The following is a 57,671-nucleotide window of genomic DNA, read 5'->3' on the forward strand; positions in this document are numbered from 1 at the left end:
TGCAGGTTTTGTATTTCTTCACTTAGCTCTGCTTCATAAATATGCAGATGGAACATAGATCCTTGTGTAGAACGAATTACTTTGTCATTAAATAGGTCTACAGTTCCTTTGCCTAAAATAACCGTATCAAAACCAGCAGCATCTGCTGTTCGAATCATCGTTCCTAAGTTCCCCGGATCTTGTACACGGTCAATGATTAAAGCACGTTGAACCGGTTGTTCTGTCCGTTTTGTCTTGTTTACGACCGCCAAAATACCTTGTGGTGTTTTCGTCTCCGTTAGTGCAGCCATCACATTGTCTGCCACTTCAAACATAGGATAATTCGTCCATTCCCCCGCTACTTCAATGCCTGTTTGATAAATAATTTCACTAATTTCCCAGTCACTTTTGTGTGCTTCTTCTATTAAATGAAATCCCTCAACGATAAACTGTGATTGGATATCTCGTTCTTTTTTCTTTTTTAGCTTGCGCCAGTTTTTTACTTTGACATTTTTTACAGATGTTAACATAATCTCATTCCTCATTCATTGATACTCCTATCATACATATTATTGCAAAGAAAGGTCAAACTATAATTCGAAAAGATTGGAATACCCGATTTATTTTTGGGGATTGGGCAGTAAGCAGGAGCATAGTTTTATACTCTTTACCGATAATACGTAAAGTGGGGTGAAAAAGATGGATTTAAATTTAAGAAAAGCGATCATTTCCAATGTGTCAGGTAATTCAGCAAGTGATTTAGAAGCTACCATTGTAGATGCAATCCAAAGTGGCGAAGAAAAAATGTTACCTGGTTTAGGCGTATTGTTTGAACTATACTGGCAAAAAGCAGATGAATCAGAGAAAACAGAAGTTCTCGAAACATTGGAACAAGCAGTAAAATAAGTTTATGAGCAGCAAGAATCACATTCAAAGGTTCATCATAGAATGTGATTCTTGCTTTTCTATGGTATTTAGTCATTTTATGTTACGAAAGTTGCGAAGCTTATACATGTAGCGGATTGCTTTTTTGTATGATAAAATGTATATTTATTATAGATATATTTTACTATAAGGAGATGCAGTTCATTGAACGTACAGTCTATTCGACACTTAATGGAGATGCAAGCAATGAATAATCTAGCGACTTCCAGTAGCCCTACAACGAATGATACTAGTTTTCGACAATTATTAGATGGTCTAGTCTCGAACGAAGCATCTGTCCGTACATATCAAACCAATAGCTCGTCGATTCGATCGCAGCTAACAGATACGATAATGCCTACACCAACTAATGTTAACGTTAATGCTAATTCTAATTCTGCACCATCTGATGTGCAAAGCATCGTGGAACAAGCTGCAGCACAGTTTAATGTAGATCCGAAATTAATTGATGCAGTCATTCAAACAGAATCTAATTACAATCAAAATGCTGTTAGTCATGCAGGAGCACAAGGGCTTATGCAATTAATGCCTGGCACTGCTAGTGGATTAGGTGTTCAAAACCCACTTGACCCAATGCAAAATGTGCTTGGTGGGACAAAATACTTAAAACAGATGCTAGACCGCTATAACGGTAACAAATCGTTAGCATTAGCAGCCTATAATGCCGGACCAGGAAATGTCGATAAACACAATGGTATTCCACCATTTCAAGAAACACAATCCTATGTACAAAAAGTACTCGGCAACTATTTAGCGTAACAAAAAGGCTTTTCCTTATAAAAAAGGAAAAGCTTTTTTCATTTACTACGGAGTAAACGCCCTGATAAGTTTCGCTAGCAATCAGTGGGAGTAAAAACTCCCACTGATTGAAGTCTCACTTTATTCAAATGTAAGAGTTTCTACTGTTTCTTTATCTAATTTCTTAATTACTTCGACAATTAGTTGAACAGCATTTTCGAAATCATCTTTGTGTAAAATAGCTGCATGTGTATGAATATATCTTGTTGCAATTGTGATAGATAATGATGGAACTCCATTAGCAGTTAAATGAATAGAACCAGAGTCCGTACCGCCACCTGGTACTTGTGTATACTGATATGGAATATTATGTTCATCAGCAGTTTTAACTACTAAATCCCTCAATCCTTTATGAGCAATCATAGACGCATCATATAATACGATTTGTGGTCCCTCACCAATCTTGTTATCTGCATCTTTATCAGACACTCCTGGCGTATCGCCTGCGATACCAACATCTACACCAAAGCCAATATCAGGTTCAATCATGTTTGCAGATGTTTTCGCACCACGTAACCCTACTTCTTCTTGAACAGTAGCTACACCGTAAACTTTGTTCGGATGGTTTTCTCCTTCTAAACGACGAAGTACTTCAATTGCAATGGCACAGCCGATACGATTATCCCATGCTTTCGCTAATAACAATTTTTCATTTTTCATTTGGGTAAATTCAAAGTAAGGTACAATGGAATCACCTGGTGTTACCCCAAATTCTAATGCTTCTCTTTTACTAGATGCACCAATATCAATAAACATATCTTTAATCTCTACTGGTTTTTTACGAGCTTCTGCTGATAAGATATGTGGTGGCTTAGAACCGATAATACCTGTTACGTCACCTTTTTTCGTTGTAATCGTAACACGCTGTGCTAGCATCACTTGACTCCACCAGCCGCCAATTGTTTGGAAGTAAACGAAACCTTTATCATCAATACGTGTTACCATAAAGCCGACTTCATCAAGGTGACCTGCTACCATGATTTTCGGACCATCTACATCACCATTCTTCTCAGCGATTAAACTACCAAGGTTGTCCGTGTATACATCGTCTGCATACGGAGTAATCCATTTTTGCATAACTTCACGAGCTTCTTTTTCATTGCCTGAAATACCTCGCGCATCCGTTAATTCTTTTAGCATCGTTAATTGATCAAAATTTGCCATATCCTTTTCCTCCTATATTAATAGCCTTGATCTTGTCTTTCAAAGTTAATCTTATTTTTATCCACATATGCTTCTTTTATATCATTTGCAGAAAAACCTAATTTCTTCCCTAAATTTAAATATGTATCAAACACTTGTCCATAAGCATGGTGTGTTTTCTCTTCCTTCAATGTTGAAATGGCATGATAAACATCATGGAATAAAGCAGTCAGCTCTCTCTCATCAACTTGGTTATTCGGTTGGTACTCGTTAAGTCCCAAGTCTAACCCTAAGGATAAGATAAAATGAATCCCATCTACATACTCTTCGGCAATAACCGATTTTTCGCTGGCAGGTTTCACACTCCAATACTTGAAACATCTCGTTTCATTAGCTAATTCGCCAACTTCCACTAAGAGTGCTAATACCTTCTTATCGAAAACATTTTCGTTTTTCAAATCATGTTGTGCTAAAATATAATTATCTAATTCTCGTTGCATAGTAAAAAGTGTTTGCCAATTCATTTTGTTCTCCCTTAAGTTATTGATTTTATGTTTATATTATAACATAATTCTTTTATTTTTTTGAAACCAACGCTTGCGTAAAATCGTACGTATATCAAAGACGTTTGTATATAGGAGTGGATGTCCGTGATCGTTATTTTGTTTCGTTTTTTAGTAGTTATCGCAATGATTGTGTTAATATATACCGCTTATAAGTATATTGTGAATCCAAAACGAAAGCTAGAAGTTGCACAAGAAAAAGGAGAGTTTTTCTTCCTTGATTACAATGATAATATTAAGAAAAATTTTTTCATTACGTACAAAGGATTTTTATTTGAAGGGGAAAAATATTTAGGAACGACAGAGGATTCATTCGAAGTGATTAACATTGTTATGCATACAAGAAACCCAGAGCAACTAAAAGGATTTGAGCGCAAGGACCTTTATTTCCTCGAGGAAGAAATATTAATTCGTTATCCTCACGCTGAAATAGAATGGAAATATCCTATCAATAAGTTACATCTAAAATAGTTCAGACTGCCTTTTGTTGAAAGAAAGTATGCCATTTGATTACGGCTTGCTTTCTCCTCATGACATATGCAAGAACCAACACGAGAATAACTAATGGAATAGCGTAATAAATAGACATCTCTTGTACTGTTGTACCTAATACCGTATAGAAACTAGCTACAGGTAATACCGTGAAAAAAGTCGTCCGTAAGTAGGAAGTAAAGCTTACGGATTTTTTATATATACAGAAGGATAATAGATGAAAATGAATAAATGGTAGCAGCCTTAAAAGCATTAATTGCGGGGTATTTAATGATAATTGTTTGCCTAGTAGCTTCTCCTCTAATTTGCGACAACGCTTTTCGATAACAGGTAGGAAACGGATGATTTGATAAAACAACACACTAGAAATCATCAAGCCTACTACCGAATAAACCGTACCTGCAAGCAAGCCGAACATCACGCCACCCACGATACACAATAGCAATACAGGTATAAAAAGAAAAGGACGAAGAACATGCACACCAATGAACATTAACGGTGCTATAAATGCATAGTTCTCTATAACTCTTACATGACTAAGCACTTCAATTGGCATTACGGATCATCTCCTTCTTACCATATACATATGACAAGAGACGAGCCTTTATGACAATGATATTTTCCAATATATGAGTAAACCAATTTGTAAAAACATCAGAAAAGGTAAACCTATGAAAAATAGCTTATGTTTTGTTTTATGTCGAAATAGATGCATCCCAACTGTAGCCCCTAGCGCCCCACCTATTATGGCTAAAACCCAAATTCTTTTCTCAGCTATACGCCATTTATGCATTTTCGCTTTTCTTTTGTCTATTACCATAATTAAAAATGAAACGATATTAATCAATATTATGTAGACAAGCATGTTGTCACCACCTTATTTTTCTTCACTTGAGCGATTATGTTTCAAGATATACATTTAGTGACACATAAGACCTTGATTTAGTTTTACTTTTGTCAGTAAACAGATTTACTAACACTTTCGAGCTTATTTCACTTCTGTTTTTGTCAGTAAAAAAACTCTCGCCCCTACGCTACTTCTTTTTACTATATCATTAAGAACTGCTTCACACGAGCAGTCTATATCTCATGGATTGAAAAGCTCAAAAAATCTCTATGAATAAAAACAACGGATAGCCCTATAATCAGAACTATCCGTCTTGTTTATATAATCTTATTTTAAAGCTGATTTTGCTTGGTCTGCTAATTGCGCAAATGCTTTTTCGTCATTTACAGCTAAGTCAGCTAACATTTTACGGTTAACTTCGATACCAGCAACTTTTAATCCGTGCATGAAACGGCTGTAAGAAAGTCCGTTGATACGTGCAGCAGCGTTAATACGAGAAATCCAAAGTTTACGGAAATCACGTTTTTTCTGACGACGGTCACGGTATGCATACTGACCTGATTTCATTACTTGTTGTTTTGCTGTTTTGAATAGTGAGTGTTTCGCACCATAATAACCTTTAGCTAACTTTAATATACGTTTACGACGTTTACGTGTAACTGTTCCACCTTTAACACGTGCCATAATAATTCCCTCCTAATAAATCAACGAATCTGTTGTTAAAATTTGTTCTAATCGTTTTACCTTATTTAGGTAACATTTGTTTAATGCGTTTGTAGTCTCCAGCTGATACTACAGCAGCTTTACGTAGTTTACGTTTTTGTTTTTGAGACTTGTTTGCAAATAAGTGACTTGTATATGCGTGGGAACGTTTCACTTTCCCAGAACCTGTCTTTTTGAATCGTTTTGCAGTACCACTATGTGATTTCATTTTTGGCATTATTACTTCCTCCTTGAAACTAAATCTATTTAACTTTTACCAAAATTGGTTAGTTATTTCTTTTCGTTTACAGGTGCAAGCATCATGAACATACTGCGGCCTTCCATTTTTGGTTTTTGCTCAATAGTGGAAAGGTCATTACATTCTTCAGCCATACGTTCTAATACTTTTTGACCTAATTCTTTATGGGTAATCGCACGTCCACGGAAACGGATAGAGACTTTTACTTTGTCTCCTTTAGTTAAGAATTTACGTGCATTACGTAGCTTCGTATTGAAATCATGTTCTTCAATACCTGGGCTCAAACGCACTTCCTTCACGTTAATAACTTTTTGTTTCTTACGTGCTTCTCGTTCTTTTTTCTGTTGCTCGAAACGGTATTTACCGTAATCCATGATTCGACATACTGGTGGTTTAGCTTTTGGTGCCACCATTACTAAATCAAGGTTTCTTGTTTGAGCAATGTCTAAAGCTTCTTGACGAGATTTAACTCCTAGTTGATCCCCGTTCGAATCAATGAGACGAACTTCGCGCGCACGAATATTCTCATTGACATTCATATCTTTGCTAATAATCAGCACCTCCGAAATTTGATAAAAGCGTAATGAAACATGATCATTTTAACTGGACAAGTGTGAAATATCCATAAAAAAAAGTGTCGGTACACATATTGCACCCACACATCCTGAATTTCATTACAAATAAGTCGGATTTTTGTACCTGTTAATAACATTGCTGCATCAATCAGGCGAGAAGCGGGTGCTTCTACTTGTCTCACGTGATCATATTTAATTCACTTGAATTATCATACCATCATCCGCACAACATGTCAACAACTTATTTAAAATTTTCCGAAGCATTACTTACAGCAACTTTGCCATATAATACTCGTCATAATATTCACCGTCTATTAATAAAGAACGTTGTTTCGTTCCTTCTATTGTAAAACCCATTTTTTCATATAAAGCTACCGCCGATTTGTTTAATGTTACGACCGTTAATTCCATTCTGCTAATCTTATGCTCACTTGCCCACTGTTCTAGCTCTTTAAATAATACTGTTCCAATCCCTCTCCCTCGATAATCTGACGCTATTCCGATAACAAGGTACACGACATGTCTAGTTCGTCTCGCATTGCCACCAATAGCAAACAGATAACCTACTAATTGGTGGTCTTCTTCTGCTATAAGTATTGTTGAATTTTCTTCTGAATTCATCTTTTGAATCATATTAGCTTGTTGCTCCACTGTCATCTTTCTTTCGCCTGCTTCCATCAGCATATATGGCGCATCTTGTTCTACTTGTCTAACAAGCTCTAATAGTTGTTTCGCTTCCTCCAAGCTTATTTGTCTAATCTTCATTGTTCTCTCCTTTATAAAGATAAAAAATGAAGCCTTACTATTATCGTAAGACTCCATTTATTATAACATTTATTCAGCAACTTCAGGTTCTTCAGCTGATACACCGACTTGATATCTATAGTATCCCGTTCCATCTCCAACTGCAAAGTTTTGCACACGATTATTTACTGGAACTAGTATAGCACGGTACAATGTTGGAAGGACTGGTACTTCATCAACCATTAATTGTTGCCAATCATTATAAATGTCAATTCGTTTATCATCATCAAAAGCATCCTCTGATAATCCTTTTGCTAATAATTCATTATTTTCTTCATTAACCCAGCGAGTATAGTTATAGAATGCTTTTTCTCCATATAAGCCACTAGGATCTACATCAATACCAGTACCCCAAGCCGCTTGGAAAACATCAATATCTTCGTCATCCGCTCGAATACGATCATAGAATGAATTAGGTTCATGCAAGCGTCCTTCTAACATTTGGACATTTAGACCTATCTCTTCCCATGCTTGTATATAGTATTGAACTAACGGTTCTGCAGTATCTCCACCACTCATAGAAGCAAAATTCATCACTAATTCATTACCATCCGGATCCTCACGGAAACCATCACCTGTTACATCTTCATAACCTGCTTCATCTAGTATCTCTTTCGCTAATTCAGGATCATATACTAACCCTTCATTTTCACTGTCATGGAACTGTGGATGTGATGGACCTATTAATGTCGTTGCTGACCATCTTAATCCATGATAGAAACGTTCGCCGACTGTATCATTGTCAATAGCATGTGCCATTGCTTTACGTAAATTAGCATCCGCCATTTTCGCATCTGGATTATAGATATTGATGTTATTTTCTTCATCCCATTCCCCGAGCTTAAAGCCAATATAATTATAAGCACGGTCGATAGTACCTAACCAAGTTAAGTTAGACGCATCTGCATTGTCTGGAAATTGATCTACATTAAAAGAACTTACCATATCCACTTCACCTGTTTTCAATGCTTCCGCTGCAACATCTGGGTTAATCACTTTTAATGTTACTTTATCTAGAGCTGGCTCGCCTCGCCAGTAATCTTCATTTTTTGTATAAACGACAGATTCACCTGGTTCAATACTTTCTACTTTATATGGACCAAAGCCAATTGGGTTTTGACGAACTTCTGGAGAAGAAGACATATCTGCTACATCCATATCACCAAATATATGTTTCGCTAAAGGATAAGTCCAAATACCACCAGTTACAAGTGATGGTGTTGCCTCAATATACGTAATTTTTACTGTTTTTTCATCCACTACTTCAATACCTGAAATAGAATCTGCTTCACCATCATGATATTCTTGAATTCCTTCAACATTTTGTAAAACACTATCAAAACGAACACCATCATAATCCGGATCTGCGATTACTTCATGGGCAAACTCAACATCTTCTGCTGTTACTGGTTCACCATCGTGCCAATTTACATTATCACGAATTGTTATAGTAATTGTATGATTATCGTCACTCATTTCATATGTCGCTGCACCATCATTCGTATAGACATAATTTTCGTCCCATGTAAAGATAGGTTCATCAAACCATTCTAACACTTCTGCATCGGGGTTACGGCCGTAAAAATTCCCATTCAGCAGACCTTCAAAAGGGCCATCGGAAACTAGACCATAAGTTAATTCCCCTCCATCAATAATTGCTTCGTCTTCCCCTTTAATATTTTCAAAATCTTCAATAGAATAAAGCCCTTCAGTATCTCCATCTTCTTCTACTTCTTCCACATCATCTGATTCATCATCAGTACCTGTGTCTTGCCCTGCTTCATCTGCATTATCACTACAAGCAGCTAGCAATACAACAAATGATGCCACGATTGCCAATACTAACAAACGTAATTTCTCTTTTGACATCCTCTTTTTCCTCCCTTTTTAACCTCTTCTTTGTTTTGCGTCTGTCGCACGTTTTAACGCTTGACCGACATTGTTTATACTTAACATCAATATTAAAATTAATAATGATGCAGGTACCCAAATCCACCACCGATATTCTAGGGTTTGCGGGTTTCTTGCATAACTTACAAGTGTCCCTAAACTCGGTGTATCTTCAGGGAAACCAAATCCTAAGAATGAAAGCCCTGATTCTAAACCGATATTACTTGCTAAATTTAATGTCATCGTAACAATGATCAATGAACTAATATTAGGTAAGACTTGCGTAAATATAATTTTCATATTGGATGATCCTAATGTTTTCGAGGCATTTACATAATCTAACTCTTTCTCTTGCAATGCCTTCGATCGAATCATCCTGGCAATCCCCATCCATAGAAAGGCTGCCATAATCAATGAAAAGGCAGTGATTGAATAATCTGGCGAAATACTTACGAATACAATAACGATCATTAAAAACGGTAAAATCATGAAAAAGTCTAGTATTCGCATTAACACATTATCAATCGTTCCACCAAAATAACCAGAAACAATGCCAAATGTTACACCGATAAAGCCACTAATAAGTGTAACCAAAATACCAATTGATAAGGAGTTTCTTGTTCCAATAATTAATTGCCCAAATATATCACGGCCACCATAATCTGTACCTAGCCAAAAATCAGAAGACGGTGCCTCATGAATCGCAAATAAATCTACTTTTACAATTTCATCTTTATCTAAAAACAAAGGTATACCATAAACAGCAATCATAATAATGATTAAAATACCTAATGATACCAATGCCACTTTATCTCTCACAATTTCTCGCCAAATAACAGACAAGCCTGACGGACTACGCAATGGCTCTGTTTGTTCTATTTTCTTTGCCTCCAGCATCGTAACACTTCACCTCCATACTATTTCATCCGAATTCTAGGATCGATAATACTCAAGATAATATCTGAAAGTAATGCACCTAGTATCGACGCTATCCCGAACAGCATTACTAATGCTGTTACAACACTTGTATCCCTTTGTGTTATAGAACTCAAGAACAAATGACCAATTCCTGGATAACTAAAAATACTTTCAATAAAGACAGATCCACCAATTAAACCAGTAATTTCATAACCGAAAAATGCTGCAATTGGTAGTAAAGAATTACGGAAAATATGCTTACGATAAATACGAGATTCACTCGCACCTTTCGCATTAGCAAGTAACACAAAATCCTTTTGTTTCGTATCAATGATCTCACTTCGCAAATATTGAACCGTCGACACGGTCGTAATCAATGCCATCGAAAGTGAAGGTAAAAGCAAATGATAAAACTTACTCATCGCATATGCTACTGTCCCTGATTCCATTCCTGGTGCCACACTACCACTTGTGGGGAACCAACTTAGCTGGAAACCAAAGATAAAGAGCATAACTAACGCAAAAATAAATAGCGGTGCTGCAAAACCAATATATGTATAACCAGTGATTGCTCGATCTGCGAAAGTATCATTGTAACGACCACTCACTAAACCAAGTGGAATCGCAATAAGATATGTTAAGATCAATGTCATGAGTGATAGCCAAAATGTATTGACAAGTCTCTGACTAATAAGCTCTGTTACCGGCATTTTATTTTGGAAAGATTGGCCGAAATCACCTTTGAATACATTCGTTATCCAATCCCAATATTGTATGTACCATGGATTATTTAATCCTAATCGCTCTCTTTGTGCCTCAAGCGCTTCTGGCCTAATGTTCGGATCAACTAAACCTGTTAATGCATCACCAGGCATCATTTTGGCTAAAATAAAAATAACGATACTCAATACGAACAGTTGTGGAATCATTGTTATAATACGTCGAATCGTAAATACCCACACTTATCTTCCCTCCCCAGGCATTGCAACTAAATGAGAAGCAGAAATTGGTTTTAAATCATAAGCAAACCCGTCTTTATCAAAGTAATGCTCCATTGTTTTGTCATAATCACGCTTTACTTCTTCTCTTAGTGCTGCACGTTTTTCACGATTTTTTGGATCAATATCTGGAATCGATGCAATTAACCTCTTGGTATATATATGCTGTGGATTTTGATAAATTTCTTCGGCTGTTGCTTCTTCCACAATACGTCCCTTATACATGATGCCAATTCGGTCACACATATGACGTATAATCCCCAAATCATGGCTTATAAGCAAGTAGGTTAAATCTAAGTCTTGTTGTAAATCCTTCATAAAGTTTAATACTTGCGCCTGTACGGAAACATCTAATGCAGATACAGGTTCATCTGCAATAATTAATTTAGGGTTTAACGCAATTGCTCTTGCGATACCGATCCGTTGTCTCTGTCCACCTGAAAATTCATGAGGATATTTGAAAATACTTTCTTTACTCATACCAACTTGCTCTAATAGCTCCTCAACTCTTTGTCGTTCTTCTGCTTTTGATAACTTTTTATAATTCCGAAGTGGTTCCGAAATAATATCAATCACTCTTTTTTTCGAATTTAATGAAGAGTATGGATCTTGAAAGATCATTTGAATATCTTGTCGCGACTCTTTTATTTGTTTTTTATCTTTTAAATTCTTCCCATCAAACAAAACGTCACCTGAAGTAATATCATTTAAACCAACTATTGCACGTCCTGTTGTTGATTTACCTGATCCCGATTCTCCTACAAGCCCGTATGTTTCACCTTTTTTTAATGTTAACGAAACACCATGAACTGCTCGAACATGATCAACTACTCGTCTAAATACTCCTCCATGAATAGGAAAATGAACTTTTAAATCATCAATCTTAAGAAGCTCCATGTTGTTTCTCCCCTTCCTGCTCATCCATAAAGTGAAAATGTTTATAACATGTACATCGAACAAAATGGCCTTGCTTCACTTCGTGTAGTGCAGGATTTTCTTCATGACAGTTTTCCGCAATCCATGGAATTCGAGATTTAAAACGACAACCATTTCTAGGTAAATTCGGTAATGGAGGTACTACTCCTTGAATAACATGTAATCGTTCATCTTTATTTGCTTTCGATGGCACTGATTCAAGTAATGAACGAGTATAAGGGTGTTGCGGATTATCAAATAATTCTTCTACTGTTGCTAGCTCGACAATTTGCCCCGCATACATAACTGCTACTCGGTCAGCCATTTCAGCTACGACACCAAGATCGTGTGTAATCATAATAACGCCAGCATGGATTTCTTCTTTTAAATCTTTCATCAAATCAAGAATTTGAGACTGAATCGTTACATCCAATGCAGTTGTAGGCTCATCTGCAATAAGCAAGCTAGGTTTATTAGCAATGGCTATCGCTATAACGATCCGCTGTCTCATCCCACCAGATAATTGATGTGGATATTGATGGTAAATATGCTCAGGGCGTGGTATACCTACATCATTCAATAATTCAATCACTCTATCTTTGCGAGCTTTATCCGACATTTTTTTATGAAGAATTAATGTCTCTTCAATTTGGTTTCCTATAGTCATTAATGGGTTTAATGCTGTCATAGGATCTTGGAAAATCATTCCGATATCAGAACCACGTAATTTATTTAATCTCGATATCGAGGTTTTAGCAATATCTTCGTCTTTGTAATAAATTTTTCCTTCTATTTTGGTTTTCGCCTTATTATGCAACCCCATAATGGAATAGGCTAGCGCGCTCTTACCACAACCAGATTCACCTACAATTGCAACAACTTCATTTTCTTTTACGTCAAGTGAAACATCATCTACCGCCGCATAATAATCATCTTGAATTTTAAAAGATGTCTGTAAATTCCGAATTTTCAATACATCATTCATCGTCCACTCACTCCATTCTCCTTACTAGTCGGAATTCTTATCGATTATTTGTGAAATAATTCACAAAACTAATAGGTTAAGCCCAAATCTAATAAAATATGTATGTGACAGATATTACTCCGTATAGGCCAAGACCCTATCAATAAAATTAAGCTCCCATTAATATTATGTAAAATTCAATAACCACATTTTACTGCAAGTTAACAGCTAAACACCAATTAGTTGTTAGAAGTTCTTACATTAAATTGTATGATGTTTACTTTTGTAGAAACAAAAGCTAATAAATCTGCTAACTCAGCTAGATACGTGCTAACATATCATCAGTTTGTTTTGAGCGTCTAACAAACTATAAAATTAACAATTATTTATTATTACTAATAATATATGAGAGCTATTTATCTCGCGATTTTTCACAATTATTAAATTTCTTATAATTTTCTAACATTTTAGATAATTTGTCAACTATATTTTCAATTCTTAACATTATTTTACTTGACAATGATTACTAACAAAAAGAAAAGGATAAAACATATTTTCCATTAGACTAAATTATTTGTATAAAGTGAGACTTCAATCAGTGGGAGTTTTTGACTCCCACTGATTGTTAGCGAAACTTATCAGGGCGTTAGCGTCCGTTTATCTCCCACTTAGCTTCTTTATTTCACTCGAACCTTGAAGTGGGGGTTTTACGGACTCGTGCATCGTGATAAATATTCACATAGCTTCATTTTAGTTTTATTTCATGTTTATTAACAAATCAACTGTGGAGTTTTTTTACTAATTACACTTAGTTTGCCTTAACAGCAGCTATGTTTCAAACTAGTTATGTCTTATGATGATGCTTTTAAATAATGTTTTTACTGAATCCCACACTTTGAACTTCAAACCCCAAATTCAAATAAAATTGATGAGCGACTTTTCTAGCTTTCTTGTTGCCACTATTTAACGTGATTAATTTATCATTGTTTAACTTTGCTCTCTTTTCCACTTCATAAATTAATTCTCTTCCTATACCTTTTCTACGCATTTTTTCCTCGACTACCAACATAACAATTTGTGAATAGGTTCCATCTGCTTCAAAAAATAAACATCGTCTAGTTCCAATCATTCCAATAATACGATTATTACATTCCGCTACTAATGTCTGATAAGTCAGTTCGTTCAGAATAGCACGAAACCTTGACTCAAACTGTTCAACTGTAGTTGGATAGCCGAGCTGTGACAGAAGGGGAACGAGAGCGGAAACATCTTTTAGCGTTGCTTCTCTTATCAACATCAGCTTAACCTCCTTATTTTCCATTTGTATGAATAATGTCATGCTTGATAATTTGTATAAACTTTTCTTCCTCATCTATGAAAGGGGAATGGGCACTTTTTTCAAATGTGTAAAATCGTTTTAGTGGTGCTTTCAGTTTTTCGTAAAATCGTTTTGCTTCATTGAAAGATGTCTGATAATCATGCTTTCCATTCATAATATAGACTGGTATTTCAAATTCCGAAGCTAATAACGTTGCATCCGCTTGATTCATTGTTTCGACCAATGCTTGATAACTAGTGAAAACTCCCTTTACGATATTTAAACGTTCTTTCAACGTATATTTTTTACAAGATAGCAATTCCTTCATTCCTTGCCATTGTGTATAGCCAGCTCTTTTAACGCCACCACCATACTTATCTACATAACGATTCAAAATCCTGCGATACTCTTTATTTTGGTAAAACCCTTCATCAAATGTGACAGACCTTATATCCTTTTCTGCTTTATCATCTCCGTTGTTAATAGCTGTCTCTAATAGAAATTGATACGTATCTCTGTTCGATTCAAAAAATCTTCCAAACTGACCAACACCGATGTAGGCATGAAACAAATGAGGATAACGACTTGCAATAATACTCCCTAACAATGAACCCCAAGAGTGCCCCATTAGGTAAACTTTTTCTTTATTATATTTTTGCTTTACATATTCGACTACTGAAATAGTATCCGCTATCATTTGTTCTAACGTTAATTCGCCTTGTGTTGATGCATTATAGGAGATACCCGTTCCACGCTGTTCCAAGTAACAAACAGTGAATTCTTCCTCCCATCTTAGACCAGCATTTTTAATCAAAGCATATTCAGGATATCCTGGTCCACCATGCAAGAACAAAAGAACGGGATTAGCAAAATCAGTCGATTCTATAAATAAACCGGTTCGATGACCATCAACCTCAACAAACTCTTTACTAAAATAAACCTTATCCTTTGATTCCACTATCATCCCTCCTAATTATTGCTCCATTCTGCTTGGAGTATCCCCATTTGTATGATGTCGTGCCATTGACCATTTCTAAATAGGGCTTGACGACTTGTTCCTTCTTGAATGAAACCTAATGATTGATAGACATGAATGGCTCTTTTATTGAATGAAAAAACGTTTAATGAAATACGATGTAAATTTAATTCGTTAAAAGCAAAATCAAGCAGTAAACTTAACGCTTCTTTTCCATAGCCATTTCCCCAATATTGCTTTTCTCCGATATCAATAATACATTCAGCATTTCTATTTTTACCATCTATATGTATTAGTGACGTAATACCAATCGAAAGATTCTCTTCATTATCGACAATCATATAGCTCTTGGATGAACTTGCATCCATTAATACGCTTTCTACAAAATGTTGCGTATCTTCTATTGTATATTGGTCCAACGAAAGATTAGTATAAGACATCACCTCCATATCGTTTCTCCAAATATGATATTTTTCCGCATCTGTTCGATCGACTTTTCTTAATGATATTCTCTGTGAAGAAAACATGTTTTACCCCCTTATTACCATTAGTCACGAAGTTTCACACTATAATAGCGCATTGCATTTGGTACACCTTCTATTTCTAGTACTCTATCGATGATTAACTGTCGCAAACGATATTCCAAATATACGTCATCAAGGTAATGTTCAGCATTACCGAGCACTTCACCAATTACTCTAGCAGCTTTAACAAACTCTCTATTGCTTTGTTTGCTGTGTATATCCTTCATCGTTTCTATGATACCGTTGTCATAATAGGATTGTTCTACATTTCTCACACGCTCATTTTCCCATATTCTAAGTAGACCTTCATGATTTGCTAATGTTTCCCATTCATTGATTAATCGTTTTCGTTCTACTTGCGTTATTCGTTCCATGCTACTTACTTGTTGATAGATATAGGCTATCTGATGATGGTCTATTTCACCAGAATGTCTTATTGTACAAACTAATTCTTCCCTACTAAAAAGTCTTTGGTATAAATGGGAAGTATTGATAAGATAAATATCATTTGCTTTTTCTTTTAATAAAAAAAGCGCATATCGAAGTGCTGTTTGTTCATGCGGATTCTCCCCTAGCCAAATAACGATGGGCGTTTGCTCATCAATCGCAGCAATTGTATTCATCGTTCGATTAAATTCAGGTAACAACCGTTCTGTATCTTCTTCATCTAGGTTAATATGCTTCTCTAACCATTGTTGTCTATATAACTGTCCTTCCTCTGTATGTAGCTTCCAAACAGGACCAATCGCAAAGAAATCAGCCAACTTGATAACCTTTTCAGATTTTTGTCTATTCATTTTCTTTAATGCCATCTGCATACTTCCTGCAATCGAAGCTCCGAAAACAATATGTATCGTTTGGACATCTGGATGATCACATCCCTTTTCTTGTTTCTTTTTATATGCTAGAAAATCGGTGTATACTTTTTTTAGATCACCTGCTAGTTCTTGGTCAGAGATTTGGTCAGTTTCTTCCGCCATTTTAATCCATAGTAACATGTTAAATAAAAGGCTTTTCGCTTCATCCTCAGAAATATTATTAACTATTCGTTTTAATTCCTTCACACAATCCACCTCCTAATAAAGTAAGATAATAATCGCTACAATACCGTGATATATCATTATTTAGTTCCTCGTTTCTCTGACTGTAAAATTTGATAGATATGTACTTCTTGACCATTTAAGTTTACTTTTTCACCAAAATACATCCCTGCATTTTTAGCAACCTGTATAGAAGCTGTGTTACCTGGTTGAATCAACGCTATAAGTTTGTTGTAACGAAACCTTTCTCTAACAAATTCCACCAATGCAGTAGCTGCCTCCGTTGCGTAACCATTCCCCCAATACTTTCTTGCAATCCAGTATCCTACTTCTATCTCTTTCCTACCATTAATTGTTTGAGGGACTAATCCTGCATGGCCAATAGGTATATTTCGCTCCTTATCTATGACTACCATTAATCCAATGTACTCTGCTACACGATACGTATCGTATATCCATTGCAAAAAATCGATTCCTTCCTGTTCATTTCGCGGTTTTCCCCTACCGATAAAACGAACAACATCCGGATTGGTTAATAAAGACAGTAAAAACGGAAAATCTTGATCGGTATAGTGACGAAATAGTAACCTGTTTGTTTCTAGATTCATTGTTTTCCCTCTTTTCCATATACTACCTTTAATAATACTACCATATAAAGCGAGACTTCCATACCTGAAATTCAGCTTCCTTGTAGGTTACCAAGATTAACTAAGCTAAAAATATTATGAGAGAGATTTTTCCATCGCTGCTACTTCTAACACTATGCCATCAGGCTTTGTCACGGTAAACTCTTCAACCATATCGTAGCCTAATGAATGATACAAATGAACATTTTTCGCTAAAGCTTTTCTCACATGACAAGTAATTTTTGGTGTCTGTCGTTTTTTTGCATACTCTTCCAGCTTCGCTAACAATTCTTTTGCTAGACCTTTAGCTTGATGCTCTGGCAGAATCGACAATCGAAAGAAATAAAGACTATTCTCCTTCATCACAAATCGCACCATACCAATCGGTTGATCCGCTATATAACCGATCAAAGCTTCTTCGCCTGTTTTGATCGCATCTGTGACATATTCAACTGTTTCTTCTAGCGCATTGGATGGCGGCAATATATTTGCAAACGCCTTGATCATCAATTCATGTATAAGAGGAGCATCTTCTATATTTGCTTTTTTTATTTCCATTGTCGTACCTCCACTATGAACCTATACAGTTTCTAATATTCCTATTGAAGCTACCACGCTGACTAATGAACGTCAACTAATAGATACTACCCTTGCTAGTAGATAATTTTCCATATTTTTCAATGATCGTTATCAACCTTTTTTTCTGCGACTATCACACGATAACTACTTCCATCATCTGCTCTTGACAAGTATCGATAGTCAACAAGATAGCGTCTTAAAATAGCATAATCAAGATACACTTTTTTCAGAATGTCGTTTACTTGTTTTTCCGTATATAGCTTCTTTTCATCAAAACAAGTAAGGAGATAATCAAATAACAAACGCTTATCTTTCTCCTTTTTCGGAATTTTCATTAATTGGTTATCTTTGAAAAATCTTTGTTTTATATCAGACATTTTCATCACCTCTAATTAGATTATAATCTAATTAGATATTTATTAAAATAGTTTCGCGAAATTTTTCCCAAAAGAAAATGGCCCAAATCTTTCATGATTTGGACCATTTTTATCTTGCTTACTTACGCATAGCCTTATTGGCAATCTCGTCTGTAATCAATGCTTTAAATGCATCTAATTCAATTGTTTCTGAATTTTGCTCTCCGTAACGACGAACATTCACCGCATTGTCCTCTACTTCTTTATCACCAACAATTAAAGCGAATGGTAATTTTTCTGTTTGTGCTTCGCGAATCTTATAACCAATCTTCTCATCACGATGATCCACTTCCACACGAACACCAGCTTTGCGCAATTCTTCTTCCACTTTTTTCGCATAATCAGCATGTACTTCAGCTGAAACAGGGATTACTCGCGCCTGAACTGGTGCTAGCCATGTTGGGAAAGCTCCTTTGTATTCTTCGATCAAAAAGGCAACAAAACGCTCCATTGTTGATACAACGCCACGGTGAATAACAACAGGACGATGATCTTGACCATCTTCTCCAACATACGTTAAATCAAATTGTTCAGGTAAATGGAAATCTAATTGAACAGTAGATAACGTCTCATCTTTACCTAAAGCCGTTTTTACTTGTACGTCTAGTTTCGGACCATAGAATGCAGCTTCGCCTTCTGCCTCTACGTATTCAAGATTCATGTCATCCATTGTTTCTTTTAACAAGCTTTGCGCTTTTTCCCACATCTCATCATTATCAATATACTTCTCTGTGTCTTCTGGATCACGATAAGATAGACGGAAGTAGTAATCATCAATACCGAAATCTTTATAGACATTTTCAACTAGCTCTACTACTCGAATAAATTCTTCTTTCAGTTGATCAGGACGAGCGAAAATATGTGCATCATTTAATGTCATTGCACGAACACGTTGCAATCCTGCTAATGCACCTGACATTTCGTGACGGTGCATTGTACCAAGTTCTGCAATACGGAGTGGTAATTCACGGTAAGAGTGTAATTCATTTTTATAAATCATCATATGATGCGGACAGTTCATCGGTCGCAAAATTAATTCTTCATTATCCATTTTCATTGGCGGAAAATTATCTTCACTATAATGCTCCCAATGTCCACTTGTTACATACAATTCTTTACTACCTAAAACGGGTGTATACACGTGGTCATAGCCAAGACGTTCCTCCAGATCAACGATGTAACGTTCGATTGTACGACGAACTGTTGCGCCTTTTGGTAACCATACTGGTAACCCTTGTCCAATTTTTTGAGAGATAGTGAAAATTCCTAACTCTTTCCCTAATTTACGATGATCACGTTCTTTTGCCTCTTCACGTAATCGTAAATATTCGTCAAGTTGGCCTTGTTTTTCAAAAGCTGTTCCGTAAATACGTTGTAACATTTTGTTGTTACTATCGCCACGCCAATAAGCACCAGAAATGCTTAACAATTTAAAGACCTTAATTTTACTTGTTTGTGGTACGTGTACCCCGCGACAAAGATCTAAGAACTCACCTTGTTCATAAATGGTTACTGTCTCATCTTCAGGAATTGCTTCAAGCAATTCTAATTTAAGGTTATCGCCCATTTCTTCAAAAATTGCTTTTGCTTCATTACGCGTTACTTCTTTACGGACAATTTCTATATTCTCGTCAACGATACGCTTCATTTCTTTTTCGATACGTGGAAGATCTTCTGGAGTAATGGTTTCCTCCATATCGATATCATAATAAAAGCCATCCTCAATAGTTGGTCCCACACCTAATTTTACATTATCATACAGACGTTTAATCGCTTGTGCCATTAAGTGTGCTGTAGAGTGTCGTAAAATATCTAGCCCTTCAGCTGTTTTTAGTGTGATGATTTCAATCGCACCATCTTGCTCAAGTGGTGTACGTAAATCATACAATGTACCGTCTACCTTCACTGCTACGGCTTGTTTTTTCAATCCTGGTGAAATAGATGCTGCAATCTCTTCACCTGTAGTACCATTATCAAATGGTTTCATTGTTCCATCCGGGAACGTAATGTGAATACTACTCATTTTGCTACACTCCTTTTATGGTAAATATGTTGCTAGGGAACAGACATTTATTTCCAAACGTTAAAAAACGCCCGTCCCCCTACTGTTTCGTAAAGGGACGAGCGTTAATACCCGTGGTTCCACCCAATTTTCCGCACATATTGTGCAGCTCATTGAAAATCAATAACGATGATAAATCGCCACTAATTACTAGTAAAATTACGTTCCTTAGTAGTGCTCAGAGGTGGTAATAATCTGCGGTCATATAGGAAGCTCTCAGCCAAGTCTTCCCTCTCTGATCAATATGCCATACAAACTATCTTGTCCTCGTCCTAGCATCAAATAATGTTATGCGATTAATTATAACGATTGTCCAAAGAAAAATCAAGATTCTTTTTCGTCCACAGAACAAAAAGGAAAATAGTCCATTGGATAAAAGGAACATCTTTCTTGAAAAATAGTCAAAATCGTATGAGTCCTTGATTCCGTCTGGTCCTCTCCATACATAAAAATATGATTAGGAGCTAGCATAATAAGCGGTGATATATCCCACTCTTCTTGCTCTAAGCCAAATATAAATAATGGGAATCTCTCCTTTACTTTACGCAAATCATCTATTGTATACAATTCCCCATTCTCTCGATAAATTTGAAACGTTTCCCCTTGTATAACATGTAACTCATCAACTACTGGATTTTTCCGTTTGATAAATTCTCTTATCGAATGAATAAAATCTTGGTATTCTTCTTCCCGTTTGAATTCATCGATAGCTAGTCCAACCATTTCTGTTAGTTGATCCATATAATGATGAATGCGGAAATGGACGATAGAATCGAATTGAATATAAGCTGTATCAATTTGTAAAGAAAAGATCATCGTCAATGTGTCACGTAACTCATGCTGATGGATTCGATCTTCATAGATAGACTCATCCTTCTCTAATAACGACTTGGCAATCGAAGTAATTCTTTCGATCTCCTCTTTATTTGAGAAATGATACTTCTTTTTCAATATCTGTTGAATCATCAATGGTTCACGACATTGAATAAAAAGTCTACTTAGAAGTGGTGCAACACATTCCTTCACTTCATCCCATGTCATATCTATGTTTGGCTCTAGCTGTACAAGATTTTTCGTTATTCGCTTTCTTATAACGTTCCAATCGTTATCTTGTTTAGCTAAATAGTAAAATACCTCCGCTTCATTAACCTCTTCAAAAAAAACTTCTATCACATATCATCACCCTCACCAGCATCAAACTGGTATATTATATGGGTGAAACTATAAAAAAATAACCTCTGTCTTATGATTAGACAGAAGTCACCTTTATTCATCTGTACGATAGCGGTTTGTAAGTTCCATTGGCTTACTTAATTGCTTGATTCGCTCAATAATTCTTCCTGCTTTAATAGTCTCCACGTCTCCTCTGTTTGACGTAGATAAATGCATCTCTAATTGACTTAAATTGTAATTAGAGGTGAAGAAGATAGGAAGTTCCTCCATCATTCGATACTGCAAAATCGCACCAAGAACTTCATCACGGAACCACGGTGAAATAGATTCTGCACCAATATCATCAAACATTAATACTGGTACCTTTTTAAAACTTTCTATTTTTGATTGTAAGCTATCATTTCCAATCGATGCTTTCATTTCACGAACAAATTCTGGCATATAAATGATATCTGATTGAATATAATGTTTTTTCAATTCATTCGCAACCACACCAAGAATAAATGATTTACCTGTACCGAACGGACCATGAATATATAGACCACGCTGAAAACTTCCTTTTGCATAATCTTGCACGAATTCAATGATTTGCCTCATTATTTCGATGCGTTCAGGAGAATGACGATCCATATTAGCTAAATCTGCTTCTTTAATCTGCTTCGGTATATGCAAGCTACGAACTAATGACTCTTTCTCAAGCTGTGCTTCTTCATGTGCTTTATTTTTACATTTTTCATATCGTAAGGAAATAGATTTCCCTTCAATTTCTAAATGTGGTGTATAACCTTTTAAAATATTAATACATCCTTCTAAGTGAGGACAATCCGCACAATTTTGAGATGCCTGCTGATACTCATACAGCTTCATCAAGTTACGATTAATGTCTTGTTCATCGATTTCGACATGCTCACTTAGTTGTTTTTTTATTTCTGGATCATTTAATACTTTATTACGTTGTTCGGTAAAGCTATTTTTCATTTTTTGATTGTCATTCATCCACTTTTTCATCGCTGATTGAATTGGTTCCATGCTTATCACCCTATTCTTGATTCGCTTGCTGTTTTAAATATTGAGCAAGCATTTCGTCCGCTTCTTTGCGGAGACGTTCTTTCTCTTCTGTTGTTTGTTCCTTTTTCGGTTGTTCTTGTCCCTCTTGTTTTTGCTTTTTGTACCATTCTGGGACAATATCTTTTTTCGTATTATTTTTGTACGTAAAACGCTGATTGTTTTTAGCATTGGTTGACCATTGCTGATACTTTTTATTTTCCGATTTCGCAAGTGTCATCGCTTGTCTTACTGTTTTAACATTTTTTCTAGCCCAGTGACTTGCGATCTTTTCTAAATAACTTTTCGATAGCTTCATATCCGTTTTGAGCAGTACATAATGTATAAGTACATTCATCACTCCTGGATTTAAGCCTTGCGATGTCATAACATCACTAATTACTTTCAAGTCTTGCTGGGAAGCTTGATTTCCATCTGCTAAATCCTCTAATAACTGTCTTGGAGAAATATGTTCTAACATCTCAACAAATTGTTCTTCTTTTGATTTATTTGTTTGCTGATTGTTAGGAGGTTCCGTTGGCATTTTTTGTCTCTCTGATGCCGTTTGTAAAGGCACTTGTTTTTTATTACCACTAATCAAATCCATACAAGCATTTTTAAACTCTTCCGTTTGCAACCTACTTTCATCCGTTATAGACCAAAGCAACGCCTTCTCCACATCTTGGTTCGTCAAATCATAAGCGACATACATTTGATTAATTAATTTCCGTACTTGTGGTGTTAAAATAGACTCCACTGGTAACATTCGTTGTTTTAACATTTGCTCCAACCACGCAAAATCAACCTTTTGTTCCACTGGTACATCTATTGCATATTGCTCTTTTGGCGATGGATTCGGACTTATTTTTTTATCTACTAGTTGAAATACTTCTTCAAATTTAGCCGTCGTCTCTTTCGCTGCCAGTTGATTCTCTTCTTGTTTCACAAATTTTGCTTTTATTTTTTTAAACTTGTCACTACCAAGTTGATGGTATAATAAATGGCTTAAAAAATCATTTTCAAAAAAGCTTGCTGGAGAATGTGGTGGATGAAGCAGATAATGATAGGCTTTATGATTTTCATTTTCTTTCTCATATGTTTGCAAAAGTCCTATTGCTTCAAGCTTTCTTCTTGCTCGGTAAATCCGATCTAATGGCAAACCAATATAATTCATTAACATATGGTGGGTTTGGTAACTAGATGCAAAGGTTGATTCGGTATAAAGTGTATGATATAAGGATAGTGCATCAATACCAATAAGTGGTTGGTAAAGATGTGTTAAGGCGTTTGTATAGGATAATGGTAGCTCTTGTGATATGTCAACTACATATAATTCTGATGGTAGTATCTTTCCAATGTCGCCAAGTTCCATATCGATAGCTCCTTCCTAGTTATTACTCTTTCTTATCCTTATTATCATGATGAATTAAATCCTTCAATTCATCTAAAAACACACTTATATCTTTAAATTGTCGATATACTGAAGCAAACCTAACGTATGCTACCTCGTCCACTTCTGCTAACCGATCCATTACCATTTCACCAATATCATCACTTTTTACTTCAGATGTACCTCGATTACGTAGCTCTTTTTCGATTTCAAGTGCAATATTTTCTAATTGCTCAAGAGCAACTGGTCGTTTTTCACACGCACGAATCAAGCCGCGCATTAACTTATCACGGCTATACTCTTCTCTTGTGCCTTCTTTTTTCACAACAATTAAAGGTACTTCTTCAATACGTTCAAATGTTGTAAAACGAAAATCACATTCTTCACATTCTCTTCTTCTTCTAATCGATCGTCCTTCCTCGATTGGTCGAGAATCTAACACTTTGGTGTTTTTATAATTACAGTTTGGACATCGCAATCTATCTCATCCTTTATTCAGTCGTTCCAATATAGTCTAATTCTTTCTTTATTTTATCATAAATTTTCGGGATTAGCTTATGACTATAGCCTAAATCAAATGGAATGGCCGATTCTGTCGTTGCAGAAATATCAATAGCAGTGCGATACGGTCTTACCATGATAACCGTCATGATAACAAACACTTTTCGACCCGCTTTATAGTTAAAACTAATTTCACCGTGATCTTTTGAAATACCAACAATTTCGCATTCTTTCATATTTTTAAATAATGGTTCTAATTTATCAAATGCTTTATCTTTTGTTGTCTTAAAATAGTGTGTTTGTAATGCTGCATCCCAATGCTTATCTCTTGTTTCTGAATGGTTATTAAATAACTTGTTCATCGTATTCCGAAATGACATAAACTCCACCCCATCATCTATTTTCTTTATTTTTATTGTAACATGTTTTGAAAAAGAAAACGATTAATCCCTATTGAAATGCTCGTTTCATTATATCAGGATCCGAAAACAGAATAGTGGGGTGTCTTAGTTAACGTAAAAACCCGCTTCCTCTTGTTCGAAACGGGTCTATCATTCATTATTTTCTTTTCGCTTACTGTGCTTGTATAGTTTTTAATTGAATAGCGCCCATTCCACGAGGCACTTCCACTTTTTCAGTTGACTTCGCTTCTAACGCCTCTTCAATAAATGTTACCGCAACATTTGGATCAATAATATCACCACAAGTATATACATCAATACTTGCATATCCATGCTCCGGAAAACTATGGATGGTTAAATGAGACTCAGAAATAATAACAACACCACTTACACCAAATGGAGCGAATTTATGAAAAGCAACTTCCCTCACCTCTGCACCTGCTTTTAATGCTGCATTTACAAAAGTTTTCTCTAATTGCTCGATATCATTTAATTTATCAATATTACATTCCCAAAGTTCTGCTATAACATGTCTTCCCATTGTATCCATATATAACTTCCCCCTTTACTGTAAAAATCTTCTGAATAATAATGGATGATTGCCACGGGGGAAAGTTAGTCCAAAGAGGTCCTAACCCTTTAAGCATTCATGAATCTTTCATTATCCAAAAGTTATGTTCCCTTACTTATCTTGATGTTTTTACTGCGTACTATGCGCAAAAAGATTATATATGGTTTTCTTTCGTTTGACAAGACATAACTTGTTGCATTTCAGACTTTATCTATTATTACCAATTTGCTATGTAATTCCGGTTAGATTTTTATTTCGCAAATGGGCCTTCTTTACTCTTTGTAAATAGATTATTTTATCTACATTTTGTTATCTATTTTGCTTCCTTTTTGTTCATAAACGTGTTTATCTACATTTTTTCACCTGTTTTGCTTCACTTTTGTTCATAAACACTTTTATCTACATTTTGCCACCACTCTACAACATATTCCACATCTTGAGAATTGCGCTTAATTGTTGTTCGGATTGTGCAATTGTCCCACTATTATCAATGATTGCATCTGCTAGTTGTCGTTTTTTCTCCATATCCATTTGGCTATTCATGCGGTCCGTTGCCTCTTGTTCTGTTAATTGATTACGTTTCATTAACCTTTGTAGTTGAATAGTTGGGCTTGTATAAACAACGATTGTCTTGTCTACTAAATAAGTAAGATTATTCTCAAACAAAAGCGGAATATCCATCACAACAAATGGATGCCCAGCTTGCACGAGCTCTTCCTTTTCTCTTTGCATTCTTTCTCTTATAGCTGGGTGTACAATCTTATTTAATTGTGCACGCTTTGCTTCATCTTGAAAAATAATGGCTCCTAATTGCTTACGGTTTAACGTCCCATCTTCTAGTATTAGTTCTTCACCAAATGTATCTTTAATTTCCTCTAACGCATGCTCACCAGGCTCCACCACTTGTCTGGCCACAATATCTGCATCAATTACAGGGAGTTGATATTGTTCCTTCAATAAATTACTAATAGTTGACTTTCCTGTCGCAATATTACCTGTTAAACCAATAATCATTTACCTCACCTCTTTATCATATGCTTGTCTACTCATAAGAACCCCTCAGCAGTTTTCACTACTGCTGAGGGTATCAATATTATACGGATATAATTTTCCAGATTCCAATGATTATCAACATAAAACCTGGGATAAAAGACATTTTCTTTAATGCTTTGATATTGGCAAAATATTTACCCGCGTACACACCTGAGATAAGGAACAATGCCGTCATTACAATAACATATAACGGCGTCCAAACTGGTGAAGCACCCAACATGTATACACCAATACCCGCTCCAAAAGAGTCTAATGATAAGGCGATACCAATTAAATAAGGTTCTACTCCATTAATTTGCCCAGACTTATCAATATCAGCTGATGCTGGTTTTTTTAAAATGTTAATTAACAAAGGTGTCTTCTTCTTCTTTTCATGTAATAACGAAAGCAAAATAAAGGAACCCACAAGCGCTAATATTAACCCACCAACTATCTCTGTCGCTCGAACAGAGATAAACGACGTCAAAATAGTACCAGCTAACATGGAAATCGCAAAGAACAACCCTACTGTTACAGAAATTTTTGCTAATTCTTTAATGGGCAAATTAATACCTCTTAATCCATACGTAAATGCTACTAAAAAGCTATCAATACTTATAGCTATTATAATGAATGTTAACATCATCTTCTTACACTACTCCTTCTAACAGCTGTTTCTGTATTATATGGAGTAATAGAAGAAGGTGTGAGTTGATTAAACCGATTGACATGTAGGACAATAATGTGTCCCTCTACCACTCACTTTTATCTTTACGATAGTATCCTCACATTTTGTACAAGCTTTGTCATTTTGTCCATATACATGCAGTTGCTGTTGAAACATACCTATTTGACCTTGTGAATTAACATAGGAACGTATCGTTGTTCCACCTTGTTTGACAGCATCTTGCAATGTAACAACTGCTGCCTCTTTCATTTGAATTACTTGTTCATCCGTTATACTAATTCCTTTTGTCAATGGATGAATACCAGCTAAAAATAATGTCTCATCTACATAAATGTTTCCTAGACCTGCAATGACTGATTGATCTAACAAAATGTTTTTTATATTACGTTCACTTTTTTGTACTTTTTCTTTAAATGCTTGTACCGAAAAATCTGGCTCTAATGGATCTTTGGCCACAAGCGAAAGTGGTTTCTTGTTTAATTCAGACCCTTTCTCTTGTAAATGCATCGTTCCAAATTTTCTCACGTCGCGATAACGTAATTCTGTCCCATCCGTAAAATGGAAGATGACATGTGTATGTGGCAGTACTTCTTCCTCCCTGTTATATACGCCATATTTCCCTTCCATTCTCAAATGCGAAACTAGCACATGTTCATCTAAATCAAATAAAATAAATTTTCCTTTTCTTCGTATATCATGAATGGTTTGGCCTTTTATTAATGTCATAAAATGCTCTACATCATCTGGCTCTTGAATAATCTTTGGCCAATGGACATCTGTTGATTGAATCGTTTTACCGATAACTAATTGCTTCAATGTTTGTCTTATTGTTTCTACTTCTGGTAATTCAGGCATTCGTATATCTCCTTACTTCGCATCATACCAAGTGTCTCCAGATTCCACATCTACTTTTAGTGGGACACTTAGTTCAATCGCGTTCTCCATTACATCTACTAACAAGTTAGAGACTTTCTCCATTTCTTCTTCTGGTACTTCTAATATCAACTCATCATGTACTTGTAGTAGCATATTTGCTTGATAATTTCCTTGTTTCAATTGTTTATCCAATTCAATCATCGCCAATTTAATAATATCTGCAGCACTTCCTTGAATTGGTGTATTCATCGCTGTTCGCTCTGCAAAACTACGCTGATTAAAGTTTCTGCTTGTAATATCAGGCAGATATCTTCTTCTGTTCATAATCGTTGTCACATATCCTGTTTGTTTTGCGTTTTGCACGATTTCATCCATGTATTCCTTCACACCAGGATAGCTTTCTAGATAACGGTCAATAAATGATTTTGCCTCTTTTCTTGTAATACCTAAACTTTGAGATAAACCATAATCACTAATACCATAAACAATACCAAAGTTTACTGCTTTTGCTTGGCGGCGCATATTAGCTGTTACTTCATCTTCTGTCACATGAAATACGTCCATTGCTGTTTGTGTGTGAATATCTTTATCTTGTTTAAATGCTGCTTGCAATTTATCATCACCAGCAATATGCGCGAGTACACGTAATTCAATTTGAGAATAATCTGCTGCAATCATCTTCCACCCTTCAACCGAAGGAATAAATGCTTGTCGAATCTTACGCCCTTCTTCAATACGAATTGGTATGTTCTGTAAGTTAGGGTCAATGGAACTTAATCTGCCTGTTTGGGTTAGTGCTTGATTAAATCGAGTATGAATTTTGCTTGTATCTTCATGAATAACTTTTAATAGTCCTGCAATATAAGTAGAGTCTAACTTTTTCAATTGACGGTAAATCAGCAGCTTATCAATGATAGCATGCTTACCTTGTAACTGTTCTAGTACGTCAGCTGCCGTAGAATAACCTGTCTTCGTTTTCTTAATAACTGGTAATTCAAGTTTTTCAAAAAGGATTGGACCTAACTGCTTCGGTGAATTAATATTAAATTCTTCTCCAGCAAGTTCGTATATATCTTTTTCTAATGTATCAAGACTCGCTTTTAATTCTTTACCCATATCCATTAATCGCTGTCTATCTACTTTGACACCCGTTGCTTCCATTTCGCCTAGAACAAGTGCCAATGGTAGCTCAAGATCAAGGAGCAATTCTAATTGTTTATATTCATCTAATGAGTTTTTCATCTGATCATGTAACACAAAAATCATATTTGTTTTGCGTACAATGTGATTTTGCCAAACAGTTTGGTCTTCTGGTAATCCTTTTTTCGCGCCTTTACCATACACTTCTTCGTCAAAACGGACATTCGTGTGTCCAAATCGATGACTTATTGCTGGAATGTCGTGATTATTTTCCGATGGATTAATTAAATAAGATGCTAGTACCATATCAAAGACAATGCCTTTAATGGAAATAGACAAACGATTTAGTAACACCGTTGTTTTTTTGGCATCAAATACATACTTTTTCTTCGATTCATCTTCTGCCCATTGCTTAAAAACTGTAGAGTTTTTCAGTACATCAATAGGAATGAAATATTTCCCTTTTCCGTTTACGATAGCGGCACCAATCATGTTCTCTGTGTGATAATTTTCATCAAGTATTTCGATATCCAATACATCTTCACCGGTAAAGATATCTGCCGTTATCTCTTGTACAGTATCATATGTAATATCCTCTAAAGCTTCTTGTTTCTCTTCTTCCGCTTCACCATCAATTCGCTTCAATAATGATTGAAAACCTAAATCTAAAAAGATCTCTTTTACCTGTTGGTCGGTATAGCCTTCATATACCGTATCATCTGCCGTAATCTCAATTGGGGATTGTCTATTAATTGTTACGAGCTCTTTACTCATAAATGCAGCTTCTTTATTGTCTTCTAACTTTTCTTTCAGTTTTTTACCTGATACTTCATCAAGGTGGTCATATAAATTTTCAATGGTAGTAAACTGTTTGATCAGTTTCGCAGCTGTTTTTTGACCTACTCCTGGAACACCTGGGATATTATCTGACTTATCACCCATTAAAGCTTTTAAGTCAATCACCTGTTCTGGTGTTACTTCCATGTCGTCTTGTAATACTTCTGGTGTATACGTCATTACGTCGCTTATCCCTTTTTTAGTAAGGCGAACATCTACTTTATCTGATATTAACTGTAATAAGTCTTTATCACCTGAAATCACTTTCACTTGCCAATCTTTTTCATTTGCTTGTTTCGCAATTGTTCCGATAATATCGTCTGCTTCATATTTTTCTAATTGGTAATGCTTAATACTGAATGCATCCAACAATTCTCTTAATAGTGGAAACTGCTCGCGTAGTTCTGAAGGTGTTTTCTCTCGTCCACCTTTATACTCTTTATATGTTTGATGACGGAATGTTGTTTTCCCTGCATCGAATGCTACTAACATATGTGTGGGCTGTTCCTCTTCTAAAATGCGGAGTAACATGGTTGTAAAGCCGTAAACAGCATTTGTGTATACCCCTTTATCATTATTTAACAATGGTAACGCAAAAAACGCGCGATAGGCGATACTGTTTCCATCGATTAAAATCAGTTTATTCGTCATATTACCGGTCTCCTTTGTGATTCAATACGTTGTTTATATTTTACCATGATTACCGACAGATATGAAAAGATTCGTTATGAGATATCGCAGTCTAAAAGCGATAGTCTCCTGTGGGCAACACTTTCTCCCATTCTAATGATGATGAGTACTGGCAATTCGCTGCGGAAAAACACTACGCTTTCACCCTCTGGGCACAAGTGCAACATCTACTCAAGCAAAGAACGCTTTCGTAGTGTTTTCTATGCCGCAGGGTACGGCTTCAGCTAATTTTTATGAAGAAGATCACTTCATAAAAATGGATCTTCAGCTCGTACTATTCCCGCAGGAGTCTTCGTGTTTTGTCTCCGCTATATGATGCGTCCTACTGTTTGTGAGTGGAAATACGAAGGCTTATTTCCAAAAAAGGTTAAATCATCGGACATATAACCAGCATACTCCTCTCTCATTTAATAAAGAAAATAATAAAAGCGAAGGCAGAATGCGCAGACTCCTGCAGGAAAAGCGCAGTCTGAAAATCCACTTTTCAACCGTTCTTGTTGAAAAGTTAGTTGAAGACAAGCCTGCGGAAAGCAAGCCTTCTGCCGTAGCGAGTGCTTACCACTCACTAGAAGTAGAATGAGTGAGCGCATTTCATCAAGTAGCTACCATGAAGCGACGGAAGCTCTCGCTTTTAGACTTCATAAGTATGGTCCATATTACACAAGGCCGAAATTGTTCACAAAAAACATCCGAACGTCGGTTGTTCGGATGTTTCTACTTGTTCTTTTTAGTTACACCATGCTCTCTTCCTTATATCTCCATCACTCAAAATACCCTAACAATAAGTCGGTATATGGCGATCCTTGCGGGAGGATGATCGTGGTTTCATCATCAATTGTTTGTTTGTATGATTCAAGTGTTCGGTAGATCTGATAAAATTCTTCGTCTTGGGAGAATGCTTCGTTGTACATTTCTGCCGCTTCTTGTTCTCCTTCAGCTCTAATTTCTTCTGCTTCAGCATTTGCCTTTGATAACATTTCTGTTACATCTCGATCTGCATTTGCTGTAATTCTACTTTTTTCGGCTTCACCTTGTGAAAGGTATTGTTGCGCCTGTGATTCACGTTCTGAGATCATTCGATTAAAGACAGATTGTTCATTTTCCTCCGGTAAATCTGTTCGTTTAATCCGAATATCATCTACTTGGATACCATAATTATCACGCTCTAGCAACACGTTCACACGCTCTGTCACTGTTTCGCTCAGGTCACCTCTTGTGCCACCTTCTTCATTTATAATTTCATCGTAATTCATCGCTCCTAGTTCAGAACGGATAACAGAAAAAATAAATTCTCCCATTCTTGACTCTGCCCCAATCTCTGTTCGAGCATTAGCGATCATTGATGACGGGTCCGTAATCTGCCAAATCGCATAGTTATCAATAATCATTCGTTTTTTATCTAATGTGTTAATCTCTCGTTCCATTACATCATAGACTAGTTTTTTCTTTGGTAATGTTGTAACAGATTGTAACATCGGAATACGGAATTTTAATCCTGGTTCATCTTTAATATCAACCACTTCACCGAATTGACGAACTACTTTGTATTCTCCTTCTTTTACCACATACATACTACTAGCAAAAACAATGATAGCGACGATAGTAAGTAATATAGCTAGACCGATTTTTACCAATCTTCTAATTTGCTTTGGTGTCATTTTATTCATTTCATAGACATTGTTTTGATCAGTCATTGTTTTCTTCCTCCTCACTATCATCCGCTGTTTCCTGCTCATCCTCATTATCAGAAGAATCGATTGGTGGTAGTGGTTGCTCCTTATTATCACCTAATGATAAATATTTCATTGTGTTACCATCATCATTCATAATATAAATATTCGCATTAGGCAACACTTGATCAAGTGTTTCTAACACTAATCGTTGTCTAGTCACATCAGGGTTGTTTTCATAAGCATCGTATAATGCATTGAATGCCGCAACATTTCCTCGCGCAGTTTCGATTCTTTTAATCTTATCACCTTCTGCCCTCGAAATAATTGCATCTTTCTCCCCTTGTGCTTCTTCATACACTTCATTACGGTATTTATTGGCTTCGTTTTCCTTCGTATTCATTGTTTCTCGAGCGTCTGTTACTTTCATAAATGCCTGACGTATTTCTTCATTAGGTAAATCAACTTCTTGTAATTTCACATCTTGAATCGCAATACCGACTTTATATTCCTCCATAAGCGTTACCAATAAATCCAATACTTCATTTTCTATTTCTGCTTTCCCGTCCGTTAAAGCTTCATCAATGGTAGAAGAGCCAATTACACTTCTCAACGAAGCAGATGTTGCATTGTATAGTACTTGTTGTGGATCATCTGTGTTGAATAAATATTGTGCAGAATCCACTATTCTCCATTGTACAACTAAGTCTGCCTGCAAAATATTTTCGTCCCCAGTTATCATCCGTACTACATCTGCCTCTTCTTCCTGCTCTGGATCATAACCGAAATTCAAGCTAAATGTTTCCTTCGATAACTTTTCAACCGATTGGATTGGCCATGGCAACTTAAAATGAAGGCCAGATTCTGTTGTCCCTTCCTCTGCTTTTCCTAATGTGATTAATACTGCTTGCTCTGATTCATCAACAGTATACCAGCTTGTTGCCGCGAATAACCCTAATATAATGACTGCTACAACTATTCCAAGCCAAGTATAAATTTGTTTTAACGTCATCAAAGCTCCCCCTTCTTTTTTTACAACCTTTTTCACTTTACCATATGTTCATTTCATACGTAAGAGGTTTCAAAAAGGTTTCAAAGAAGTAACAAAAAAAGTGGTGAAAGAACGGAATTGCCCTCTTACCACTTTTTCGGTATTTTGACAGTAAAGCAAGATCCATTACCAACTTCACTTGTAACATTTATCGAAGCTTGGTGTGCTTCTAGTATATGTTTAACGATTGCAAGGCCTAAACCGGTTCCGCCTGTATTACGACTACGCGCACGGTCAACACGATAAAATCTTTCAAAGATACGTTGTTTCGCTTCTTCTGGTATTCCCATGCCCGTATCTTCTACCTCAATTATGATGTTATCTTCTGTTTCATAAATCCGAAGATAAATACTTCCTTCCTCAGGTGTATAATTAATCGCATTGTACATTAAATTAAGTACAACCTGTTGAAGCCGATCTGGATCTCCATAAAAGCTGATATCCGGGTCAATTGCCTTGTAAAAATGGAGTGATTTTTTACTTACTTGCTCTTCAATCAATGTCAAACTACTTTGCAACCAATCATTGACTTCTATCAATTTTGTAGATAATTGCATTTCCGCTTTTTCTATTTTCGACAGTTCTAATAAATCATGTACTAATGATTGTAGCCGGGTACTTTCTTTCAAAATAATCGTCAAAAATTGCCTTTGAATCTCTACATCCGCATTTTCATCTTCTAGCAATGTTTCAGAAAAACCACGTATAGAGGTAATAGGTGTTTTTAACTCATGAGAAACATTTGCAACAAAATCTTTCCGCATCTCTTCTACTCGTTTCAAATCAGATATATCATGAAAGACTAGTACAGCACCTTTCAAATCTTTCAGATCATTAATAACAGGCGCACCAACTACTTCGATATAATGTGTTTCACCATTAATCGATGTCGTAATACTTCCTGTTATTTTTTCCTCATACAAAAAGGTCTCCTGAACCACTTTATGAATCGTTTCATCTGTTAAAACTTCGTAGTAGAGAAAGCCGATATAATCAGTAGATTTTTTATCAAACATTTGAAGAAATTTACGATTAATTAAATGGACATAGCCTCTTTCATCGATCAGCATTAAACCACTTTCCATATTATTCAATACGGTTTTCCATTGGCTTCCTTGCATTTTTTCTTGAATGGACATTTCTTGCAAGTTTCGTGCCAACACATTAATCGCGTTACTCAGCTGCTGCGCTTCTCCCTGTGGTTTTACATATGTACGTGCATTATAGTTTCCTTTAACAAGTTCATTTGCCACATTAATAGAGGATCTAATCGGTCTAACATAATTCTCAAACATATGATAAATCAACACTATTAAAACAAAGAAACCTATTATAAGTGCAATTAACACAAAGAACAGTTCTTCCTCTTCAACTAATGGTAAAACAATGATGCCGATCAACACAAAAACCGATGCCATCATTAAAATGTAGCGGTAAAACAAATTCACTCGTCCCTTAGAGTCCATTAAAATGGTTCCTCCATTTTATAGCCGAGCCCTCTAATCGTTTTAATATATACGGGATGTTTCGTATCCGGTTCAATTTTTTCACGCAAATGGCTTACATGTACATCTACAATTCTCGTATCACCGACAAAATCATAGTTCCAAACAGCACTTAATAGTTGATCACGAGAAAGTACTTTCCCTTTATGTTTAGAAAGATAGTGTAACAATTCAAATTCTTTACGCGTAAAACTTAGAGATTCTCCTTTAATAGTTGCTTCATACTGTTGAGGATAAATAAGTAAATCTGAAATTTTAATAAATGGTTGATCGCTTGCTCCTTCTCTTACTTTCGTTCTACGTAAAATCGCCTTGATTCGTGCTACAACTTCTTTCGGGCTAAAAGGTTTTGTTAAATAATCATCCGCACCTAATTCAAGTCCAAGCACTTTATCAAACTCATCATCTTTAGCTGTTAACATCAAAATAGGTGTGTCGATTTGTTTCTGTCTTAAAGCCTTACAGACTTCTGTTCCTTCCATACCTGGCAACATTAAATCTAAAATAATTAAATCAAATTCACCTGTAGATGCTTTAGTTAACCCTTCAATTCCATCAAAGGCAGTATCTGTTTTGAAGCCTGATTTTTCAATATTATATTGTAATAACGTTGCAATAGACTGTTCATCATCCACAATTAACACTTTCTCTTCCATTACAGAGCACCCCATCTTTATTATCTATCTTAATTTAATCATACATGGACGTGCTCTTAATGTGAATAGATTTATACGATAAAAATAGAAATTACTTGTAAATTTTTCTTTACAATTGTTAATTCCACTTAAAATATTCACCCATGTTCTATACCTTAACACTTGCTCTATCAGATAATCAGACGTAATATTTATTACATAGATCAACTGAAGAGGGGACAATCAACATGGAACATAACGAACAACAAAAGAAAACAAGTCTTACGTTAAAAATAATGAGAGTTTTCATTATTGTGCTTGGTGGATTTATTACTGCTTATGGCTTAGAAGCCGTATTAATCCCGAATAACGTGTCTGACGGCGGAGTTACTGGTCTTAGTATTGTAGGTTCACAATGGACAGGACTTCAATTAGGTATTCTCATCGCGATTCTTAATCTACCTTTTATTTACTTAGGTTACAAACAAATCGGGAGAAGCTTTGCTATTCATTCAGTTATCGGTATTGTGGCACTAGCAGTTGGAACAAGTTTAATGCATCATATTCCACCAATCGTTGAAGGAGACACATTATTAGTAACAGTCGTTGGTGGTATTATTATCGGATTTGGTATGGGTCTAGCACTCCGTAACGGTGGTGCACTTGATGGAATTGATATGTTAGCAGTCCTTTTAGCAAGAAAATTACCATTTGGAACAAGTGATTTAATTTTATTCCTTAATTTGTTTGTGTTTATCGTCGTATCGACTGTATTTGGCTTTCAAGGTGCTATTCTATCAGGAATTGCCTATTTCATTGCCTCTAAAGTGATTCATATAGTCGAGGAAGGACTTAGCGGTTCAAAAACATTCAAAATTATTACTGATAAGCCTGAATTAATGGTTGAAACGATTCGTGATCGTCTCGGACGAAGTGCCACATATAACATCGTCCAAGGCGGATATACGAAGGAACAATTTAGAGAAATCACTTGTATTGTCAACCGCTTAGAAGAAAGGAAAATAAAAGAAATCATTCAAGAAATTGATGAGTCAGCCTTTGTTACTGTCTATGAAGTAGCGGAAGTAAAAGGTGGTAATTTCAAAAAAACTAATATTCATTAATCTATTATCTCGACATAGAATAAGCACTTTGTTTTAACTAGTGCTTATTTTTTGTTAAGTTTAATTAAGTAAGAAATAGTTAAAAAAACTGGAGGAAACTAAATTGACAATGATAAATCAACAAATCTTGTTGGCTAACCGCCCTACTGGAACACCGACAAAACAAACTTTTAAATTTGTGGAATCAGATGTAAAACAGCCTGAGCAAGGGGAAATATTAGTTCGGTCGTTATATGTTTCTGTTGATCCATATATGCGCGGACGGATGGTTGATGCTCCATCATATGTGGCACCATATGAGTTGAACGAAGTTATTACAGGTGGTGTTGTTGCCGAAGTTGTGGAATCACAGTCAGACAAATTTACTAAGGGTGACGTTGTAATTGGTAGCTATGGCTGGCAAACACATTACACTGCTAAGGAAACAGAAATTAGAAAGATTGATAAGGAAATTGCACCACTTTCTACCCATTTAGGTATTCTAGGCATGACAGGTTTAACTGCTTACTTTGGTTTACTTGAAATTGGTAAGCCTCAAGAAGGGGAAACGGTCGTAATCTCTGGTGCAGCTGGTGCTGTTGGCTCTGCAGTTGGTCAAATTGCACGTATCAAAGGTGCACGTGTCGTTGGTATTGCTGGTTCAGATGAAAAAGTACAGTATTTGAAAGAAGAATTAGGATTTGATGAAGCAATTAACTATAAAACGACGACAAATATGGTTGATGCTTTAGCAGCAGCATGTCCAAATGGAGTGGATGTGTACTTTGATAATGTAGGTGGAGAAATTTCTGATGCTGTACACACGCAACTAAATAGATTTGCACGTATTCCTATCTGTGGAGCGATTTCGAGTTACAATTTAAAAGGTGAAGATGTCGGCCCACGTATCCAAACAACTCTTGTGAAGAAAAGTGCACTAATGCAAGGCTTTACATTAGGTAATTATGCTGAGCGTTTCCCAGAAGGATCAGCAGCACTTGCACAATGGTTAACAGAAGGAAAACTAAGCTATCAAGAAACCATTAAAGAAGGATTCGAAAATATCCCAGATACTTTCTTAGATTTATTTAAAGGTACAAATATCGGAAAATTATTAGTGAAAGTAGCAGATGTTACAAATGAATAATGATTAACTAAAAAGCACCGGATTGAAAATCCGGTGCTTTTTCTTTATCATGGTGTAAACATCCGTCATTTCTCCTACTTCAAGATTCAAGTTGTAACAAACAAGCTCTTAGAAGAGATAGACGAACACTCACCTTATTACATATTTTTAATTAATTCATCAGCGAATTCTGATGATTTTACTTCTGTTGCTCCATCCATTAGACGAGCAAAGTCATAAGTTACTACTTTTGAACCAATTGTTTTGTCCATTGATTGAGTAATTAAATCTGCTGCTTCTTTCCACCCTAGATGCTCAAGCATTAATACACCAGATAAAATAACAGAAGATGGATTTACTTTATCAAGACCAGCATATTTAGGTGCTGTACCATGTGTCGCTTCGAAAATAGCATGACCAGATTCATAGTTAATATTTGCCCCTGGCGCAATTCCAATACCACCAACTTGCGCAGCTAATGCATCAGAAACGTAATCACCATTCAAGTTCATTGTTGCGACAACATCGAATTCTTTTGGACGAGTAAGAATTTGTTGTAGGAAAATATCCGCAATAGCATCTTTTACAATGATGCGTCCAGCCGCTTCCGCATCAGCTTGTGCTTTATCAGCAGCTTCACGTCCACTGTCTTCAACAATTTTATCGTATTCAGCCCATGTAAATACTTTATCTCCGTATTCTTTTTCTGCTAGTTCGTAACCCCAGTTTTTGAAGGCACCCTCCGTAAATTTCATGATGTTACCTTTATGTACTAGTGTAACACTCTTACGTCCTTCTTTAATCGCATAATCAATCGCTGCTCTCACTAAGCGACTTGTACCTTCGTGAGATACTGGTTTTACACCGATACCTGAAGTTTCAGGGAAACGAATATTTGTTACACCCATTTCTGATTGAAGGAAATCAATTACTTTCTTGACTTCATCTGAACCTTCTTGCCACTCAATACCAGCATAAATATCTTCAGTGTTTTCACGGAAGATAACCATATCTGTATCTTCTGGACGTTTAACAGGAGAAGGTACTCCTTCAAACCAACGTACAGGACGTAGACATGTAAATAAATCTAGTTTTTGACGAAGTGCAACATTTAAAGATCGAATACCTCCACCAATCGGCGTTGTAAGAGGTCCTTTAATCGCAATTTTATATTCACGAATAGCATCAAGAGTTTCTTCTGGTAACCATTCACCTGTTTGGTTGAATGCTTTTTCACCAGCTAAAACTTCTTTCCATTCAATACCTTTTTCGCCATTATAAGCTTTCTCAACAGCTGCTTCTAGTACTCTACTAGCCGCTGCCCAAATATCTGGACCAGTTCCGTCACCTTCGATAAAAGGAATGACTGGTTTATTAGGTGTTTGTACCACACCATTTTCTACAGAAATTTTTTCACCCATAATTCATATTCCTCCTAGATTTATAATATTTATATCATTTTCACAAGGAAAAAGATTATCGCTGACTGATATCCACATACACTTGGTGATGCGGACCTACATAATCTGCACGTGGTCTAATTAAACGGTTATTCTCATACTGTTCTAGTATATGAGCAATCCATCCTGAAAAACGACTCACAGCAAAAATTGGTGTATAAAGATCATGCTCTATCCCTAAACAATGGTACACTGAAGCGGAGTAGAAATCAACATTAGCGGGCAAACCTTTTTCCGCTTTCATGTATTCTTCAATCTGAACAGACATTTCATACCACTTTTCCATCCCATGTTTTTCTGTTAATTCTTTTGACATTCTCTTCAAATGTTTGGCCCTAGGATCTCCAGTACGATATACTCGGTGCCCCATTCCCATAATTTTTTCTTTGTTCGTCATCTTTTCCTTTACATACGGAATCGCATTTTCTATTTCTTCGATTTCTAATAACATCTTCATTACACGTTCATTTGCCCCACCATGTAGTGGACCTTTTAATGCACCTATAGCTGATGTAATACCCGAATACATGTCAGATAGTGTCGCTACACATACACGAGCAGTAAATGTTGACGCATTTAATTCATGATCTGCATGAAGTACTAACGCCTTATTAATCGCTTCCACTTCTAATTCACTTGGTTCTTCGCCATTAAGCATATATAAGAAATTCGCTGCATAGCTTAAACCTTTTTTTGGCTGCACAACCTCATTTCCTTGTCGAACACGGGAAAAAGCGCTTACTATGGAGGCAACCTTTGCTTGCAAGTTAATTGCTTTACGTCTACTCGCTTCTTCTGTCATTTCATCTGCTTCAGGATCATATAAGCCCAACAGTGAAATCGCTGTCCTTAAAGCTGCCATCGGGTGAATATTATGTATATCGTATGACTGAAAGTGTTCTATTACCCCATTTGGTAATGTCATATTCTCAAATAGCTCATTTTCTAATTCAGCAAGTTCTGCTTGATTTGGTAACCTTTTATTCCATAATAAAAAGACTACTTCTTCAAAGCTAGCATACTCGGCCAAATCATCGATTGCATAACCAACATAAGTAAGCCTGTCATCAATAATGGAACTAACCTTAGACTCTGCCGCTACTACCCCTTCAAGTCCTTTCGTCGTCGACATAACATCCCTCTCCTTTTCTTATCTAAAATTGCTTTTACTTTTATCGTAAAAGGCGATAAAAAAATTGTGCTTTTGAACATCCCCATATTTATTATAAACAAATAGAAAAAGATAGTAAATGAAAACGATTTAAAAGTTCATAAATTCTGACAATTAAACATAAGTTGTACTATTGCTAATATGCAACGTACGCAATCTATGATATCAGACTCCGACTGATTATTAGCGAAACTTGTTAGGTAGCTAGTGTCCGCTCAAATCGTGATAATAATAAAAATACGCATTCCATGAAAAGTGGAACACGTATTATTTTCCCATAGCGATATAACAACTAATTAATAAATGGCAGTTTTTCGAGCGTTTTAATAATCACATATGCTATTCCGGCACCAATCAAAGGACCTACTGCTACACCTTGAAAGACGACGATTGCGATAATAGTACCGATGATAAGTGCGGTTGTAATTTGTGGATCGTTCGCTAATAGTGATAGTCCATATTTTGCAACTATCGCAACAAAGATTCCAGCGGCAAGTGCCACCCATGCATGATAAGATTTCACACTTTGTAAAAGATCCTTAAATCCAATTTCACCGGTAGCGATCGGTATTAATACAGCAATAGTAATAATAATAACTCCCCAACCAATACCTTTCTCATGTATATAGGGAAACAGCTTGTCATCAAGCTTTAATAATTTCATACCAAATAGGATATAGACTGCCACCATGATCGCTTGATTTTTTGCAATGTATCCTAATAGGAATAATATTAATAAAAAAATCGTTGAACTACTAAACATTTAATGCCCTCCACTCTTTCATTGCCATCGTTAATCGTATCACAAATATGTTCATTTTTTAAGAAAAAGGAGCTTCCACTATGTTAACTAAGCAAATGACAGGCAGAATCTTATATTTACTAGGTATTGTCTCTCTTTTTATATTGATTATTTACCTTATTGTTCAGTTTCTATTTCCACTTTTTTTAGCATGTATAATAGCACTTATCTTATACCCAATCATTCGACTTATGCATAAACATCTAAAAATTCCTTATGTTTGGAGTTGTGTTCTCGCACTATTGTTTGCCATTGTAGGAACGCTCATAACTATTTTCTATATAGGATTTGAGATATTACAGGGGATTATTTATTTAACGAAGCAATTACCCGATAATTTTCGATTTGTAACAGAACAAGTCTTACAGCAGTTTAATCATTGGGTACAACCATTTTTACAAAAGGTCAATCAATATATCCACAGTTTACCCGATGAACAACATTTATTAGTAGAGGAGCAATTAGCAGAAATTAGTATTAGCTTAGCCGACAAACTTGCCTATTTATTAGAAATTACGTTGAATTGGATCGGAGCACAAGTGGCTAGCTTACCGGAGTCCATTACCATTATTATATTTTCTCTTCTTTGTACTTTTTTTATATGTAAAGATTGGGACAAGTTTTATCAATATACGATAAAAAAGATACCAAATTCATATGTTCATCTTGGACAAACAATCATTACTCAGTTAAAAACAAAATTTATGAAATACTTACGTGCCCAACTCATTCTTATCTCCATTACATTTTGTATTATCTTAGTTGGATTAACCATTTTTCAAGTTAAACATAGCTTAACTATTGCTCTATTAATGGCATTAGTAGATCTAATACCAATTATCGGTACAGGCATTATCTTTGTTCCTTGGAGCTTATATTTATTTATGACAGGGGAAACAACTTTAGCTATTTGCCTATTCTCACTCTATTTATTTGTGCTTATTCAAAAGGAAATTCTTGAGCCAAAAATCGTCTCAAACGCTTTAGGTATACACCCGATTTTAACCATCCTCGCTATTTATTTAGGATTTCAACTTTTTGGTGTAAAAGGTATATGGCTTGGGCCTCTCACACTCTTTATCATCAAAGCATGTAGCGAAGCCCAGCTATTCCATCTCATCTGGCGATATATCAAACATAATCAAATTAGCGTCGATAAATCGTAAATCGACCGCTTTGTATCCATTTTCTCGCAATATTATGAAACATATTTTTAAAAGGTCTGCGTGTAAATGGAATGAGTAAACAAAAGCCAATGGCATCCGTAATAAATCCTGGTGTTAATAAAACAATGCCACCAATTAAAATACAAATACCATCAAAGATTTCTTCCTGTGGTGGATAGCCTCTCGCCATCGATTCACGGGCTTTTCTTAACGTTTCAATACCTTGTTGCTTAGCTAACCATGCTCCTAATACTCCTGTAGCAATAATTAATAAAATGAGCCACCAAGGTCCGATATAACCGCCTGCCCATACGAAAACACCTATCTCAAGTGCAGGAACAATTAAGATAAATAATAGTAACCATCGAAACATATTTATCACCTCGTATATATGAAAATAGAGAAGAAGACGAGCTTCTTCTCTAGCATCTGTTTAATTAAAGTACGCTTGCGTGACCAGCGTAGATATCACCTTTTTGTGCGTCAATTGTAATATCTTTACCATCTGTAATTAGTTCAGTAGCTTTTTCTACTCCTACAATTACCGGAATGCCTAAACTTAATCCGACAACTGCAGCATGAGAAGTTAAGCCACCTTCTTCTGTAATTAAGCCGCCAGCTTTTTCAATAGATGGGATCATCTCTTTATCTGTTCCATAAGTTACGATGATATCACCTTGTTTTACTTTTAACTTTGCTTCTTCTGCATCTTTACAAACAACAGCTTGGCCATATGCACTACCTTTGCCAACACCTTGACCTTTCGCCAAAACATCACCAATCACATGAATTTTCATTAAGTTAGTAGTACCACTTTCACCAACAGGAACACCAGCAGTTATAATGACACGGTCACCACGTTTGAAGTGATCTGTCTTAATTCCTTCTTCAATCGCACCTTCTAGTACATCATCCGTTGTTTCACCTAACTCACCAACAATTGTCTCTACACCCCATACTAGTGCCAAGCTTCTGCTTACTCGTTCATTGAACGTAACCGCAACGATTGGTGCTTCTGGACGATATTTAGAGATCATACGAGCAGTGAAGCCACTTACTGTAGGTGTTAAAATGGCATCTACATTTAAGTTCATTGCTGAGTGATTAACAGATTGACTAATCGCGTCTGTAATATTCATATCTGAAGCTTTAGAGCGAAGGTCAAGTACTGCTTTGTGATCAATTCCTGTTTCTGCTTTTTTCGCAATATTGCTCATTGTTTGAACTGCTTCTACTGGATAATCACCAGCTGCTGTTTCACCAGAAAGCATGATTGCATCTGTTCCATCGAAGATTGCGTTGGCAACGTCTGAAGCCTCTGCTCTTGTTGGACGTGGATTACGTTGCATAGAGTCTAACATTTGTGTAGCTGTGATAACTGGTTTACCAGCATTGTTACATTTTCTGATCATTTCTTTTTGTACTAATGGTACATCTTCTGGTGGAATTTCTACTCCTAAGTCACCACGTGCAACCATTAAACCATCACTTACTTGAATAATTGCATCTAAATTATCGACACCTTCTTGGTTTTCGATTTTAGGGATAATTTGAATGTGTGTTGCATTATGTTCTTCTAATAATCCTCTAACTTCTAGTACATCTGATGCGCGACGAACGAATGATGGTGCGATAAAATCAACACCTTGCTCGATACCAAATTTAATATCAGCTGCATCTTTTTCTGTCATACCCGGAAGATTTACACTTACATTCGGTACGTTTACACCTTTTTTATTTTTTAATAAACCACTGTTTAATGCTACTGTTTTTAATTCATTTTTATCTTTCAAGATTTCTGTTACTTCAAGAGCAATTAAACCATCATCTAATAACAGTTTAGAACCTACTTCTACATCATCAATAAGCTCAGGGTAAGTAACAGCGATACGCTCTGCACTTCCTTCGATTTCTTCCATAGAAACATATACAGTGTTTCCTTTTACAATCTCAGCTTGACCGTCTTTTAAAACACCAGTACGGATTTCAGGACCTTTTGTATCTAAAAGAATAGCAACTGTTTTCCCTACTTTGTCTGCCGCACTACGGATATTGTTAATTCGTGCACCATGCTCGTCGAAGTCACCGTGTGAGAAATTCAAGCGAGCTACGTTCATACCTGCATTCATTAATTGTTCTAATTTTTCTTCTGATTCTGATGCTGGACCAATTGTACATACAATTTTTGTTCTTCTCATTATTACTTCCTCCTTAAAGGTTTCACCAATTAATATATTCATTTTTCTATTAAATAGAAAGCTGGTTCGATAATTTATACATACTCATATCTACCGAATGTTTTTGCCTCAACACTTCAATTATGTCATGGTCAACGACAACATTGTTTTGCACACCTACCATGCGTCCGCCGACTCCATCCATTAATAAATCAACTGCTTTAGCACCTAAACGACTTGCTAAAACACGGTCATAACCTGAAGGTGATCCTCCACGTTGAATATGACCAAGGACTGTTACACGCGTATCCATACTTGTTTCCTCTTCAATGCGCTGACCGTATTCAAAACCACTACCAACACCCTCTGCAAGGATAATGATACTATGTTTTTTACCACGTTCTTGTCCACGTTTTAACTTTCCTACTACACTTTCAAAACTTTCTTCTTTCTCTGGAATAATGACACTCTCCGCACCATTAGCAAGACCAGCCCATAGTGCTAAATCTCCAGCATCTCTTCCCATTACTTCAATAACATATGTACGTTCATGAGATGTTGCTGTATCGCGAATTTTATCTACTGCATCTACAATTGTGTTTAATGCTGTATCAAATCCAATGGTATAATCTGTTCCAGGAATATCATTGTCGATTGTTCCAGGTACACCTATACAAGGAAAACCTTTTTTCGTTAATTTTTCGGCACCATGAAATGACCCATCTCCACCTATTACAATGAGTCCTTCTATACCAAGTTTGTTCATTTGCTCAATGGCTTTTTGCTGACCTTCATCCGTTTTGAATTCTTCTGAACGAGCAGAATAAAGCATTGTTCCACCTCGTTGAATAATATCTCCAACAGAACCTAGTTCCATTTTCTCAATATTACCTTCCATTAAACCTTCATATCCATTATAAACGCCATATACGTCTAATCCATGAAAGATTGCATTACGAACAACTGCACGAACGGCTGCATTCATTCCCGGTGCATCGCCACCACTTGTTAATACACCAATTTTTTTCACATAAACCACCTCATTACCAAAATAAATTGTCCTACAACATTTTTTCCCATTTGTTCTATCTTTTAAACTATATAGGATTCCTAAATCAAATTATACATGAAACAAATGTGAAACTCATCCCTAAACAAGATAATTTTAGCGCATTTCGATTAACAATGAAAGTTTTTTAAATTTTTATCGACAAATTTTCTTATTTAACTTCTTTTCCACATAAAAAATTACTAAATAAAGTGTTCATTGATTACACTTTAAAACAAACGTTCTTACTTACTGCCTTTTATGATGTGTGTGTTAAATTCTTACTGATGGATTGCTCGCTCGGAAAGTTAGCATCCGTATACACCGTGATTTATTTGCTGCCACCCCCTAGCTTTCCTTCTTTTTGTCGCAAACTCTATTACAAACAAGGTTAATTATTCTATACAAAGCAAAAACCTCCCCATCCTACGGAGAGGTTTTCACCCTATAATTCGACTGTTTCCAATGTTGATTGGATTTCGCCGATTTTTTTATATTTGTCCCAACGCTTATCTAGTAAAGAAGCTTCTGATTCCGCTTCTAATTCTGATAGTGATTCATCTAACACTTTACTGATACTTAATGTTTGTGTGACAAGGTCGCGGTGTGCCCCACCTAATGGTTCCGCGATTACTTCATCAATAACACCTAATTCTTTTAAATCTGGTGCTGTAATTTTTAATGATTGAGCAGCTCTTTCTGCTTGAGTAGAGTCTTTCCATAAAAGAGCAGCAGCTCCCTCTGGGGAAATAACAGAATACGTAGAATTTTCTAGCATATGAATTCTGTCACCAACACCGATGCCTAACGCACCACCACTACCACCTTCACCGATAACAACACAGATAATTGGTACACTAATACCAGACATCTCCATTAAATTTTTCGCGATAGCTTCACTTTGGCCACGTTCTTCTGCCGCTTTCCCTGGATAAGCGCCTGTTGTATCAATAAACGTAATAATTGGTCGGTTGAATTTTTCTGCTTGTTTCATATGACGTAAAGCTTTGCGATACCCTTCTGGATGTGGCATACCGAAATTACGTTTTATCTTATCTTTCGTATTTTTACCTCGTTGATGTCCAATAATTGTTACGGGCTTATCTTTATACTTGGCAATACCTGCTACCATCGCTTCGTCGTCTCCAAAGAAACGGTCTCCATGAAATTCAATAAAATTAGTAAATAATTGCTCAATATAATCCAATGATGTTGGACGTTCTGGATGACGAGCGATCTGCACACGATCCCAAGGCTTTAATTGACCGTAAATATCATTTTCTAGCCTTGCTAAACGGTCTTCCATTTTTTTTATTTCATCTGACAAATCAATATCACTATCTTTCGTTATTGCTTTAAGTTCTTCAATCTTATCTCGTAATTCAACTACCGGTTTTTCAAACTCAAGCACGTGTTTCAACTGACTCACCTCCACAACCATGAATCTCTAGTATCGTACCTAACGTATCACGCATTTCTTCACGAGGAATGATTTTATCAACTTGTCCATTATTTAATTGGAATTCAGCTGTTTGAAAATCTTTCGGTAACTTTTCTCGAATAGTTTGTTCAATAATTCTTCTTCCAGCAAAACCAATTAATGCTCCTGGTTCAGCGAAATTATAATCCCCAATTGAAGCAAAACTTGCCGATACTCCACCAGTTGTAGGATTCGTCATTATCGAAATAAACAAGCCATTTTCTTTATGAAGACGTTGAATAGCCATTGATGTTTTCGCCATTTGCATTAAGCTAAGTATACCTTCTTGCATTCGCGCTCCACCAGAGGCAGTAAAAATAATAATAGGTATTTGTTGAACACGTGCACGTTCGATTGCTCTAGCAATTTTTTCACCAACGACAGAGCCCATACTACCCATCCTAAAACTAGCATCCATGATAGCAACTGCAGCTTTTCTACCATGAATTTGACCTTCACCAGTCACTACAGCTTCGTTTAGACCAGTTTTATTGCGGTCCTTCTCTACTTTTTCCTCATATTCGGGGAAGTTCAACGGATTTTCTGATACTAAATCCTCATCCCATTCTGTAAATGTTCCCTCATCAAATAAACTTGCTATACGTTGATGGGCCGAAATTCGATGGTGATGTCCACATTCCGGACAAACATTTAAATGTTTTACTAAATCTTTTTGATAAAATATTTTCTTACATCCATCACATTTTTTCATTAACCCTTGTGGCACATCTTTCTTACCATGCTCTGCAGGTATGGATGCATATTTTTTCCTGTTTCCAAACAAATTCAACAAGGAAGATTCCTCCTTCTTCATTACACTACAATGTATTCAAACCTTTATATGCTTATTCGATTGTTTCATTGTATTTTTTAATTGCATCATAATAATATTGTTCGGGATAGATCGTTTGATCCATATTATCTGAGAAATCTTGCATGAGTCGCCACACTTGCAACAAAAGCTGATTATTATTAGCTTCGAAAAAAAGGACAAAAAAGCGATGATGCTTTTCTTCATTCGATAAACTTGGATCCCTTAAAACTTCTTTAATCTGCTCTAATTGTTCTTCTGTTAACCTAGCTGACTGCAATACATGATTTTCTAACACTTGTTTCGCTTGTTGCAACTCTTCTAAAACATGTGTATTTTGCAAAACAAATGACGCTAGTAATTGTACTGCCTGATATGTCTGATAGTCTCTTAAATATGTGCCCTCTCCCTGTCTTGTTTCAATAATTCCTAATAATTCAATAGCTCGCAAAGCTTCGCGAACAGAGGAGCGGGCTGTATTTAATTGCACAGAAAGTTGCCGTTCTGAAGGCAACTTATCTCCAGGAATATATCCGTCTTCTTTAATAAGACGTTGAATTTCATTTAATACTTGCTGATACACTTTTATGCGCTCTGACATTAATTTCCTCCTGCTACTATCATAAGAGTGGTCAGACCAATTAACTATTACATTATATCAGATCAAATAATGATGTAAAGCGGGGGTAAATCGTAATAAAGATAACACGAATAGTTTATGGCTGCGAATGAAAAAAAATATATCCCCTGAATCCATACAGGAATGCAGAATGAGTGACCGTATTTTTCTTTTCACTCTTCTTCAGACGTTGTTCATCCAGCTTATGATTGACCGAAGTTAGCACCCGTTCACACCACGATTAAATATGAAAACATGCCATCTATTCATGTTTAACGACTACATTATCATCACCAAAATATTGTTTCAGCTCTTTTACGACATTCCATACTGTATCTACATTATATCTGCTGGATAATTTAAATAGTTGTCGAGGCTCCTCTTGATATAAATAAATGGTTGAAGCACCGGGATATTTGGTTGCTAACTCTTCTATTTTCTCAAGTAATGCATCGCTCTTTTCAGCTATTTTAATGTACACACTATCTGTCGTAAGTTGCTTTTCTTCTAGTTGATATGGTTCTATTACATTTATAATTAGTTGTTTCTTGCCATTTCGTTCCTCTAGTTTTCCTTCTACAAATACAAACCCATCCTCTTCTAACCAGTGATTTACTTGTCTATACACTTGCGGAAACAAGACAGCATCTAGTTCACCAGATTCATCCGAAAGAGTAGCAAAAGCCATTGACTCGCCTTTTTTAGTTCGGATTACTTTTAATCCTTGTACAACGACTGCCATTTTAATCATTCGGTGGTTCAAAGAGTATGCTTGCTGTATTTGGATATAGCCGTATTGTCTAATGTTATCTCGCACTTGTGCTAATGGGTGTCTAGAAACATAAAAACCAATCACTTCTTTTTCCATCATTAATTGTTTGATAGCTGGTAATGGTTCGGTCTCCGTATAAGAAACATCCAATGCAAGGTCACCTTCTAATAACTGAAGCTGATCATCAAATTCCTTGAACAGTTCTCCCTGCTCAATCGCTTCATCGAGACTAGCTAAAAGTGTTGCACGGTTATCATGTAATTCATCAAATGTTCCAGCTAAAATGAGGGCTTCCATCACGGACCGATTAATTTGCTTCATAGGCACTTTCAAACAAAAATCAAATAAATTTCTAAATAGTTGATTTTTACGAGCATCTATTATTGGCTGTACAACTTGATACCCGATCCCTTTGATCAATGTTAATCCAAGCCTAATTCCACCTTTTTCAATCTTAAACTTACCAATACTTTCGTTAATAGATGGTGGCAAAATGGTAATACCTCGCCCCTTTGCTTCACGTAGATACAGTTGAATTTTTTCCGTATTACCTGTATGCATGCTTAACATTTCTACAAAGAATGCTAATGGGTAATTAGCTTTTAAATAAGCTAATTGATATGCAATCACACTATATGCAACAGCATGGCTTCTATTAAATCCATAGTTACTAAAACGAACAATCCAATCAAACACTTCCTCAGCCGTCTTTTTAGTATAACCATTCTGCAAACTACCATGAATAAACTTTTGCTTATTATCCATCAGCAACTGTTTATCCTTCTTACTTACCGCTCTTCTTAGAATATCCGCTTCTCCATACGTAAAGCCTGCCATCTGATGGACGGTTTGGATAATCTGTTCTTGATATAGAAGGACACCATACGTTGTTTGTAAAATGGCATCCACATCTGGGTGCACAGAAGGAATTGGCCTTTTCTGATGTTTTCTTTCAATGTAAGTTGGAATAAACTCCATTGGCCCTGGACGATATAAAGCATTTACTGCCACAATATCTTCAAAATTAGTCGGTTTGAGTTCTTTTAGTACATTCTGCATTCCTTGCGATTCTAACTGAAACACACCATTTGTTTCGCCCTTTTGTAACAGATGAAAGGTGTTCACATCATCAAATGGAATATTTTCTAAGGAAATGGATATTTTATAATGAAACTCAATTTGCTTCAGAATCTTCTCAATTAACGTAAGATTACGCAGCCCAAGGAAATCCATTTTCAACAAACCAATTTTCTCTAAATCCTTCATTGGATATTGCGTTAATTCAATGCCACTATGTGCAGGCAATGTTGCTACATGTTCCGTTAGACGATCTTCACTAATGATGACACCTGCAGCGTGTGTCGAAGCATGTCTCGGCAATCCTTCTAACTGATTAGCAATTTTAAAAAGTCGCTTCAATTGCTCTGACTGCTTTACATATTCAGTTAAGTCTGGTGACTGCTTTAATAAGGCCGCAATCGTACTATTACTATCTTTGGGCAAAGATTTTAAAATATATGCTTGATCATTGTCATGAATGTCCAATACTTTAAAAAGCTCACGTAACAGCGATCTAGCCGCAAATGTACCAAAAGTGATAATTTGTGCCACATGGTCCGAACCATATTTCTCCACTACATATTGGATAACTTGATCCCTTTTCTCATCTGAAAAATCAATATCAATATCCGGCATACTAACTCGTTCCGGGTTTAAAAATCGCTCGAATAACAAATTGTACTGAATAGGATCCACATCTGTTATGCCTAACAAATAAGCAACAAGTGAACCTGCTGCAGAACCACGACCAGGTCCAACCATTATCTGATTATCCTTTGCATATTGAACAAAATCCCAAACTATCAAGAAGTAATCACTAAATCCCATTGATTGGATAACATCTAATTCATAATTTAGGCGCTCTTTAATCTCCGTTGTCACCACTTCATATTTAAGCTCTAGAGAGCGATGACACATCTCTTCTAAATAGCGATCTGCATGCATCTCATTTGGTACAGGGAATTTTGGCAAAAGCGTCTTTCCTAACTGTAATTCTATTTGGCACATGTTCGCTAAATTGTTCGCCTCTGTTAGCAACTCTGGCCAAGCATAAAAAGCGCTCTCCAGTTCCTCTGGTGCTTGTAGATGGGTACCTTGCACATTTTCTAGCATAGAACTGTTCCATTTGATACCTTGGGCAATTGCTTGCAGACTGCTGAACGCTGTCATATCTTGCACATTTAAATATCGGACATCAGATAACGCCACCTTACGAATTGGAAGAGGTTCTAGCTGCTGACGATAGGTAATCATTTGTTCATTTATTCCTAAAAAAAGCTGTTGAAGTCGTGTCTGATCATTGATTACTTGTAAATTAGACGCTATCTCGCTTAATTGCCATTGCTCGGCAGGTACTATTGTTATCAACGCATGATCAAATGATCCTAACATAGAAAGTGTTATTTTTTTATCATGCTGAATATCTGTGCTTATTTGCAAAAGGTGCTGATAACCAAGCTTATTTTTCGCTAAACTAATGATATCTGTAACTTGATCATTAATTTCCACTTGAAACTTCAAACCAATAATCGGATTAATTCCCGCATTCTTGCATGCTTGATAAAAAGAAATCGCTCCATACATTGTTCCTTCATCCGTTAATGCAAGATGCTGATAACCGTAGTCTTTTGCTTTTTGTATTAACGGTGCTATTTGAATCGTACTATTCATAAAGGAATAACCACTCTTAACTTGTAACGCAGCAAAACCTGACATACTTCCACCCCCTACATACGAGCAAACGTTCTGTTCCGTCTTGAAAATACTAATATTATATGTGAAATCCTACGATATTGCAACTAATCATTTCTAGATTGATGGCTTGTTAAACTCCGTCTACTAAGCTATTAAAAGGCTTTTAACCATATACTTTCCTTTCTCCTTTTCCATTACGTGCACATGAAAAGAACCTTCTCGTCTATTTAAGATAACAGATTTCCCTCACAAAAGCAGTTTTACACTTTTTAAACATATAGCGGACAAGCGCACATATATTGTAATAACTACTTTTTCAAGGAGGGCTAAAAATGGAGGAGCGATTTATAGTGACAATCATTCAATGCTTCTTTATTGCTCTCGGCGTCATGATCGGTGGTTCATTAATCGGTAGCATTGGTGCTTTTCTTACCGGTGACCCGCCCTTCACCCAAATCAATCGAATTGCCAAAAACCTTCGAATATGGGCAATTGTTGCTGCTATTGGTGGTACGTTTGACGCCATTTATAATTTTGAACGAGGCATATTAGAAGGATCTACTATTGATTTAGTTAAACAAATCGTACTCATCATTACTGCAATGGGTGGGGCCAATACAGCTCTTTTAATTATTGAATGGATTATTCAAGAGGAGATAGAATGATGCACATCCCTCCCTATCATAAACGCCCAGAATGGCAACGATTCCTAGCAGGTGTCGCATCGGGAACTATTATCGGCTACCTTATTTTCATTTATATGTTCGGACAATTACAAGAAAATTGGATTGAAGAAAACATTACCTTACGAGGCGAACTACAAGATTTAAAACAAACCTATGAAAATTTACAACAAAATCATGAAGCACTTGATGAACAAGCGAAAAAAGGTATACAAGTATCAGAGATTTCCATCGATTTATTAAATTTGGAAGAACTTCATTTAGAAAATGATCGGATTATGATACATCAATTAGAAGAAGCAATTCGAGCAGAAGCCACTGAAGCTATTGGTAAAAGTGTTGATGAGTTAGCTAATTCGGTAGGGTTACTTATATCCACCATCGAAAATAAAACGATCAATATTGATGATTTTCGTTTCCAAGCTGAAGTCAAAAGAATCATTATATCAGAAACAATCCAACTAGCTATCGAGCTAAAGAAAGCAGAGCCTTAATAACAGAGAAGCAATCGCATTAATTCATATTCACGTGTTAAATGAACAGGTCAAGTGAGTACATCTCATCAAGTAACATACATGAATCAGCGTTCACTTCTCCTGTTCATCAAGTGTATGATTTCTCTTCTCGCAATCTAATAAGTATGACTGTTTCGGGAATGAGAAAACAGAGCTACTTACAGACTTCTTCTAAATCTGCTATTACGTTCTCTACATCTTCCCATTGATGAATCTTTGCTCCTGAAGCAAGTGGGTGTCCGCCACCTTCATATTTTGCGGCTACTTGGTTAATAACAGGTCCCTTCGAACGAATCCGAACACGAATAACCGTTTCTTCCTCTACGAAAATTGCCCATGCTTTTATCCCTTCCACGTCTCCAAGGACACCAACAACTGCGCCAGTCTCAGATGGCTTCACATCAAATTGATCCATCACTTCCTTCGTCAACTTAACATAACTCACACCTTGTGGGGAAACACGAATATTTTGCAAAATATAGCCCTTCAACCTAGCTATATTAAGACTTGTTTTATACATTTCTTCATACATCGCAGTTCGGTCAAAATCGTATCCAACTAGTTCAGCTGCATAACGGAATGTTCGTTCCTTTGTACTTGGAAAAAGAAAGCGTCCAGTATCTCCGACAATTCCGCTGTATAGTAAGAAGGCAGCTCTATCTGTCATTTGTAAGCCTTGTTCTTTTTCTTTCATATAAAAATGATAAATCATTTCACTTGTAGAACTTGACTGTACATCCACCCACTGAACTACTCCATACGGATCGACTACGGGGTGGTGATCAATTTTGATTACTTCTTTCGCTAATTTGTATCTATCATCATCAATCCGTTCCTGATTAGCTGTATCACACACAATGACAAGTGATTCAGTAAATTGCTCATCCTTGACTTGATCCATTGTTGCCAAGAATGATAGCGAGCTATCATCTTCCCCAACCACATAGACCTCTTTGTCAGGAAAGCTTGCTTTAATGATTTCTGCCAGACCATTTTGAGATCCAAACGCATCTGGATCCGGTCGTACATGACGATGAATAATAATTGATTGATATTGTTTTATCTTTTCTAGAATTTGCGTTGCTTCTGTCATATGTAAACTCCTTTTTCATCATCTGTTATTTTTTCCTAGCATTTCTGATATACTCACGATACAATAAAAAGGTATTTTAATCTAGCAGATACCTTTTAAATGGAGGATTATATCATGATTATTTTTCCAGTTGTCATTATTATATCGATTTTTATGTATCTTTACTATAAAATAATGATCGCTAATGAGCCTGAACCACTGAAAAAAGAGATTAAAAACGCAAAAGCCCGTATTGCTCTTGGCGTTTTTATTAGTTTTTTCGGAATCAATCAATACTTATTTTACGAAACACAGCTATCATTATTTATTACTATTATTTTTCTGTTCTTTGGTATTATGCAAGGTTATGCAGGTTACAAACGACTTTCCCATTATAAAAAGGAATATCAAAAAAGAGTAGAAGTAGGACGCTCTTAACAAATTAACCACTCCTTTAATCTTCTTGGAGTGGTTTTTACTTATCGTTCAATTAACTGCGCCATTAGTAAAGCTTTCCCAACTACCTTCTTATCATGAAAAACTTCCACATCAATCTTCGCGGATTTCCTACCGACATCAATCATTTTAGGTTGGAAAGTAACTGTTGTATCTAATTGAATAGGCTTTAAGAAATAAACGGTTATATTCTCGACTACAAGATCTCCTTTCTTCTGATCTCGTAACATTCTGCGTGCAGATTCAATGACAAATGATACTAAAACACCATAAGAAAGTGTTCCGAGTTGACTAGTCATTTGCGGTGTAATCTTCGCTTGAAAAGCAGCACTTTGCTGTTCTTGTTGCGGATCTTCAAAACTATTAGAAACAATGTCATCAATTGTTTCTCCTACTTGTGGTTGTTTTTGAATATGTTGAAGAGCCTTTAATACATCCTGACGAGAAATTAACCCTTCTAACTGATGATGTGAATCTACTACAGGCATTATCTCAATACCTTCCCATACCATCATATGGGCAGCATATGCTAACGATGTTTCTTTCATTACAGTCAATGGGTTTTTCGTCATTACTTTATCAATATGCATATCCATTTTTCGACCTATTACATCCTTAGACGTAACCATTCCAACCACTTTATTTTTATCATCGACAACTGGATAACGACTATGCGTTGTTTTCTCTTCCCATTCATACCATTTAGCTACTTGATCTCTCGTTTTTAAAAAAAATGTATCTTCTATCTTCGTATAAATATCGCCGACTAAGACAATTTCTTTTTTGATCAATTGATCATAAATAGCTCTATTGATCATTGCTGCAACTGTAAACGTGTCATAACTCGTAGAAATAATCGGTAATTGTTTTTGATCTGCTAATTGTTTTGTTTCATCATCCGTATCGAATCCACCAGTTATTAATACTGCTGCACCTTCTTTTAATGCTAATTGATGTGCTTCCGTACGGTTTCCCACTATTAGTAGTGAATCCTTCTCCGTATAACGCATCATCGCATCTAGCTTCATCGCACCAATGACAAATTTGTTCAACGTCTTATACAAACCATCTCTCCCGCCAAGCACTTGTCCATCGACAATGCTTACAATTTCAGCAAAAGTTAAATTTTCAAAGTTTTCTTTTTGTTTGCGCTCGATTCGAATGGTTCCAACACGCTCGATAGTGCTAACTAATCCATTGTTTTCCGCTTCTTTAATAGCACGATAAGCTGTCCCTTCACTTACATTAAGCTCTTTGGCAATTTGCCTTACAGATATTTTACTACCTACTTTTAGAGATTCAATAAAGGATAAAATTTGTTCATGTTTTGTCGCCAATCGTTGCTCACCATTCTTTCATCTGTACTAATATTTTTTCTCTCTTTTTATTATACAGTTGTTCTTTTCAATATTCAATTTTTTCTTAAAACATTATGTTTTTAGGCTTTATGAATCAACTTATCCTTTAGGCTGTTTTATTACTTCTTTTATAATCTGTATTATTCTTTCATAATAAAGTAGAACTTATCAGAAAAGTAGCGTTCATTCACCCTCCACTTAGGCTTCCTTATTGAACTTGAAGTTTGAAGTGGAGGTATGAACTACTGTGAATAAAAGAGGACTCCAACCCCTTTTATTATAGTTCTACAGATTCTCCTGGTTCTAAATGTAGACCTTCACCTGTTTTGACATTTTGACAAAATGCTTCTCCATCTTGTTCGATTAATGGGAAGGTATTATAATGCATCGGTACAACTTGTTTAGCATTAACCCAGTCTGCTGCGATCAACGCATCTTCAGGTCCCATTGTGAAATTATCACCAATTGGTAAGAAAGCAAGATCAATATTGTTCAGTTCGCCAATTAATTTCAAATCAGAGAAAAGCGCTGTATCTCCTGCATGATAGACAGTCTTCCCTTCCGCAAAAAATAGAATTCCGGCTGGCATCCCACCGTAAATTCGATTCCCCTCTTCATCTTCGAACATCGATCCGTGAAATGCTGGAGTAAACTTCACCCTACCAAACGCAAAAGTATGAGAACCACCGATATGCATTGGATGTGTATTTAATCCCCTTGACGCTAAGTAACTTGCTAATTCATTCGGGGCAACCACTAGACAATTCGTACGTTCAGCAATACTGATTGTATCTCCCACATGATCATTGTGTCCATGCGTTAAAAGAATAACATCAGGATTTTGTTGCCCCGACTTTAAATCACTTAATCCGTTACCCGTGATAAACGGATCAATTAAAATAGTGTGATTCTCTGTTTGGATTTTGACACATGCTTGTCCGTGAAACGATACTTTCATCTTCCAATCCACTCCTTCTTCTCCATATATTTATCTTTCTACATACAGTATATTGAATATCCGATTTACTTTCCAACTATTTTCGTTTTATTAAAATCCATACTAAAAAGAGGATTCCAACACCATTGTCGGAATCCTCTTTACTTATTATTCTTTACCTAATTTCTTTTTCAATGCAGCTAGCTCATCATCGACATCATGGCTTGATAATGCATCTAATTCATCATCTAATGATCTGCTTGCAGCCGAAAGATCATCACTTGTATCTGCTTCTGCTTCAAATTGAAGAACTTTTTCCTCCATACGTTGGAACCCTTGTTTAGAAGCATCGTTACCAATTGATGACATAGTACGATTCATCTTTGTACGAGTTTTAGCAGATTCTGCTCTTGCTTTCAAGGAATCTTTCTTCAATTGCATTTGCTGATATTCTTTCTTCATTTCATCTAATTTCTCGCGAAGCTGATCTGCATCCTGCTTAGCACGCTCCCAAGATTCTCGTAATGATACCGCTGTTTGCTCTTGTTCATTTTTATCAGCTAGAGCACGACGAGCAAGATCTTCATTACCTGCTTCAATCGCTTTTTCTGCTTGTGCTAAACG

At 36.1% G+C, this 57,671-nt stretch carries 59 protein-coding genes and 2 other annotated features (2 of these 61 running past the window's edge); of the genes, 9 read left to right on the forward strand and 50 right to left on the reverse strand.

The annotated features are described in order from the left end of the window. Positions 1–524, reverse strand: the 5' portion of a protein-coding gene (locus SH601_RS11735) for a TrmH family RNA methyltransferase (protein WP_319958500.1). It extends 232 nt beyond the left edge of the window; only the first 524 of its 756 coding nucleotides appear in the window; its start codon is at positions 522–524; the stop codon falls past the left edge of the window. 154 nt (positions 525–678) lie between these two features. Between SH601_RS11735 and sspI the strand changes: the two genes are divergently transcribed. Both sspI and SH601_RS11745 read left to right on the forward strand, forming a co-directional pair. After that, a complete protein-coding gene (gene sspI / locus SH601_RS11740) occupies positions 679–885 on the forward strand; it encodes a small acid-soluble spore protein SspI (RefSeq protein WP_319958501.1) in 207 nt (68 codons plus the stop codon). Between the two features lie 183 nt (positions 886–1,068). Further along, positions 1,069–1,683 (forward strand): lytic transglycosylase domain-containing protein, encoded by a 615-nt coding sequence (locus tag SH601_RS11745; RefSeq protein WP_319958502.1) that lies wholly within the window; start codon positions 1,069–1,071, stop codon positions 1,681–1,683. Between the two features lie 120 nt (positions 1,684–1,803). On the opposite strand, the gene SH601_RS11750 is transcribed toward SH601_RS11745, so the two are convergent. Continuing rightward, entirely contained in the window at positions 1,804–2,886 is a 1,083-nt protein-coding gene (locus SH601_RS11750) for a M42 family metallopeptidase (RefSeq protein WP_319958503.1), read from the reverse strand. A gap of 17 nt (positions 2,887–2,903) precedes the next feature. Then, complete coding sequence (locus tag SH601_RS11755; protein ID WP_319958504.1) at positions 2,904–3,389, reverse strand: dUTP diphosphatase; 486 nt, start codon at positions 3,387–3,389, stop codon at positions 2,904–2,906. A 126-nt stretch (positions 3,390–3,515) separates the two neighbouring features. Between SH601_RS11755 and SH601_RS11760 the strand changes: the two genes are divergently transcribed. Then, the gene (locus tag SH601_RS11760; protein ID WP_319958505.1) at positions 3,516–3,899 is read left to right on the forward strand and encodes a sigma-w pathway protein ysdB; all 384 of its coding nucleotides are present in this window, start codon (positions 3,516–3,518) and stop codon (positions 3,897–3,899) included. Between the two features lies 1 nt (position 3,900). On the opposite strand, the gene SH601_RS11765 is transcribed toward SH601_RS11760, so the two are convergent. From SH601_RS11765 to SH601_RS11925, 33 genes are all read right to left on the reverse strand, one after another. Further along, positions 3,901–4,476: a TVP38/TMEM64 family protein gene (locus SH601_RS11765; RefSeq protein ID WP_319958506.1), complete on the reverse strand. Its 576-nt coding sequence runs from the start codon at positions 4,474–4,476 to the stop codon at positions 3,901–3,903. 48 nt (positions 4,477–4,524) lie between these two features. Then, positions 4,525–4,785 (reverse strand): DUF1294 domain-containing protein, encoded by a 261-nt coding sequence (locus tag SH601_RS11770; RefSeq protein ID WP_319958507.1) that lies wholly within the window; start codon positions 4,783–4,785, stop codon positions 4,525–4,527. 309 nt (positions 4,786–5,094) lie between these two features. Then, on the reverse strand, positions 5,095–5,451 hold the full coding sequence (gene rplT / locus SH601_RS11775; protein ID WP_319958508.1) for a 50S ribosomal protein L20: 357 nt from the start codon (positions 5,449–5,451) through the stop codon (positions 5,095–5,097). A gap of 61 nt (positions 5,452–5,512) precedes the next feature. Next, the gene (rpmI, locus tag SH601_RS11780) at positions 5,513–5,707 is read right to left on the reverse strand and encodes a 50S ribosomal protein L35 (RefSeq protein WP_319958509.1); all 195 of its coding nucleotides are present in this window, start codon (positions 5,705–5,707) and stop codon (positions 5,513–5,515) included. Between the two features lie 53 nt (positions 5,708–5,760). Beyond that, positions 5,761–6,267 carry a translation initiation factor IF-3 gene (infC, locus tag SH601_RS11785; RefSeq protein WP_319958510.1) on the reverse strand — a complete coding sequence of 169 codons (507 nt, stop codon included), beginning with the start codon at positions 6,265–6,267 and terminating at the stop codon, positions 5,761–5,763. 83 nt (positions 6,268–6,350) lie between these two features. Next, positions 6,351–6,484 (reverse strand) — a sequence feature (ribosomal protein L20 leader region). 86 nt (positions 6,485–6,570) lie between these two features. Beyond that, a complete protein-coding gene (locus SH601_RS11790; RefSeq protein ID WP_319958511.1) occupies positions 6,571–7,068 on the reverse strand; it encodes a GNAT family N-acetyltransferase in 498 nt (165 codons plus the stop codon). Between the two features lie 69 nt (positions 7,069–7,137). Further along, the gene (opp4A, locus tag SH601_RS11795) at positions 7,138–8,976 is read right to left on the reverse strand and encodes an oligopeptide ABC transporter substrate-binding protein (RefSeq protein WP_319958512.1); all 1,839 of its coding nucleotides are present in this window, start codon (positions 8,974–8,976) and stop codon (positions 7,138–7,140) included. Between the two features lie 18 nt (positions 8,977–8,994). Then, on the reverse strand, positions 8,995–9,894 hold the full coding sequence (locus SH601_RS11800) for an ABC transporter permease (protein ID WP_319958513.1): 900 nt from the start codon (positions 9,892–9,894) through the stop codon (positions 8,995–8,997). 20 nt (positions 9,895–9,914) lie between these two features. Beyond that, on the reverse strand, positions 9,915–10,877 hold the full coding sequence (gene opp4B / locus SH601_RS11805; protein WP_319958514.1) for an oligopeptide ABC transporter permease: 963 nt from the start codon (positions 10,875–10,877) through the stop codon (positions 9,915–9,917). Continuing rightward, entirely contained in the window at positions 10,878–11,810 is a 933-nt protein-coding gene (locus tag SH601_RS11810; protein WP_319958515.1) for an ABC transporter ATP-binding protein, read from the reverse strand. Next, complete coding sequence (locus SH601_RS11815; protein WP_319958516.1) at positions 11,797–12,813, reverse strand: ABC transporter ATP-binding protein; 1,017 nt, start codon at positions 12,811–12,813, stop codon at positions 11,797–11,799. Before SH601_RS11815 ends, SH601_RS11810 begins: the two co-directional genes overlap by 14 nt. 844 nt (positions 12,814–13,657) lie before the next feature. Beyond that, complete coding sequence (locus SH601_RS11820; protein WP_319958517.1) at positions 13,658–14,089, reverse strand: GNAT family N-acetyltransferase; 432 nt, start codon at positions 14,087–14,089, stop codon at positions 13,658–13,660. Positions 14,090–14,102: 13 nt separating this feature from the next. Continuing rightward, entirely contained in the window at positions 14,103–15,074 is a 972-nt protein-coding gene (locus tag SH601_RS11825) for an alpha/beta hydrolase (RefSeq protein WP_319958518.1), read from the reverse strand. Between the two features lie 5 nt (positions 15,075–15,079). After that, a complete protein-coding gene (locus SH601_RS11830; RefSeq protein ID WP_319958519.1) occupies positions 15,080–15,613 on the reverse strand; it encodes a GNAT family N-acetyltransferase in 534 nt (177 codons plus the stop codon). 20 nt (positions 15,614–15,633) lie between these two features. Continuing rightward, positions 15,634–16,674 carry a DUF1835 domain-containing protein gene (locus tag SH601_RS11835; protein WP_319958520.1) on the reverse strand — a complete coding sequence of 347 codons (1,041 nt, stop codon included), beginning with the start codon at positions 16,672–16,674 and terminating at the stop codon, positions 15,634–15,636. 56 nt (positions 16,675–16,730) lie between these two features. Next, positions 16,731–17,258, reverse strand: coding sequence for a GNAT family N-acetyltransferase (locus SH601_RS11840; protein WP_319958521.1), 528 nt, complete (start codon positions 17,256–17,258; stop codon positions 16,731–16,733). 114 nt (positions 17,259–17,372) lie between these two features. Next, positions 17,373–17,834 carry a GNAT family N-acetyltransferase gene (locus SH601_RS11845; protein ID WP_319958522.1) on the reverse strand — a complete coding sequence of 154 codons (462 nt, stop codon included), beginning with the start codon at positions 17,832–17,834 and terminating at the stop codon, positions 17,373–17,375. 119 nt (positions 17,835–17,953) lie between these two features. Further along, complete coding sequence (locus tag SH601_RS11850) at positions 17,954–18,232, reverse strand: DUF2087 domain-containing protein (RefSeq protein ID WP_319958523.1); 279 nt, start codon at positions 18,230–18,232, stop codon at positions 17,954–17,956. Between the two features lie 118 nt (positions 18,233–18,350). Continuing rightward, on the reverse strand, positions 18,351–20,294 hold the full coding sequence (gene thrS, locus SH601_RS11855; RefSeq protein WP_319958524.1) for a threonine--tRNA ligase: 1,944 nt from the start codon (positions 20,292–20,294) through the stop codon (positions 18,351–18,353). Between the two features lie 90 nt (positions 20,295–20,384). Beyond that, positions 20,385–20,616, reverse strand: a binding site (T-box leader). Between the two features lie 41 nt (positions 20,617–20,657). Beyond that, positions 20,658–21,506, reverse strand: coding sequence for a sporulation protein YtxC (gene ytxC / locus SH601_RS11860; protein WP_319958525.1), 849 nt, complete (start codon positions 21,504–21,506; stop codon positions 20,658–20,660). A gap of 93 nt (positions 21,507–21,599) precedes the next feature. After that, entirely contained in the window at positions 21,600–22,535 is a 936-nt protein-coding gene (dnaI, locus tag SH601_RS11865; protein WP_319958526.1) for a primosomal protein DnaI, read from the reverse strand. Positions 22,536–22,545: 10 nt separating this feature from the next. Further along, positions 22,546–23,922: a replication initiation and membrane attachment family protein gene (locus tag SH601_RS11870; RefSeq protein ID WP_319958527.1), complete on the reverse strand. Its 1,377-nt coding sequence runs from the start codon at positions 23,920–23,922 to the stop codon at positions 22,546–22,548. Between the two features lie 22 nt (positions 23,923–23,944). After that, positions 23,945–24,418 (reverse strand): transcriptional regulator NrdR, encoded by a 474-nt coding sequence (gene nrdR / locus SH601_RS11875; protein WP_319958528.1) that lies wholly within the window; start codon positions 24,416–24,418, stop codon positions 23,945–23,947. Between the two features lie 13 nt (positions 24,419–24,431). Then, entirely contained in the window at positions 24,432–24,821 is a 390-nt protein-coding gene (locus SH601_RS11880; RefSeq protein WP_319958529.1) for a cytosolic protein, read from the reverse strand. Between the two features lie 193 nt (positions 24,822–25,014). Beyond that, the gene (gene speD, locus SH601_RS11885; protein ID WP_319958530.1) at positions 25,015–25,392 is read right to left on the reverse strand and encodes an adenosylmethionine decarboxylase; all 378 of its coding nucleotides are present in this window, start codon (positions 25,390–25,392) and stop codon (positions 25,015–25,017) included. A gap of 438 nt (positions 25,393–25,830) precedes the next feature. Next, a complete protein-coding gene (gene coaE / locus SH601_RS11890) occupies positions 25,831–26,427 on the reverse strand; it encodes a dephospho-CoA kinase (RefSeq protein WP_319958531.1) in 597 nt (198 codons plus the stop codon). A gap of 79 nt (positions 26,428–26,506) precedes the next feature. After that, positions 26,507–27,091, reverse strand: coding sequence for a sporulation membrane protein YtaF (ytaF, locus tag SH601_RS11895; RefSeq protein ID WP_319958532.1), 585 nt, complete (start codon positions 27,089–27,091; stop codon positions 26,507–26,509). Positions 27,092–27,160: 69 nt separating this feature from the next. Continuing rightward, positions 27,161–27,988 (reverse strand): DNA-formamidopyrimidine glycosylase, encoded by an 828-nt coding sequence (gene mutM, locus SH601_RS11900; protein ID WP_319958533.1) that lies wholly within the window; start codon positions 27,986–27,988, stop codon positions 27,161–27,163. Positions 27,989–28,000: 12 nt separating this feature from the next. Then, entirely contained in the window at positions 28,001–30,637 is a 2,637-nt protein-coding gene (gene polA / locus SH601_RS11905) for a DNA polymerase I (protein ID WP_319958534.1), read from the reverse strand. Between the two features lie 800 nt (positions 30,638–31,437). Beyond that, positions 31,438–32,370, reverse strand: a complete 933-nt coding sequence (gene hflC, locus SH601_RS11910; protein ID WP_319958535.1) for a protease modulator HflC — start codon at positions 32,368–32,370, stop codon at positions 31,438–31,440. Further along, a complete protein-coding gene (gene hflK / locus SH601_RS11915) occupies positions 32,363–33,358 on the reverse strand; it encodes an FtsH protease activity modulator HflK (RefSeq protein WP_319958536.1) in 996 nt (331 codons plus the stop codon). The genes hflC and hflK overlap by 8 nt, the downstream gene beginning before the upstream one ends. Positions 33,359–33,483: 125 nt before the next feature. Continuing rightward, positions 33,484–34,863 carry a two-component system histidine kinase PnpS gene (pnpS, locus tag SH601_RS11920; protein ID WP_319958537.1) on the reverse strand — a complete coding sequence of 460 codons (1,380 nt, stop codon included), beginning with the start codon at positions 34,861–34,863 and terminating at the stop codon, positions 33,484–33,486. Next, positions 34,863–35,558: a response regulator transcription factor gene (locus tag SH601_RS11925; RefSeq protein WP_319958538.1), complete on the reverse strand. Its 696-nt coding sequence runs from the start codon at positions 35,556–35,558 to the stop codon at positions 34,863–34,865. The genes pnpS and SH601_RS11925 overlap by 1 nt, the downstream gene beginning before the upstream one ends. A 275-nt stretch (positions 35,559–35,833) precedes the next feature. Between SH601_RS11925 and SH601_RS11930 the strand changes: the two genes are divergently transcribed. Both SH601_RS11930 and SH601_RS11935 read left to right on the forward strand, forming a co-directional pair. Continuing rightward, positions 35,834–36,661: a YitT family protein gene (locus tag SH601_RS11930; protein ID WP_413775122.1), complete on the forward strand. Its 828-nt coding sequence runs from the start codon at positions 35,834–35,836 to the stop codon at positions 36,659–36,661. 109 nt (positions 36,662–36,770) lie between these two features. Then, a complete protein-coding gene (locus tag SH601_RS11935; protein ID WP_319958581.1) occupies positions 36,771–37,787 on the forward strand; it encodes an NADP-dependent oxidoreductase in 1,017 nt (338 codons plus the stop codon). Positions 37,788–37,924: 137 nt separating this feature from the next. On the opposite strand, the gene icd is transcribed toward SH601_RS11935, so the two are convergent. The 3 genes from icd to SH601_RS11950 form a co-directional block, all read right to left on the reverse strand. Continuing rightward, on the reverse strand, positions 37,925–39,187 hold the full coding sequence (gene icd / locus SH601_RS11940; protein WP_319958541.1) for an NADP-dependent isocitrate dehydrogenase: 1,263 nt from the start codon (positions 39,185–39,187) through the stop codon (positions 37,925–37,927). A 55-nt stretch (positions 39,188–39,242) separates the two neighbouring features. After that, positions 39,243–40,358 (reverse strand): citrate synthase, encoded by a 1,116-nt coding sequence (gene citZ / locus SH601_RS11945; protein WP_319958542.1) that lies wholly within the window; start codon positions 40,356–40,358, stop codon positions 39,243–39,245. A gap of 331 nt (positions 40,359–40,689) precedes the next feature. After that, positions 40,690–41,160 carry a DUF441 domain-containing protein gene (locus SH601_RS11950; RefSeq protein ID WP_319958543.1) on the reverse strand — a complete coding sequence of 157 codons (471 nt, stop codon included), beginning with the start codon at positions 41,158–41,160 and terminating at the stop codon, positions 40,690–40,692. A gap of 80 nt (positions 41,161–41,240) precedes the next feature. On the opposite strand from SH601_RS11950, the gene ytvI reads away from it, so the two are divergent. Next, positions 41,241–42,365 (forward strand): sporulation integral membrane protein YtvI, encoded by a 1,125-nt coding sequence (gene ytvI, locus SH601_RS11955; protein WP_319958544.1) that lies wholly within the window; start codon positions 41,241–41,243, stop codon positions 42,363–42,365. Here the strand turns inward: ytvI and SH601_RS11960 are convergent. The 7 genes from SH601_RS11960 to dnaE all read right to left on the reverse strand — a co-directional run bounded on the left by SH601_RS11960 (position 42,346) and on the right by dnaE (position 52,047). Beyond that, a complete protein-coding gene (locus SH601_RS11960; RefSeq protein WP_319958545.1) occupies positions 42,346–42,738 on the reverse strand; it encodes an FxsA family protein in 393 nt (130 codons plus the stop codon). The genes ytvI and SH601_RS11960 overlap by 20 nt on opposite strands. A 64-nt stretch (positions 42,739–42,802) precedes the next feature. Beyond that, entirely contained in the window at positions 42,803–44,563 is a 1,761-nt protein-coding gene (gene pyk, locus SH601_RS11965) for a pyruvate kinase (protein ID WP_319958546.1), read from the reverse strand. A gap of 49 nt (positions 44,564–44,612) precedes the next feature. Next, positions 44,613–45,572, reverse strand: a complete 960-nt coding sequence (gene pfkA, locus SH601_RS11970) for a 6-phosphofructokinase (RefSeq protein WP_319958547.1) — start codon at positions 45,570–45,572, stop codon at positions 44,613–44,615. Positions 45,573–46,035: 463 nt separating this feature from the next. Next, positions 46,036–47,031 carry an acetyl-CoA carboxylase carboxyl transferase subunit alpha gene (accA, locus tag SH601_RS11975; RefSeq protein WP_413775118.1) on the reverse strand — a complete coding sequence of 332 codons (996 nt, stop codon included), beginning with the start codon at positions 47,029–47,031 and terminating at the stop codon, positions 46,036–46,038. Beyond that, positions 46,994–47,884 (reverse strand): acetyl-CoA carboxylase, carboxyltransferase subunit beta, encoded by an 891-nt coding sequence (gene accD, locus SH601_RS11980; protein WP_319958549.1) that lies wholly within the window; start codon positions 47,882–47,884, stop codon positions 46,994–46,996. Before accD ends, accA begins: the two co-directional genes overlap by 38 nt. 31 nt (positions 47,885–47,915) lie before the next feature. Then, complete coding sequence (locus SH601_RS11985; protein WP_319958550.1) at positions 47,916–48,482, reverse strand: FadR/GntR family transcriptional regulator; 567 nt, start codon at positions 48,480–48,482, stop codon at positions 47,916–47,918. A gap of 280 nt (positions 48,483–48,762) precedes the next feature. Further along, complete coding sequence (dnaE, locus tag SH601_RS11990; protein ID WP_319958551.1) at positions 48,763–52,047, reverse strand: DNA polymerase III subunit alpha; 3,285 nt, start codon at positions 52,045–52,047, stop codon at positions 48,763–48,765. Positions 52,048–52,358: 311 nt separating this feature from the next. Between dnaE and ytrH the strand changes: the two genes are divergently transcribed. Beyond that, positions 52,359–52,691 (forward strand): sporulation membrane protein YtrH, encoded by a 333-nt coding sequence (ytrH, locus tag SH601_RS11995; protein ID WP_319958553.1) that lies wholly within the window; start codon positions 52,359–52,361, stop codon positions 52,689–52,691. Continuing rightward, positions 52,688–53,203 carry a sporulation membrane protein YtrI gene (gene ytrI, locus SH601_RS12000; protein WP_319958554.1) on the forward strand — a complete coding sequence of 172 codons (516 nt, stop codon included), beginning with the start codon at positions 52,688–52,690 and terminating at the stop codon, positions 53,201–53,203. Before ytrH ends, ytrI begins: the two co-directional genes overlap by 4 nt. Before the next feature lie 175 nt (positions 53,204–53,378). Here the strand turns inward: ytrI and SH601_RS12005 are convergent, their stop codons facing one another. Continuing rightward, the gene (locus SH601_RS12005) at positions 53,379–54,317 is read right to left on the reverse strand and encodes a DHH family phosphoesterase (RefSeq protein ID WP_319958555.1); all 939 of its coding nucleotides are present in this window, start codon (positions 54,315–54,317) and stop codon (positions 53,379–53,381) included. A 114-nt stretch (positions 54,318–54,431) separates the two neighbouring features. On the opposite strand from SH601_RS12005, the gene SH601_RS12010 reads away from it, so the two are divergent. After that, positions 54,432–54,734 (forward strand): YtpI family protein, encoded by a 303-nt coding sequence (locus tag SH601_RS12010; protein ID WP_319958556.1) that lies wholly within the window; start codon positions 54,432–54,434, stop codon positions 54,732–54,734. Between the two features lie 41 nt (positions 54,735–54,775). Here the strand turns inward: SH601_RS12010 and SH601_RS12015 are convergent, their stop codons facing one another. From SH601_RS12015 to SH601_RS12025, 3 genes are all read right to left on the reverse strand, one after another. Then, positions 54,776–56,089 carry a DRTGG domain-containing protein gene (locus SH601_RS12015; RefSeq protein ID WP_319958557.1) on the reverse strand — a complete coding sequence of 438 codons (1,314 nt, stop codon included), beginning with the start codon at positions 56,087–56,089 and terminating at the stop codon, positions 54,776–54,778. Between the two features lie 298 nt (positions 56,090–56,387). Beyond that, positions 56,388–57,068, reverse strand: coding sequence for a metal-dependent hydrolase (locus SH601_RS12020; RefSeq protein WP_319958582.1), 681 nt, complete (start codon positions 57,066–57,068; stop codon positions 56,388–56,390). Between the two features lie 147 nt (positions 57,069–57,215). Next, a protein-coding gene (locus SH601_RS12025) for a PspA/IM30 family protein (protein WP_319958558.1) crosses the window boundary here: on the reverse strand, positions 57,216–57,671 show its 3' portion. 213 nt of this gene lie beyond the right edge of the window; 456 of the gene's 669 nt are visible here — the last part of the coding sequence; its start codon lies off the right edge, out of view; its stop codon occupies positions 57,216–57,218.

The sequence above is a fragment of the Gracilibacillus pellucidus genome (assembly GCF_033949965.1).
GTDB classification, from domain to species: domain Bacteria; phylum Bacillota; class Bacilli; order Bacillales; family Amphibacillaceae; genus Gracilibacillus; species Gracilibacillus pellucidus.

Bases quoted from the DNA above. Each gene is read 5' to 3' on its own strand.
- sspI (WP_319958501.1), top strand. From the start codon at position 679: ATGGATTTAAATTTAAGAAAAGCGATCATTTCCAATGTGTCAGGTAAT.
- SH601_RS11750 (WP_319958503.1), bottom strand. From the start codon at position 2,886: ATGGCAAATTTTGATCAATTAACGATGCTAAAAGAATTAACGGATGCG.
- SH601_RS11755 (WP_319958504.1), bottom strand. From the start codon at position 3,389: ATGAATTGGCAAACACTTTTTACTATGCAACGAGAATTAGATAATTAT.
- SH601_RS11765 (WP_319958506.1), bottom strand. From the start codon at position 4,476: ATGCCAATTGAAGTGCTTAGTCATGTAAGAGTTATAGAGAACTATGCA.
- SH601_RS11770 (WP_319958507.1), bottom strand. From the start codon at position 4,785: ATGCTTGTCTACATAATATTGATTAATATCGTTTCATTTTTAATTATG.
- rplT (WP_319958508.1), bottom strand. From the start codon at position 5,451: ATGGCACGTGTTAAAGGTGGAACAGTTACACGTAAACGTCGTAAACGT.
- rpmI (WP_319958509.1), bottom strand. From the start codon at position 5,707: ATGCCAAAAATGAAATCACATAGTGGTACTGCAAAACGATTCAAAAAG.
- infC (WP_319958510.1), bottom strand. From the start codon at position 6,267: ATGAATGTCAATGAGAATATTCGTGCGCGCGAAGTTCGTCTCATTGAT.
- SH601_RS11790 (WP_319958511.1), bottom strand. From the start codon at position 7,068: ATGAAGATTAGACAAATAAGCTTGGAGGAAGCGAAACAACTATTAGAG.
- opp4A (WP_319958512.1), bottom strand. From the start codon at position 8,976: ATGTCAAAAGAGAAATTACGTTTGTTAGTATTGGCAATCGTGGCATCA.
- SH601_RS11800 (WP_319958513.1), bottom strand. From the start codon at position 9,894: ATGCTGGAGGCAAAGAAAATAGAACAAACAGAGCCATTGCGTAGTCCG.
- SH601_RS11810 (WP_319958515.1), bottom strand. From the start codon at position 11,810: ATGGAGCTTCTTAAGATTGATGATTTAAAAGTTCATTTTCCTATTCAT.
- SH601_RS11815 (WP_319958516.1), bottom strand. From the start codon at position 12,813: ATGAATGATGTATTGAAAATTCGGAATTTACAGACATCTTTTAAAATT.
- SH601_RS11820 (WP_319958517.1), bottom strand. From the start codon at position 14,089: ATGTTGATAAGAGAAGCAACGCTAAAAGATGTTTCCGCTCTCGTTCCC.
- SH601_RS11825 (WP_319958518.1), bottom strand. From the start codon at position 15,074: ATGATAGTGGAATCAAAGGATAAGGTTTATTTTAGTAAAGAGTTTGTT.
- SH601_RS11830 (WP_319958519.1), bottom strand. From the start codon at position 15,613: ATGTTTTCTTCACAGAGAATATCATTAAGAAAAGTCGATCGAACAGAT.
- SH601_RS11840 (WP_319958521.1), bottom strand. From the start codon at position 17,258: ATGAATCTAGAAACAAACAGGTTACTATTTCGTCACTATACCGATCAA.
- SH601_RS11845 (WP_319958522.1), bottom strand. From the start codon at position 17,834: ATGGAAATAAAAAAAGCAAATATAGAAGATGCTCCTCTTATACATGAA.
- SH601_RS11850 (WP_319958523.1), bottom strand. From the start codon at position 18,232: ATGTCTGATATAAAACAAAGATTTTTCAAAGATAACCAATTAATGAAA.
- thrS (WP_319958524.1), bottom strand. From the start codon at position 20,294: ATGAGTAGTATTCACATTACGTTCCCGGATGGAACAATGAAACCATTT.
- dnaI (WP_319958526.1), bottom strand. From the start codon at position 22,535: ATGGAACCAATTCAATCAGCGATGAAAAAGTGGATGAATGACAATCAA.
- SH601_RS11870 (WP_319958527.1), bottom strand. From the start codon at position 23,922: ATGGAACTTGGCGACATTGGAAAGATACTACCATCAGAATTATATGTA.
- SH601_RS11880 (WP_319958529.1), bottom strand. From the start codon at position 24,821: ATGTCATTTCGGAATACGATGAACAAGTTATTTAATAACCATTCAGAA.
- speD (WP_319958530.1), bottom strand. From the start codon at position 25,392: ATGGATACAATGGGAAGACATGTTATAGCAGAACTTTGGGAATGTAAT.
- coaE (WP_319958531.1), bottom strand. From the start codon at position 26,427: ATGATTATTGGTTTAACAGGTAATATTGCGACAGGAAAGTCAACTATT.
- ytaF (WP_319958532.1), bottom strand. From the start codon at position 27,091: ATGATGTTAACATTCATTATAATAGCTATAAGTATTGATAGCTTTTTA.
- mutM (WP_319958533.1), bottom strand. From the start codon at position 27,988: ATGCCTGAATTACCAGAAGTAGAAACAATAAGACAAACATTGAAGCAA.
- polA (WP_319958534.1), bottom strand. From the start codon at position 30,637: ATGACGAATAAACTGATTTTAATCGATGGAAACAGTATCGCCTATCGC.
- hflC (WP_319958535.1), bottom strand. From the start codon at position 32,370: ATGACTGATCAAAACAATGTCTATGAAATGAATAAAATGACACCAAAG.
- hflK (WP_319958536.1), bottom strand. From the start codon at position 33,358: ATGACGTTAAAACAAATTTATACTTGGCTTGGAATAGTTGTAGCAGTC.
- pnpS (WP_319958537.1), bottom strand. From the start codon at position 34,863: ATGGACTCTAAGGGACGAGTGAATTTGTTTTACCGCTACATTTTAATG.
- SH601_RS11925 (WP_319958538.1), bottom strand. From the start codon at position 35,558: ATGGAAGAGAAAGTGTTAATTGTGGATGATGAACAGTCTATTGCAACG.
- SH601_RS11930 (WP_413775122.1), top strand. From the start codon at position 35,834: ATGAGAGTTTTCATTATTGTGCTTGGTGGATTTATTACTGCTTATGGC.
- SH601_RS11935 (WP_319958581.1), top strand. From the start codon at position 36,771: ATGATAAATCAACAAATCTTGTTGGCTAACCGCCCTACTGGAACACCG.
- icd (WP_319958541.1), bottom strand. From the start codon at position 39,187: ATGGGTGAAAAAATTTCTGTAGAAAATGGTGTGGTACAAACACCTAAT.
- citZ (WP_319958542.1), bottom strand. From the start codon at position 40,358: ATGTCGACGACGAAAGGACTTGAAGGGGTAGTAGCGGCAGAGTCTAAG.
- SH601_RS11950 (WP_319958543.1), bottom strand. From the start codon at position 41,160: ATGTTTAGTAGTTCAACGATTTTTTTATTAATATTATTCCTATTAGGA.
- ytvI (WP_319958544.1), top strand. From the start codon at position 41,241: ATGTTAACTAAGCAAATGACAGGCAGAATCTTATATTTACTAGGTATT.
- SH601_RS11960 (WP_319958545.1), bottom strand. From the start codon at position 42,738: ATGTTTCGATGGTTACTATTATTTATCTTAATTGTTCCTGCACTTGAG.
- pyk (WP_319958546.1), bottom strand. From the start codon at position 44,563: ATGAGAAGAACAAAAATTGTATGTACAATTGGTCCAGCATCAGAATCA.
- accA (WP_413775118.1), bottom strand. From the start codon at position 47,031: ATGGTTGTGGAGGTGAGTCAGTTGAAACACGTGCTTGAGTTTGAAAAA.
- accD (WP_319958549.1), bottom strand. From the start codon at position 47,884: ATGAAGAAGGAGGAATCTTCCTTGTTGAATTTGTTTGGAAACAGGAAA.
- SH601_RS11985 (WP_319958550.1), bottom strand. From the start codon at position 48,482: ATGTCAGAGCGCATAAAAGTGTATCAGCAAGTATTAAATGAAATTCAA.
- dnaE (WP_319958551.1), bottom strand. From the start codon at position 52,047: ATGTCAGGTTTTGCTGCGTTACAAGTTAAGAGTGGTTATTCCTTTATG.
- ytrH (WP_319958553.1), top strand. From the start codon at position 52,359: ATGGAGGAGCGATTTATAGTGACAATCATTCAATGCTTCTTTATTGCT.
- ytrI (WP_319958554.1), top strand. From the start codon at position 52,688: ATGATGCACATCCCTCCCTATCATAAACGCCCAGAATGGCAACGATTC.
- SH601_RS12005 (WP_319958555.1), bottom strand. From the start codon at position 54,317: ATGACAGAAGCAACGCAAATTCTAGAAAAGATAAAACAATATCAATCA.
- SH601_RS12010 (WP_319958556.1), top strand. From the start codon at position 54,432: ATGATTATTTTTCCAGTTGTCATTATTATATCGATTTTTATGTATCTT.
- SH601_RS12020 (WP_319958582.1), bottom strand. From the start codon at position 57,068: ATGAAAGTATCGTTTCACGGACAAGCATGTGTCAAAATCCAAACAGAG.